This is a genomic window from Rhizobium sp. X9 (assembly GCF_018873185.1).
GTDB classification, from domain to species: Bacteria; Pseudomonadota; Alphaproteobacteria; order Rhizobiales; family Rhizobiaceae; genus Agrobacterium; species Agrobacterium oryzihabitans.
Genome location: NZ_CP071311.1, coordinates 1075406 through 1132121, shown reverse-complemented (window position 1 = coordinate 1132121; position 56716 = coordinate 1075406). Strand labels below are relative to the sequence as shown.

Here is a 56716-nt window from a genome sequence, read left to right as displayed (position 1 = left end):
TCGGACAAATATTACTGGCTGATCGAGGCGGAAGAAATGACAGCTTCGGCCCGCATCCTGTCGGACTGGCTTATTGCGGAAGCCCGCGCGGGCGAAACTCGTGGCGATTATTCCGCTGCGACGATCCGAGCAGGAGAGCTTGCCGCATCCCCTGCCCGTTCCCTTGACGAAAGCCAGTTGAGCAGGCGGGCCGAACCGGCACAGACGATGACAAAAGCGACGAGACCGCCGAAAACATCCGAAAGGTGATGTCCGCCCTGGACGAGAACGGCCAGCGGCATCAAGAGGTTGATCGGCAGGATCACCGCCATCACCACCCAGTGGCGCGGCACGAACCAGACGGACATTGCCGCCATGAAGATGTGAAATGACGGAAATCCGATCAGCCCCAGCACGTCTTTGGGTGACAAATAGACCACGCCCTCAGTTGTAAGACGGACCAACTCCTGCCCGTAGGTATTCCCGACGGCCAGAGGGATAGTCTGAGATACCCATTGCGGCACCTGCACATAGGCAGAAGGTCCGAATGTCGGGAAGAATATCCAGAAAACGATGCTTGCACATGCGCCCAGCACTCCCGTGACGAGGAAATGGTGCAGCATCCGCTCCTTGCCGGTAAAACCGAGCGTGATCACGACCACCAGAAGCTGCGGAAGCGATGTCGCATAGACCATGAACAGGATTGTTCCGACCCATGGGTGCGTCGCAGCCCACAGGACGATACCCGCCCAGCTGTAACCGAAGGCCGCATCCACGCGGAAGAGCACATGATCAATCGTCGGAAAAGCGACAGGCAGAAACATGTAGTTAAAAACGGACGCGACAAGCGTAAACAGGATGAACAGTCCGCCTGAAATGAGGGCGGCAGCGATGCGAAGATCACGTCCGCTCTTGCGATAGAATTGACCGAGGAGGAAAACGCCCGCTCCCGCCAGGCTGCATATAAAATACCCGACATAGTCTACCCTGATGCCTTTGACAGCGATCAGTGCCGCATCCACGAGGAATAATGTGGCGACCACGCCAAGTACAAAACGTTCTGCCGCAAATAGCCGCATGGAATTGGCCCCTGTTTAGTCAGCGGCACATTACGGCAACGGGCTTAATATTCGGATAAGGGGAGTATTAAAAACCAAGCGCGAATAATCCGCCGGCCAGAAGCAGGATCGGCACGGCCACGCCGACGATGACGCGCTGGCCGGCCAACAGGAATGCGATGAAACCGAGCGTCGCCGCTCCGATGCGCAGCCATAGCGGTGACGCTTCGAGCGATCCCGTCGGGAATACGATCAGCTTGGCGGTAACGGCCATGACGAGTGCGGTGGCGACCGCCCTCACCCAGTGAAGCGCCTCGGAATCCTCCTTCAGCCGGTTACCGGCGAGAACGCCGAGCCAGCGCCAGAGATCGGTCGCCAGCCAGCCGGCAATGGCGATGAAGAGATAGGGCGCCCACCAGTTTTCGGTCATCATGGCTCGCTCTCCGGTGAGACGGGTTTGATCCTGCGTCGGAAGACAAATCGATCTATCAGATAGGCCGCGGTCCCGCCGCCGATGCCGGCATAGAGAATGTCGAATTCGGGTGCGATCACCGCAAAGACCGGGCCTGCGATCACACCGATGACAAAGGCGACCTTGACGACGGAATGGCGGGCTGACGCCCAGATCGACGCCACGAAATAAACGGGCGTGAGGAAGAACAGGACGCCCGCGACCAGCGGCGGAAAGGCAGCAACGACGCCGTAACAAAGACCGACGATGACGGCGTTGACGACGGTAAGCGTGATGCCGAAACCGGCAAACCAGGCAGCGCGCGCCTCACGCGGCACTTTCGAGAGATTCTGCGTGGCGAAGACCCAGGCCGTGATCGCGACGAAATGAGAAAGAAACAGCAATATCCATGTCGGCGTCTTCGCGCCGCGCATTTCCGGAACGATGGAGGCGACCATCGGCATCATCCGCACCGATGACAGCGTCACCGCCAGAAAACAGGCGGCGAGATTGGCGCCGCCGACCATGGAGCCGATCAGGATCATCTTGGCCGGCAGGGCCCAGATCGTCAGCGTCATGAACACCGCTTCGCCGCGTGCCACGCCCGATTCCAGCGCGAAGGCGCTGAAACCGACAAAGGATGTCATGAGAATGAGCGAGGGTAACGAAAATATGCCCCGCATTCCCCTGAAAAACCAGCCACGCAGGGGGATGGCATCGCTGTCGGCAGTCTGCATTGCTGATCCACTATACATGAAAATGCCGGGCTTTCGCCCGGCATCGGTTTATCGATCGAAAGACCGCGATCATTTCTTCTTCGGCACTTTCGGCACCGTATTGGCCTTGCGGCGCGGCTTGTTCTCTTCGTCAGCCTTGTCCGCCTCGGCAACCAGAACATCTGCCTCCTCATTGGCCTTGGCAGCCTTCGAGGCGGGTTTCGCCTTGCCCTTCGAAGCCTTGCCCGGCGACTTTGCGGCCTTGAGCTCCGCCTCCGGCTTCGGCTTCACGGGCGCAGTCTCCGGCAGAACGTCGAGTATGAGACCGTCGGAGCCGTCATCCTTCTTGCCGACGGTGACGCTGACGACACCGCCCTTCTTGAGCTTGCCGAAGAGGATTTCGTTGGCGAGCGGCTTCTTGATGTTTTCCTGGATCACGCGCGATAGCGGGCGAGCACCCATCTTCTCGTCGTAACCCTTTTCCGCCAGCCAGGAAATCGCGTCCTCATGCAGATCGAAGGTGACATTCCGCTCGGAGAGCTGGGTCTCCAGCTGCATGACGAACTTCTGCACCACCTTGTGGATGACGGCGGTCGGCAGCGGCGAGAACGGAATGATCGCATCCAGACGGTTGCGGAATTCCGGGGTGAACAGGCGGTTGATCGCCTCTTCATCCTCGCCCGTGCGCCGCGAAGAACCGAAACCGATGGCCGATTTCGCCATTTCGGAAGCACCCGCATTGGTCGTCATGATGAGGATGACGTTGCGGAAGTCGATCTTCTTGCCGTTATGGTCGGTCAGCGAGCCATGGTCCATCACCTGCAACAGGATGTTGTAGATATCCGGATGGGCCTTTTCGATTTCGTCCAGCAGCACCACGGAATGCGGATGCTGGTCGACGCCGTCGGTCAGCAGACCGCCCTGATCGAAGCCGACATAACCGGGAGGTGCGCCGAGCAGGCGCGACACGGTATGACGCTCCATATATTCCGACATGTCGAAGCGCAGCATCTCGACGCCAAGCGAGGCGGCAAGCTGCTTGGCCACTTCCGTCTTGCCCACGCCCGTCGGGCCGGAGAAGACATAGGAGCCGATCGGCTTGTTGGGTTCGCGCAGGCCGGCGCGGGCCAGCTTGATGGCGGTGGCAAGCGCCTCGATGGCGATATCCTGACCGTAGACGACCGAGCGCAGCTCCTTTTCGAGGTTGGCGAGAACCATCTCGTCATCCTTGGAGACTGTCTTCGGGGGAATACGGGCCATCGTCGCGATGGTTGCCTCGATTTCCCGTTCGGTGATCAGCTTGCGGCGCTTGGAAGCCGGCAGCAGCATCTGCGCCGCACCGGTCTCGTCGATCACGTCGATGGCCTTGTCCGGCAGCTTACGGTCGGAAATGTAGCGGGCCGACAGTTCGACGGCAGCCTTGATCGCCTCGTTGGAATATCTCAGGTGATGATAATCCTCAAAGTAAGGCTTCAACCCCTTCATGATCGCGATCGCATCATCGATGGACGGCTCGTTGACGTCGATCTTCTGGAAACGGCGCACGAGTGCACGGTCCTTTTCGAAGAACTGCCGGTATTCCTTGTAAGTGGTGGAACCGATGCAGCGGATCGCGCCCGACGACAGGGCCGGCTTCAGCAGGTTCGATGCATCCATCGCGCCGCCGGAGGTGGCACCCGCACCGATGACGGTGTGGATTTCGTCGATGAACAGAACCGCGCCCGGAAACTCCTCGAGTTCCTTGACGACCTGCTTCAGACGCTCCTCGAAATCACCGCGATAGCGGGTTCCGGCAAGCAGCGTGCCCATGTCGAGCGAGAAGATCGTGTCGTTGGCGAGAGCCTCCGGCACCTTGCCTTCGACGATGCGCTTAGCGAGGCCTTCGGCGATGGCCGTCTTGCCCACGCCGGGGTCACCCACATAAAGCGGGTTGTTCTTGGAGCGACGGCAGAGGATCTGGATGGTGCGGTTGACCTCCTCGTGGCGGCCGATCAGCGGGTCGATCTTGCCGTTCCTCGCCTTGTCATTGAGGTTGACGCAATAGGCCTTCAGCGCATCCTGCTGCTTCTTGGCGGAAGATCCCTCTTCCTCGGGGTTGCTGCGGCTCGCCTTGTTTTCGCTTTCGGGCTCATCGGCACCGCGCGGCGTGCGCGTCTGCGACGTGCCCGGACGCTTGCCGATGCCATGGGAGATGTAGTTGACCGCGTCGTAACGGGTCATCTCCTGCTCCTGCAGGAAATAGGCGGCATGGCTTTCGCGCTCGGCAAAAATGGCCACAAGCACATTCGCGCCGGTCACTTCCTCGCGGCCGGACGATTGCACGTGGATCACAGCCCGCTGGATGACCCGCTGGAAGCCGGATGTGGGCTTGGAATCCTCGTCGTAACCGGTGACGAGGTTGGTCAGTTCGTTGTCGACGTAATCGCTGACGGTCTTGCGCAGCGCATCGAGATCGACATTGCAGGCGCCCATAACGGCGGCGGCATCCGCGTCGTCGATCAGCGCCAGAAGTAGATGTTCAAGCGTCGCATATTCGTGGTGACGCTCATTCGCAAAGGTCAGTGCCTGATGCAGCGCCTTCTCGAGACTTGGGGAAAAAGTTGGCACGTTGCGATCCTCATTTCTTTTCCATGACGCATTGCAGCGGATGCTGGTGCTGTCGGGCGAAATCCATGACCTGGCTTACTTTCGTCTCTGCGACCTCATATGTAAACACCCCGCATTCGCCCACGCCGTGCTGGTGCACGTGCAGCATGATACGGGTCGCCGCTTCGCGATCCTTCTGGAAAAAACGCTCCAGAATATGGATGACGAACTCCATGGGAGTGTAGTCGTCATTCAGTAAAAGAACACGGTACAAATTCGGTCTTTTCGTTTTTGGCTTGACGCGGGTAATAACGGACGTTCCGCGGTTGGTGCCGCCGTCTTCCCCGTCGCCCTCGCCCTGCATGTAGATCGGCCTAGCGATCATCTTTCATCATTCTCCAAACCGTTCTCAAACCGACAGTTCTTTGCCAGGAGGGAGAACTTCGCCTCTTCATATCTAGGTCGTTAAGATGCGATTTTAAGCCCCTTGCGAAACGGTGCAATCACTATTGCGTTTGCGAAGAGGCAAACCGCTGGAAAAGTGCGATGTAGCGGCAGGTATGGGTAGCGCGGATGCGAAACAGGCCTATCGGCGCGTTTTTCAGACCCGACGAAAAGGCGTGCGGCAACCGGCAGCGACGACGAGCCCATGCCGCATCGCCCTGCAGGCTGCCGTCATTCCTTTTCGTCGAGCATTTCGCGAACGGCGATCGCCAGCTGCTTCAGAGAGAAGGGCTTCGGCAGGAAGCCGAACTTGGCGTCCGCCGGCAGGTTCTTTGCAAAGGCGTCCTCGGCATAACCCGAAACGAAGATGAATTTCAGGTCGGGATAGGATTTGCGCAGCTCCCTCAGGAGCGAGGGACCGTCCATTTCCGGCATCACCACATCGGATACGACGATGTCGACCTTGCCTTCCAGCTCTTCCATCACCTCCAGCGCCTCGGTGCCGGATCCCGCCTCGTGCACGGTGTAGCCACGAGTCTCAAGCATGCGCTTGCCGCCGCGCCGCACCGCCTCCTCGTCTTCCACCAGAAGGACGACGGCGGAATTGCCGGTCAGATCGAGCGGCTCTTCCTTCACAGGCTCAGGGGCTGCCACTGGCGTGAGCGCCGCCTGACCGGTTTGCTGGCCGGCAACGACTTCCACCACATGGCGCGGCAGGTAGATGCGGAATGCGGTGCCTTTGCCCACTTCCGATTCGGGGTAGATATAGCCACCCGACTGCTTGACGATGCCATAGACCATCGACAGACCCAGACCGGTGCCCTTGCCGACTTCCTTCGTCGTGAAGAAGGGCTCGAAGATCTTGTCCATGATCTCAGGCGGAATGCCGGTGCCGTTATCGGCGACTTCGATCATGACCATGTCTTCCGCCGGGAATTCGGGTCGGCCAAGCGCGGCGATTTCCTTCGCCTCGACGTTTCGCGTCCGGACGGTGATCTTGCCGCCTTCGGGCATGGCGTCGCGCGCATTGACGCAAAGATTGATGAGCACCTGCTCGAATTGCGACAGGTCGGTCTTCACCGGCCAGAGATCGCGGCCGTAATCCACTTCCAGCTTGACGTTGGTGCCGGAGATCAGCCGGTCTACCAGCATCCGCAGATCACCGATCACATCGGTCAGATTGAGGATTGCCGGACGCATGGTCTGCTTGCGCGAGAAAGCGAGAAGCTGTCGCACCAGCACCGCGGCGCGGTTGGCGTTGCGCTTGATCTCCATGAGGTCGGCAAAGCTTGGATCGGCCGGCCGCGCCTGCAGAAGCAGATGGTCGGACGAGAGCAGGATGGCGGTCAGCACGTTGTTGAAGTCGTGGGCGATACCGCCCGCCAGCGTGCCGACGGCATTCATCTTCTGCGTCTGCGCCATCTGGGTTTCGAGCGCCTTCTGCTCGGTCACCTCTATGGCATAAACGATCGCCACTTCTTCCGGCGCCTCGTCATCCTGATCGATGACGGCGTTGACGTAGAAACGGAAATGCCGGCCCTCGTCGCTCGGATGGCGGGAATCGAACGGGGCGATGTCGCCCTGACGGTCCTTGGCTTCGGCCAGCGCCTGCTCCAGACGCGGCTTCTCATTGTCGTGAATGATGGTTTCGAGTGCTATCCCGCGATCAATATCGTCACGTCCGACGACGCCGGAGAACAGCTTGAGGAAGGGCGCGTTGATGCGCAGAATGCGACCTTCGCCGTCGAGCGAGGCAATCGCCATCGGCGTGTTGTTGAAGAAACGCGTGAAGCGCATGGCCGAGGAAGATTCGGTATCCTCCTGCCCCTTCGGACGCATCAGGACGATGGTCCGGCTCTCGCCCGGCGCACCGTCCTTGGCGGTAACCTGATGCACGAGGCGGGCCGGCATGCTCTGGCCGTTGACCCTGCGCATGTCGAGATCAAGGATTTCCGTGCGCTTTGCCGAGCCCTGAGGATGGACCGATTCGATCAGCGCCATGCCTTCACCGGCGACAATATCCGACACCGTCATCGAGCCGGGAGAAAACTGCGCGAGATCGATGCCGAGCCATTCGGACAGGGTGGCGTTCAGATAAACGATTTCGCCCTTGCGGCCTGCAGAGAAGAAACCGGCTGGCGCATGGTCGAGATAATCGATGGCGTTCTGCAATTCGCGGAAAAATCGCTCCTGATCTTCCCGCTCGGGGGTGATATCGGCGATCTGGAAAACATGCAGGCCCTCGCCGCTCGCATCCTTCAGCACGCGGCCTTTGAGCCGGTACCAGTGCGGTCCCGCACCTGCGACATCTCCAAGCGGTTTCAGCAGCCGGAATTCCTCGTAACCGTCGCGGCCTTCACGCAGAACATTGATGAGGCGATAAAGCGCTTCGGTGGATTCCCGGCTGCGTGACAGGAGCGTCTCGAGGCTCTGGATATCGCTCGCCTTGGTGGTGCCGCTCATGCGGCAATAGGTGGCGTTGGCATAGACCATATGCCCCTTGGCATCGGTAATCAGCGTGCCTTCCGGGTGGGCCGACAGGAAACGGCGGGCAAGCCCGTCCGATTGCGACTGCGGCATGACCTCGATGAAACCGATGATCGACGAGACCAGAAAGAAGATGCCCATCATCGCCAGCACGCCGAGAATGCCGAGCACGATTTCGTTTTCGAGCGAATCCTTGAAATAGACGAAAGCGGCCGCCGCTGCGATCAGCACCAGCGCCAGAAGCAGGATGCGCAAAACCGTGCCGGAACGGGCACGCCTGTCCACCAGCGGAAGGTCGTTGTCGCTTGTCTCGCGCACCCGTGTCATCTTGGCCTCGCAGTCCTGCAGGTCGTCATTCGGTCAGCCACGTTTCCCAGACGGAATCGGGCAGCAGAATTTCTTGTAGCAACTCGCTTGGCCATCAAAAAGCTCCGCTGGGACACAAAGGCTTAAAAACGCACAGAGAAACGGCTCAAAAGACGTAAAAGTCTCAACGCCTATTGCCGAGTGCATGTCAGTGGCTTCACCTGACATTGAATGCGCGGTGCGGAGCAGACAATATTGCCCTCTGTGACCGTACAAACCGAGCACCCGTCCGTGAAATCGATGCAGGATGGATTGTCTCTTACGAACTCCGTCATGCTTGCAGCGTTTTCTGACGCGTTGTCATCTGCCATTGCAGCCAGATGTGGGAATGCAAAGACCGGCAGCCAGGCGAAAACAACAAAAATGAAACCTCGTACAAGAAGCGTAGTGATGGGTAGCTTCCCGGACATTTTTGATGGCTCCTCCGGCTGAAGAATTGCAACCTTCATTGTCCCTCAGCATTGAAGGACAACATATGGCACTTTGGTGGCGTCTGTCTGGATGATGCGGCGATCCTGTGGGGCGAGATGAATAAACCTTGTATCGCGCCCAAAAAAATCGTCTTTTCCTGCTTAACGTTCACACTATAAGAACCACGGCAATATTAATTGCTCGAAAAAATCTGAAGGGATGATCTCCATGATGGATGATTTTATCGGCACCTATGGAAACAATCTCATCGTCGCTGTTGTCGGTGTGGGTGTGGCGCTGCTTGTTCTGGCGATCGCCCTGTGGCTTTTGCGCAGGCGCAGCGGCTCGGCCCCCTTTATCCGCGGTGGACGCAATCGGCAGCCGCGCCTGCAGGTTCTCGATGCGACGGCTGTGGATGCGCGCCGCCGTCTCGTGCTGGTGCGTCGCGACAATGTCGAACATCTGGTGATGATCGGCGGCCCGACTGACATCGTCATCGAAAGCGGTATCGGCGCAATCCCGATCGTCAGGGATGTTCAGGAGCCGGAATTAAAGGCGCTGCCACGCCAGGAAAACGAACAGAAAAGAGCCGAGCCGTCGATCCCGCAGGAACGCCGCCCCGCCTTGCCTCAACAGCAGCCTGTGTCGGCTGTTGCACCCGCTTCCGTAACGGAAGAACCCATAAGGCAGGCGCAACGGCCTGAACAGCCTGCCCCGGCGCCTCGCCCCGCGCCTGCCGCGGCATCGCCCACGCCCCCGCCGCCGCGCCCCTTGGCCTCGCCGCAACCGGTTCCCGCAACACCTTCAGTTGCACGTGAGCCTGCGCCGCCGGTAAGGCAGGCCGTGCCCGAGAGGGAGATCGCCCGCCCCGTGCCGCCGCCGGTCTCCGTGGCCGCACCGGCAGCCGCCGTTTTGCCAATTGCCGCCGCCTCGCTGGATATGGCCGCAGAACGAACCGAACAGCGAAAAGCTGAGCCTTTCGTGCCTGCCCCGGCCCCGGTTGCACCGCCTGTTGTCGCGCAGGCGAAGGCGCCAGAGGAGCGTCCGACGGTGCTTGCGCCGCCGGTTTTTGCCGCTCGGGAACCTGCTATCGACCAATCGACCGCCGCTGATTTTCTCGACGCTGCGCGAGAGCGCGTTCTTCCCGGGCTGAAACCGGGAGAGAATACGCCACCGGCGCCCTTCCCGCCCAAGCCTGAAAACCCAGCCGTCACCGCCTCTGACGCCGAGCCCAAATTTTCCGATGACCTTGCCAGCGATTTCGAAAGCTTTCTCGAGGCGGAGATCGCCAAGAGCAAGGATGCGGAGAAAGAACCGGAAATTGCAGTCGCCCCGGAACAGCAGCCGAAGACCCAGCCCGTCTCGCCGCCGGTTACCGGCACCACTCCGGATGGTGACATGCAGAAGGAAATGGCGCGTATCTTTGGCGAGCTTTCAGTCACTCGCGACCGCTGACACTCTCGGCAGATGTGATTTCAACGCAGAAAAAAGGGCACGGAAGCAATTCCGTGCCCTTACTCATTCGCATCCCATTGGCTGACCGGTTCACCGTGGCGACCGGACAACGCTCCGTCCTATTCGTCGCGATAGACTTTTTCGCGACGCTCGTGACGTTCCTGTGCCTCGATGGAAAGGGTCGCTATCGGGCGGGCGTCAAGACGCTTGAGGCCGATAGGCTCACCCGTTTCCTCACAGTAACCGTAGGTGCCGTCTTCGATCCGCTGAAGGGCCGCGTCGATCTTTGAGATCAGCTTGCGCTGGCGGTCCCGGGCGCGAAGTTCGATCGCCCTGTCTGTTTCTGAAGAAGCCCGGTCGGCGAGATCGGGGTGGTTGGCGCTTTCTTCAGCGAGATGTCCGAGGGTCTCGCGCGCTTCTCTAAGGATGTCGTTTTTCCAGGCGACCAGCTTCGCGCGGAAGTAGGCACGCTGGCTGGCATTCATGAACTCGTCGTCTTCCGAGAGTACATATTTGCTAAGATCGATCTTCTCACTCAACGCGATTCTCCTCGAAGAACATCTCAATGCGGCGGTGTATACTCCAATGATATAGGCCGGTTCAAGTCTACAGATCAGTTTTCAGGCATTTTTAAAACTGACATAAAAATCATCTAAATGACTAATTTTTATCCTTTATTGGCGTGGAAGCGATCTCTTCTTCGATCACTTAGACGCGACTTGCTAACAGGAAAGAGGACTTGCGGTCCCGTGAGCCTATCCTGTAGCATTCGGACCGTGCCTCCAGAGTTTCGAACGCCGGTCCCCGCCCTTGACAGATTCTCCCCTGAAGCGAGTTTATCTTCTGCGCCACGCCAAAGCCGCCTGGGCGGCACCGGGAGAGCGCGATTTCGACCGGGGATTGAACGAGGCGGGTTTCGCCGAGGCGGAGATTATCGCCGACCTTTCCGCCGACCGGCACTACCGTCCAGACGTGCTCCTGTCCTCCACGGCCGCTCGCTGCCGGCAGACCACGCAAGCCTGGCAGCGGGCCTTCAACGAGGGCATCGACATCGCCTATATCGATGAGATGTACAATGCGCGCAGCGAAACCTATCTCTCCCTCATCGCCGCGCAAACGGATGTGCAGTCCGTGATGCTGGTCGGGCACAATCCCACGATGGAGGCGACGCTCGAGGCGATGATCGGCGAGGATCTGCTGCACGCCGCCCTGCCTTCCGGTTTTCCCACATCGGGGCTTGCCGTGCTCGATCATGACGATAGCGCCGGCAATGGCAAGAATCGCTGGCGACTCGTCGATTTCCTCTCACCGGGCAAATAGCAGCTGCTGCGAACGACTGGCGGGCTTAAAGGGATGTCGTGGAAAATCCGCCGGCTCGCTTCTTTTTTGGGCAGCCGCGCCATCCTATATTGCAGCCGTGACCGTGAAACACAGCAGGGAAACTGCCATTGCCGCCTTCTCTTACGTCCCTGACGGACAGTGCGCTCATCGCGTTCGACAATCTGGCCGATCGTGCGAGCACCCTCACCAACCCGACATTGCGGCTTGGCGTTACCGGCCTTTCGCGGGCGGGCAAGACGGTTTTCATTTCCTCCCTCGTCCATAATCTTCTGAACGGCGGCCGCCTGCCGCTGTTTGAAGCGATGCGGTCGGGGCGCGTTTCGAATGTGCGGCTGGAGCCGCAGCCGGACGACGCCATTCCCCGTTTTCAATATGAAGATCATATTCAGGCGCTGGTGCGCGACAGGCTCTGGCCTGATTCGACGCGGGCGATCTCGGAGCTGCGCATCACGCTGGATTACCAGAGCGCCAGCGGCTGGGGCCGTTGGTTTTCCGCCGGCAAGCTTTCCATCGATATCGTCGACTATCCCGGCGAATGGCTGCTCGACCTGCCGCTCCTGTCGCAGGACTACAAGGGTTTCAGCGACAGTACAGTGGCGCTGGCGCAAAACGGCGTCCGTGCGGAGCTCGCGCAGGAATGGCTGGCAATCGCCTCCTCGCTCGACATCAACGGGCCGGCCGACGAGATGACGGCGCGCCGTCTCGCCGAAAGTTTTGCCGCCTATCTGAAGGCCTGCAAGTCCGACGAAAGATCGCTCTCCACGCTGCCGCCGGGCCGCCTGCTGATGCCGGGAGACCTGGAAGGATCGCCGGCGCTGACTTTCGCACCCCTGCCCGGCCTGACGGATGAGAAAGCACCGAAGGGCTCGCTGCGCGCCATGATGGAGCGGCGCTACGACGCCTATAAGTCTATAGTCGTCAAACCCTTCTTCCGCGAGCATTTCGCCCGTCTCGACCGGCAGATCGTGCTGATTGACACGCTCCAGGCGGTCAATCGCGGTCCGGAGGCGGTACAGGATCTGGAACGGGCGCTGGGGGATGTTCTCGCCTGTTTCCGCCCCGGCACCAACAGCCTGCTGTCTTCACTGCTTGGCAGGCGCATCGACAAGGTGCTGATTGCCGCCACCAAGGCCGACCATCTGCATCACGAGAGCCATGACCGGCTGGAGCGGTTGACCCGCCGGCTGGTGGACCGCGCCATCACTACAATCGGCATGAACGGCGCCGGCATCGAGGTCATGGCGCTGGCTTCCGTGCGCGCCACGCGGGAAGCGACCGTGCGGCAGGATGGTCACGACCTTCCGGTCATCGTTGGCACGCCAATGGCCGGTGAGACAATTAATGGCGAGACCTTCGACGGCAACCGCAAGACGGCGATCTTTCCCGGCGACCTGCCGGAGGATCCCGAGCCGCTTTTTCGCAGCATCGACAGGGATGGCGACAAGGCGACGCTTCCCGACGTCAATGTCGTGCGTTTCCGCCCGCCCAATATCGACGAATCGGGCAGCGGTGGCATCAGGCTTTCCGTTCCCCACATAAGGCTCGACCGCGCCATGCAGTTCCTGTTTGGAGACAAGCTCGCATGAAGGCTCCCACACCAAACGATCCGCAGGCACGCCGCCCGGCGGCTTTCACGCTCGAAACGGAAGAGACGGCACGCCCGTCCGTTGCGCAGAAACGTGCGCCACGCAGCTTCGACACCGAGATTTCACTGACGCCAGACGAGGATGACCCCTTTCTGGCACCGGAGGAGATCGATGCCGCCGCCCTGCCGGTGGCGACGCCGAAAAAGAGCCGCTTTTCCTTCGGCAAGCTTGCTCTCGGGGCAATCGGCGTTCTGTTTTCGCTCGCCTTCGGCCTTTGGGCGGATCAGCTTATCCGCAATCTTTTCTCCCGCTCCGACTGGCTGGGTTACACGGCAAGCATCGCCCTCCTCGTTGCGCTTTTTGCGGTCCTCGTTCTCGTCGGACGGGAGGTCTTCGGCATTATGCGGCTGAACGCCGTGCAATCCCTGAAGGCGGATGCCGAGACGGCGAGCCTGGACAAGAGCCCCAAGCCCGCGCGCGCCATCATCACCCGCCTCAATGCGGTCCTGTCCCACCGCGCCGAGACCGCAAAAGGGCGCGCTGCGCTGAAGGATACCGAAAGCGATGTGATCGACGGTCCGCATCTGATCGATCTTGCCGAACGCGAATTGCTGGTGCCGCTCGACCGACAGGCGCGCGCGCTGATCCTCAACTCCTCCAAACGCGTCTCCGTCGTCACCGCGGTCAGCCCGCGCGCGGTGGTCGATCTCGCCTATGTGCTGTTCGAGGTAACAAGGCTGGTGCGCGCCATGGCGGAACTATACGGCGGCCGTCCTGGTACGCTCGGCATGCTAAGGCTGTTACGGGACGTGGTCGCCCATCTCGCCGTCACGGGTTCGATCGCCGTCGGTGACGGGCTTGCGCAGCAGGTTCTCGGCCATGGTCTTGCCTCTAAACTCTCCGCCCGTCTGGGCGAAGGCGTCATCAATGGCCTGATGACGGCGCGAATCGGCATAGCAGCGATGGATCTTTGCCGTCCGCTGCCGTTCAGGGCGGTGAAGCGACCCGGAATAGGCGACTTCATGTCCGACCTGACGCCCGATCTGGGTGGCGGAAAAACCGGTGGAAAAGCCTGATCCAAAGGGCATATGCGGATCAAAAGGTTACGGATGAAGCCGCAAATCAGGTCGAAATAAACCAAGCATTAACCATTCCGCCGGTAGATTGCAGCCTATCGAACAGGCTTCTTCGCCGGGGAAAGTATCATGTATTCGCGCTTCTTTTCGCTTGTGGGCGGACTTGCCGCCATATTGTCCGTCAGCGCCGGCTTCGGCATGTCTGACGTCCATGCCGCATCGCGCGATCGCGACGACGTATTTTTCCGCTCCGTTGCCGGAAGCTGGAAAGGCCCGGGCGAAATCGTCGCCGGCAAATACAAAGGCACCAAATTCACCTGCGACCTGACGGGCGAACCGCTCGACGACAAGCAGACCGGCATCAAGCTCGGCGGAACCTGCCGCGTCGGCGTTTTCAGCCAGCCCATGTCCGCGGTCATCAGCCAGAAGGGCAACTCTTACGAGGGTAAGTTCCTCGATGGCGCCACCGGCAAGGGTCTCGACATCACCTCCGGACAGGTCAGCGGCGACAAGGTCGTCGTCGGCATCAACCGCGCCAAGCTCAACGGTGCGATGGTCGCCCGCGTCTCAAGCGACAATTCGATGAACATCACCATTTCGGTCAAGGTCGCAGACCAGATGATCCCGGTGATCGGCGTGACGCTGGCACGCGACATCGACCAGATGGCCGTCGGCTCGATCAAGCCGTAAGAGCAACTGCCCCTTACCCATCACCGAGCGGGAGCGTCCACCACTCCCGTTTTTCGTTTGCGCGGACTATTCCTGTCTTGTCCGCCTGCCGCAGCCATTCCCGCACGGGCTTGTCCTTGACCTCGAGATCGGGCGCGATATCGGCGAGCGGCATCAGCACGAAAGCACGTTCCGTCATGCGCGGATGTGGCACTTCGATGCTTTCCGTAACGATAGTTTCATCGCCATAGGTCAGCACATCGATATCGATGGTGCGAGGACCCCAGCGTTCCGTCCTCACCCGCTTCATGCCCCTTTCGATGTCGAGGCATAATTGCAGCAGCGCCGGTGCTGAAAGCGAGGTTTCGACCAGCGCACAGCAATTGAAGAAATCCGCCTGGTCCGTCTTGCCCCAGGGCGGCGTGCGGTAAAGCCCGGAGACGGCCAGCACGCGGCAGTCGCCATGTGCATCCAGTTCACCAAGGGCTCTCGCCATAGCGACAGCGGGATCGCCGATATTGCCGCCCAGGCCCAATGCGGCGATCGTCATTCTGTCAGGCACGGTGTTCAACGCTCACCTGTGCATAATCCAGAATGCCAGGAACGGGCGCGGAGGGTTTGCGCACCGTTATCCGCAACCAGACGATTTGCGGATAACGCTCGCGCAGAGCCTTGCAAATGTCATTGGCCAGAGCTTCGATCAGATAACGGCGCTGGCCGACGACGATTTTCTCGATGACGGCGAAGGCCACGCCGTAATCGACGGTATTTTCGATATCGTCGGTTTCCAGAGCGTCACCCGCTTCGACCTCCATCTCGGCATCGACGAAAAAGCGCTGGCCCAGCACCTCCTCCTGCTCGAGAAGGCCATGACGGGCGAAAAAAGAACAGTTTTTCAGAATGATGGTGTAGCGGCTCATCGCATCGCCTCCATGGCGGGGGTGTTTTGCCGGGACGCCGCGCTTTTCCGGCGTATGGCGTTCCGGTACTGTTGATCTAGGCATCGGCCTTTGCCGAGGCTTTGGCAAGAACCGCATCGGCGATTGCCAGCGCATCGCGTGTCGCGGCGACATTGTGCACCCGAAAAATCGAAGCACCCGCCAGTCTGAGGATCGCCGTTGTCGCTGCTGTTCCGATATCGCGTTCCGGGGCCGCATCCCTGCCCGTCAGCGACCCGATGAAACGCTTGCGCGACGTGCCAGCGAGAACCGGGAGGCCGAAAGCCGCCAATTCGCCAAAGCGCGCCATCAGCGCAACATTTTCCCCCTCGTCCTTGGCGAAACCGAAACCGGGATCTAGGATGACGGCGTCACGGGCAATACCCGCGTCGCCGGCGATTTCCAGTGAGCGATTGAGGAATTCGAACTGGTCCTCGATAACGTCGGCAAGCTTCTGCCTGTCGCGGCCGGTATGCATGATGCAGACGCCCGCACGCGCGGCAGCGATCACGCCCGCCATCTCCGCATCCTTCTGCAGGCCGAAGACATCGTTGACGATATGTGCGCCCGCTTCGATCGCGCGCCTTGCGGTCGATGCGCGGTAGGTGTCGACGGAAATCAGAACATCCGTCTCGCGGCGAAGCTTCTCGATGACGGGCAGCACCCGGTCCTGCTCCTCGCCTTCCGTTACGTTCACCGCGCCGGGACGGGTGGATTCGCCGCCGATATCGATAATATCCGCACCCTCTTCCACACAGGTCAGCGCATGGGAAAAGGCCGCATCGAGGGCGAGATAACGGCCGCCGTCGGAAAAGGAATCGGGTGTCGCGTTGACGATGGCCATAATACGGCCACGCCCATCAAGTTTCAGGGAGCGACCATGGGCCGCTTGCCACACATTGCTGCCGGCTGTTATCACGTAACACGCGCCTTTCGGGAATAACGGAGTGTTATGCCAATTCTTATAAGTTCCGCTCCGCCTATGCAGCAAACGTTTTTCAAGTTCAACCGGAAGGCCGGGTCATGACCAAATCATCACGTGCTCTTTGCGCCGCTGTCGCGGCCGCATTGGCCCTTTCCCTGCCCGGATCGGCCTTTTCCGAAACCATTGTGCGCAAGACCTATTCGTATTTTTCGATCAGCGGCAAAACCGCAGCCGACCTCGATCAGCAGCTTTCGAAACACGGTCCGCTCACCCGCAATACCGGCGCGCGGCATCCCGGTGCGACGGAAATCAAATTCGGCGGCGAACTCACCTATGTCGAGAAGAACGGGCTTTGCAGCGTGGGAACGGCGAAAGTGGTTCTGAACACCCGCATCCTTTTGCCGCAATGGAAAAATCGCCGCCGCACCACGGCGGAGCTGGCCTTCATCTGGGACACGCTGCTTGCCGATATCAAGCGCCACGAGGAACGCCACGCGGAAATCGCCCGCACCCATGCCCGCACGCTCGAAAGACAGTTGACGGCGCTTCGCCCGCAGAAAAACTGCGAGACGCTGCAGGAAATGGTCGGCAAGATCACCCAGACGGTGATGGATGAGCACGACAGGGACCAGATGCGCTTTGATGTGGTGGAATCGAAAAATTTCGATGCCCGCATGACGCGGCTTTTGAAAAACCGGCTCGAACAGGGCCAGAATCGCCGCTGATCCGCCTCTCGTCCTCCCCTATCCAAACCCACCGGACGCAACGGACATGACGTAACGTCATGTCCGATCTCACCCGTGAATTCTCGTCATGGTGCGGTCGCCGAGACTCATTGTAGCTTGCTCATACGGTTTGGAACGGTCGCTGCCCGCAGCGGGTCGGGCGTTTTAACCGTCTCCGGTTCTCCCGGTGCGCACTTGAGGGCTCGCAGGTGTTTCCTCCCTCGCCTGCATGCTGCGTACCCGCCTCGCCCCGCTCCCCGCTACCAGGTGAGCGGGGCTTTTTCTGCGTCAGGCAATGACGAGGGTTTTCAGCCCTGGCGCTCGGGAACGTGAACGACAAGACCGTCAAACTCGTCGCTCATCTTGATCTGACAGGAAAGACGCGAGGTCGGGCGCACATCGAAGGCGAAATCCAGCATGTCCTCTTCCATCGGTTCGGGCCCGCCGACGCGCTCCGCCCATGCATCGTCCACATAGACATGACAGGTCGCGCACGCACAGGCGCCGCCGCATTCCGCATCGATGCCGGGAATGGAGTTGCGCACGGCATTCTCCATGACGGTGGAACCGTTGCTCACGTCGAGTTCATGGGGCGTGCCGTCAAAGGCAACGATGGTCAGTTTTGTCATGCCGGAAATCCAAAATGTGATCTAAGAACTGTTCTAAACACATAGAAAGGCCGGTTCGGCTTGGCAACCCGCTTCAAGGGCGCCAGGCGCAACCGGCCTCACAAAACCGCAAAATTGATCGACCCCGCCTCAACGGCAGAGCTTGAGGATGAAGTTTTCCGCTTCCACGATGGCTGCTGCGAGCTTTGCGACCGCCGCGCTGTCCGTGCCAGCATCCTCCACAGATGCGGCGGCTGTGGCCACGGCGGAGGCACCGACAGCCTGTGCTGCCCCCTTCAGACGGTGGGCAGTCGCCCTGACAGTCTTGTCGTCTGCATCGGCGATTTCATGCAGGGCGGCGCGGGCATTGCGGCTGAACAGTTGCAGCACCTCGATTTCCAGATCCTTATCGCCCATGGTCTGGCGGGCGAGATAATCGAAATCGATCGGCTTCTTCGTGGCGAGCGGCGCGCCGCCGCAATTATCCGGAGCTTCGAAAGCAATACTGACCGCTGCCATGGCTGAAATTCCTTGTCTCGCCGTTTCCTGTTTCGTGTCACATCTGTGTCGTATTTACGCATTGAAGCCGGTGCTATCGGCTTAAATTACGGCGTGACGCAGGCGAAAATCTTCTGCTATGGTTAATTTATGTTAAACTTATGCGAAACAAGGCGTTCAGCGTGAAACTCAGGTTTAAAAACTGTTAAAAAGCCGACACTTCGCCGCTGCCGTAAATCCGCATTAATTGTTTCGAACACCTAAATGTGTCACTACGGTACTGCCGCTCCTGCGAGGCTTGAGCTCAAGCTTTGTTATTGCGGCACAGTGATGTAATTTCGCCCGAAAGCTGGACCACCAGCAATTCGGGATTTGGTAATGGCGGAATTGTTCTCTCCTGAGGGATAATGTTCCGCTGGCATGATGGCGGCAGTCCGCTTGCTGAATGCAAGTGGTCAACGGCATGAAGCCGGGCGTATGTGTAACGAGGCGTAACCGCATGGCGAACAACAAGATCAGCGACTCTGTCGACGAGACTGCATTTCAGGCGTTGGAAGACGCCTTGCAGCTCGGTGCTTTCGAAGAAAAGCCGGAATCGCGGAAAACGACAGCGCCAAAGCAGCCGGAGGCCAGATTGAAGGAAGCCAGCAGACAGACCCCTGCTCCGGACGCCGCACGCGCGCCTGCCGAACAGGCACCGAAATCGCCCAATCTGGAAGCGGCAAATGACGGCTCCAAGCGCAGCCCGGCCATGATCCTGAAATCGCTCGAAGGCGGCTCGATCGGCGGCGCGCTCAGAAACGCGACGATCATGTCGGTGATCTGGGCGCTCGGCGGCCTCGGCATCGCGCATCTGCTTTATGGCAATGCGCTGTGGAACATCGGTTCGCTTGCCGACCTCACCGCAATTCCCGGCCTGATGGCCATCATCGTCGGCATCATCGTGCCGGTCATGCTGTTCTTCGCCTTCGCGATCATGATGGCGCGCGCCCGCGACCTGCGCAACGCCGCCCGCTCCATGGCTGAAGTCGCCCTTCGCCTTGCGGAGCCGGAAACCGTTGCGTCCGACCGGATCATGTCCGTCGGCCAGGCGGTTCGCCGCGAAGTCTCGGCGATGAATGACGGGATCGAGCGCACGATTGCGCGGGCGACGGAACTCGAAACGCTGGTCCATTCGGAAGTCAATGCACTTGAGCGCAGTTACGCCGACAATGAATTGCGCGTCCGCAGCCTCGTGCAGGAACTGACGGCAGAACGCGACGCCATCGTCAACCATGCAGAGCGCATCCGCTCGTCCATTATCGGCGCGCAGGAACAGATCAAGGAAGAGCTTTCCATCGTCGGCGAAGAGCTTTCGATGCGGCTTGCCACCAGCGGTGAGGCCTTCGCCTCGATGATCGACACGCGCTCGGCGGCGCTGCTCGAAAAATCACGCGCCTCCACCGAAGCAATGGGCAGCCTGATTGCCGCCAAGACAGAAAACCTGCTGCAGGCGCTGAATACATCAGGCTCGACCCTGTCGAACGAATTCGACATGCGTCTGCATAACCTCACCTCGACGATAGATGAGCGCGGCGAAGTTCTGCTAGAACGCTTCGCCATCCATGCTTCGACGCTCGACAGCGGTGCGGAAAGCCTCAACAGCGCGCTGGAGGAACGTACCCGCCAGCTCAACGAGACGCTGTCCACCCGCACGCTGGAACTCAACCGCAATATCGATCGCGGCCAGCAGATCATCGGTGGTTCTCTGGATACCGTCCTCGACAAGCTCTCCACGACGCTTGAAGAAAAGGGTCTCTCCTTCCGCCAGAGCCTGCAGAGCACGGCTGACGATGCGATCATGGATCTCGATCTTCGCTCCGGCCTCTATGAGGAACGGCTGCAGGCAACGGTTGGCCAGGTCAATTCCGCCTTTGACGAGCATGTCGCAGATTTCGCCAGCGCCTTCGACCAGCGCGCAGGCAGCCTCGACAGCAAGCTGATGGAAAGCCTTGCCCGGATCAACGAAACCGTTGCCGGCGGTTCCGAAGCCCTCGACACCATGCTGACCAGCGGTCTTGAGCGCATCGGCACTACCATGACAGATCAGTCGCTTGCCCTTGCAACCGCACTGGGCACGGGCCAGGAAATGCTCGAAAGCGCGCTTGAAACCCGCACCCGCGAGTTCAGCGACGCGATCAGCCAGCGCACCACCGACATCACCAACGCCTTTGCCTATTCGCACGAGAAGATCGACGGCGTACTGGCGGAGCGCAGCAACGCCCTGTTCGGCGCGCTTTCGGCCAGCCAGGACCGTTTCGATGAGGCGCTTGCAAGCCGTTCGCTTGCCATTACCGGCTCGGTCTCCGGCACGGCCGAACGTCTTGCCGCGATGCTTGATGAACGCGCAGCCGCGATCAACAATGTCGTCGCCGATGTCGAGCGCCGTCTTTCGGAAACCCTCGAAACCCGGGCTGCCGCCATCACCGGTGCCGTTTCCGGCATCGAGGACCGCATTTCCGACACGCTGGAAAGCCGCACGGCTGCCCTTCATGACGTTGTATCAGGCGCCGAAAACCGCATCGCCGAAACGCTCGATGGCCGTACGGCCGCTCTTTCCAGCGCAATTTCCGGCGTAGAGGAACGCATCGCCGACACGATGGACAGCCGCACGCTGTCGCTGGACATGACCTTCGCCAATGTCGAGGAAAGACTTTCCGAGACGCTGGACAACCGCACCTCCGCGCTGACCGGCATTGTCGCCAGTGCTGAAGAGAAGATCGCGGGCGCGCTCGACAGCCGCACCGCCACCTTCGGCGACGTCGTCGCCGGTGCCGAGACCCGTATCGCAGAAACGCTGGATGGCCGTACGGCAGCGCTCAACGCCGTGGTTTCCGGTGCGGAAGAACGCATCGCAGATGCGCTCGACAGCCGCACCATGGCGCTCGACATGGCGTTTTCCGGTGCCGAGGAAAAAATCACCGAAGCGCTCGACACCCGCACGGCCGCCCTTGGCGAGTTGGTGGCCGGTGCCGAGACCCGCATTGCCGGTGCACTCGACAGCCGCACGGATGCCCTCAAGAACGTCGTTTCCGGTGCGGAAGAGCGGATCACGGATGTGCTCGACAGCCGCACCATGGCGCTCGACATGAGCTTCTCCGGTGTTGAAGAAAAGATCGCCGATATTCTCGATGGCCGCACCGCCGCAATTCATACGGCTGTTTCCGGGGTCGAGGATCGTATTGCCGGCGCATTAGACAGCCGTACAGCTGCCCTCTCAGGGATCGTCTCCGGCGCGGAAGAACGTATCGCGGATGCGCTCGACAGCCGCACCATGGCGCTCGACATGACGATTTCGGGTGTCGAGGAGCGGATCGCCGAGGCCATGGATGCCAGAACCGCCTCGCTTTCGCTGGCAGCGGCCGGCGTAGGCCAGCGACTGGAATCGACTGCCTTCACGCTCGAAAACGCACTTGCCAGCGGCCACGAGCGGCTGGAGACCATGCTCGGTTCGCAGGCTGAACGCATTGCCGGCTCGCTCGAGCGCAATAGCGGCCTGATCGAGCAGAGCGTCTCGGGTGCGGCCAACCGCATTGAAAGCGTCGTGGAAGACGGCAGCAGCCGTTTTGCGCAGACGGTGGAAGAAGGCGTTTCCCGCCTCGAAAGCAATCTCTCGCAGTCGCATGAGGATATCCGCACCGCGCTCGACCAGCGTCAGGCGGATCTCGCCGCAACCTTGAGTTCGGCAACCACCCAGATGGGTGACATGCTTTCCGAGCAGGCGATGATGATCGGCACCACGGTCGCATCGAGCGCCAGCATGCTCGAACTCTCGCTTGAGACCCAGCAGGAAACCTTGCAGAAGGCGATTGACGGCAGTGCGGCGACGCTGGAAGAGCGTCTTCGCAACAGCGCCGGCGATATCGCCGTCAAGATCGGCGAAGCTGCCCGAGAAATCGGCGGCGCGACCGATGCGCTCTCCTCGCGGATCGAAACCTCGATTGGAAGCGTCACAGGCAGGCTCGACGAGACCGGCGCACGCATCGAGACCTCGCTCGGTACGCTGCAGGAGCGCGTTTCGAGCGATCTCGGCAACGTCAACACCTCGATCGAAGATGCCGGCCGTCGCTTTGCCGATGCGCTGGAAGACAAGACTGCCGCCTTTGCCCGCACCAGCGATGACGCGGCTCAGCGCATCACCGGCATTCTGGACGAGCAGGCGATACGCGTCAGCGACACCTTCGAAAGCCGCACCAACCGTCTGGCGGAAACCTTCGATGCCGGCACGGCCCGCATCGATGAGCGCCTCGGCACCATGGACCGCGCGCTGACGATCGGTCTCGAAAACGTCAACCGCACCATTGAAGGCAAGGCGAGCGATCTCGCCGTCAGCCTGCGTGGCGCGGTCATCTCCGCCACCCAGAGCATCGGCGAAGAGGCTACCCGTTCCACGTCCCTTCTCGCCAAGTCCGGCTCGGAATTCGCAGAGCAGGTGCAGGCGCAGAACGAGGCCTTCACCAAGGCCATCGAAGAGCGGTCCGGCGAGATCGTCAACCGCATTTCGGATGCGCAGACGCGCCTTTCCGGCCAGGCCGCCGCTGTCGCCCAGACCTTCTCCGAGGCCGGCAACATCATCGTCAACAAGGTCGCCGAGGCTGAAGCGGTCGTGCGGTCGCAGGTCGGCGTCATTTCCGAGACACTGACCGGCGTCGAATCGGCCCTCGACGCACGCGGCGAATCCATCCGCTCGGCGCTGGACAACCGCACCCGCGAGCTCAACTCGATGCTGGCCAGCCGTTCCGCGGAACTGTCTCGCCTCATCGAAGAGAAGGCAAAGCCGGTGGTCGATGAATACGCCACCATCGGTCGCGAGGCCGCCGAAAAGATCGTTTCCGCCGCCCAGCAGAGCGCCGAACTCCTGTCGCAGAGCAACAGCGGCATGGTCGGTATGGTGGAACAGGCGATCAGCGATTACGCCAATGCCGGCACGGATGCGGCAAGCAAGCTTGTCGCGGCCACCCGCCAGAGCACCGACATGCTGTCGCAGACCCATACCGCCATGGCTGATGCCGTCGAGCAGGGTATCGACAAATACGCCCGTGCGGGCAGCGATGCGGCCAACAAGCTCGTTGCCGCCACCCGCCAGAGCACCGACATGCTGTCGCAGACCCATAGCAGCATGGCCGAAATCGTCGAACAGTCGGCAACCAACTTCAACTCCGCTGTCGAGCGCGCCGCACAGGAATTCGGCACGGCCGACGAAGCGCTGAACGCATCGGCGACCCGCTTCTCCGATAGCGCCTCGCAGGCCGCCGACATGGTGTCCAGCTCCAGCCGTCTGCTCGAAGGAAAGATCGACCGTCTGTCGAATATTTCCGGCCAGACACTGGCGCAGGTTGCCGGTATCGTCGGACGGTTCGAGGAACATTCGAAGGTGCTGAGTCAGGCATCCGAACTGCTCAACGCGGCACAGTCGAGCCTCGTCGGCACGCTGGAAGAACGTCAGGACGCGCTTCGCAGCCTGTCCGTCGGTCTCGTCAAGCGCTCCGAGGAAATCGAAAGCGCCATGCGCAACGTCGTCGGCGTTGTGGAAACCACGCTCAACGACGCCGAGGAACGCTCTCAGAACGTTGCCGGCAATCTGCGCGACAATCTGCAGGCATCCTTCACCGATATCGGCCGTTCGCTCGATGAGACCGAACAGCGCGCCCGCTCGGCGGCACAGACCATGCGGGGGGCCCTGCTCGCCGCCGGTCAGGATGCCAGCCGCTCGATCGAAAGCACGCTGTCCGATGCGCAGAAATATTCCGACGAACTCGTCAACCGCCTGCGTGGCGGCGTCGAATCCTCGCTTTCGGAAGTAGACAATCTTCTTGGCAGCGCCTCGGAAAAATCCAACGCCGCCGCCGCGAACCTCAAGGAGACGCTGCGTCAGGCCGTAGAGGAAGCTGTCAGCCGCTTCGCCGGTGCAACGGACGAAATTCGCCGCTCCAGCCACGACATCCGCCGCGAGCTGGATGCAACCCGCGCCGAACTGAAGCGCGGCGCATTCGACCTGCCGGAAGAGGCAAAGGAAAGCGCTGCCGCCATGCGCCGCGCCGTTTCCGAGCAGATCAAGGCCCTGCAGGATATTTCCCAGCTTGTCGGTCGTTCGACCCACCAGATGGAAGTCTCCGAACCCGTTGCCCGCGCCATCGCAGCGACCCAGCCAGCCGCCGAGCGCCGCGTCGAGACGCGTCCGCAGCCGGCAGCAGCCGCTCCGGTACAGCAGCGCCCGGCGCAGCCGCAGACTGCCACCGCACCGGCTTTGCGCGGTACGCTGCCGCTTGAGAACCGCCAGGTCGAAAACCGTCAGGCACCTGCCCCGTCGCAGACGGCAACAGCGCCTGCCGGACGTCGCGAAGAAGGCGGCGGCTGGATCAGCGATCTGCTGCGCGGCGCGTCACAGGAAACGCCAGCAGCGTCCACACCGCGCGCCAACACTGAGCAGCAGCCGACCCGTGCGGCCGACACCCGCAATCCGCGCCACATGGTCGAATCGCTGAACTCGCTGTCCGTCGACATTGCCCGCGCCATCGACCACGATGCGTCGGTTGAGCTGTGGCGCCGCTATCAGCGCGGCGAACGCGATGTCTTCACCCGTCGCCTCTACACGCTGAAGGGCCAGACGACCTTCGACGAGATCAAGCGCAAATACGAACGGGAAGCCGAATTCCGCACCGCCGTGGACCGCTACATCACCGATTTCGAAAAGCTGCTCGCCGATGTGGCGCGCACCGACCGCGACCGGAGTGTTACCCAGTCCTACCTCACCTCCGATACCGGCAAGGTCTATACGATGCTTGCCCACGCGGCGGGTCGGTTCAACTGATCTCTGGCGCGAGTAGAAACAATAAAACCCCGGTCACGACCGGGGTTTTTCATTTTGGCTGACAGGCGGATTTAGACTGGAATTCAGCCGGTTGCTAAATCAAAGCTCGAACGTGCCCGAAGCAACACGCACCGCGTGGCCGCCGATGCGGGCGCGGGCGATTTCGCCATCCTTGATGTCCATGCGCAGGTGGATGTGAGAAGGCCGCTCCATCTCAACGCCCTGCTCTACCAGGATAGGGTAGTGCCCATCGGTCAGGCCGTCGAAATGATGGATCGCGCCGGAAAGGGCGGCGACGGCAGAGCCGGTTGCGGGGTCTTCCGAAATCCCCATATCCGGTGAGAACATGCGGGCATGGAACTTTGCCGCATGATTGACGCCGCCGCGACAGTAGATGTAGGCCGCCGCCAGGCGTCCCTCCACCAGCGGCGCGGTGCGCAGCCACAGATTGGCATCGAAATCCATGTCCCTGATGGCGGCGATATTGTGCAACGGCACGAACAGGAACGGCACGCCGGCCGTCCAGATTGACGGCACATGATTTTCAAAGCCGAGATGGCCTTCGCTCACACCCAGCGCATCGGCAAGCGCGGTATGATCGAGCGGCAGGTCGACGCGCGAGGATTTGCGCGGCAGGTCGAATTCGGCGAAGCTGACCGCGCCGGCGCGCATCTTGACCGCGCAGCGCACCGGGCCCACCTGCTCCTCCAGCACGCAGACCATGTCGATATCGTCATCGCCCTCGCCGCGGTTACGCTCGGCGATAGCGACCGCAGCACCGACGGTGGGATGGCCGGCGAAAGGCAATTCACCTGAAGGCGTGAATATGCGTACCGACGCTGCGTGGGCGGGATTGCCCGAACGATTGACGAAAACGGTCTCGGAAAGATTCATTTCCCGCGCGATCGCCTGCATTGTCGCCTTGTCGAGATCATCCGCGTCATACATGACCGCCAGCGGGTTTCCCGCCATTTTGGTCTCGGTAAAGACATCGTAGATATTGTAGTTCAGCACCACACACGTCTCCTGCCATCAGTCATTCCGCCTGCCTTGCGCAAACTGCCTTACGCCGCCCCGCATCGCAACCCTTGTCCGAAGCCATAAACCAAGAAGCTGTGGACCGGCTTCCTGTAAAGGCGAACGCCTGCCTGACCGAAAGGCCTTGTGGCCAGCCGCCGTCTTCATGTACCAAGGACGGGTCTTGTGGCTTGCAAGCGACCGTGCTCCTGCCGGTTTGGAGATTACGAGCCACTTCAACAGGTTACAGCATCTGTCACAGGCCGGTTGCGGTTTGCGTCGTTGTCGAGGGAAGCGGATGTCGCATTCTACCTATTCACTATCCTTCGTTGCATCCGCCTCCGAGGAGGCACAGATGGCGATGGAGGAGCTGAAAACGGCTTACGGCAACGCGCCTTTCGAGGAAGCGGAGGTGATCGTCGCGCTGGGTGGCGACGGCTTCATGCTGCAGATCCTCAACGAGACGATGAATTCCGGCAGACGCGTCTACGGCATGAACCGGGGCTCGGTCGGTTTCTTGATGAATGACTACCGCGTGGAAGGCCTGCGCGAGCGCATCGCGGTGGCGACAGGCAATGATTTTCATCCGCTGCGCATGACGACGACGGATTCCGATGGCGACGAATTTACGGCACTCGCCATGAATGAAGTGAGCCTCTTCCGGCAGTCACATCAGGCCGCCAAGCTTCGTGTCGAGGTGGATGGCAAGGTTCGGCTGGAAGAGTTGATCTGCGACGGCATGATGGTGGCGACGCCTGCGGGGTCGACAGCCTATAATTTCTCCGCCCAAGGGCCGATCCTGCCGCTCGAATCACCGCTTCTGGCGCTTACCCCCGTCAGCGCGTTCCGGCCAAGGCGCTGGCGCGGCGCTCTATTGCCGAACAAGGTGACGGTCGACATTCATGTTCTGGAGCGTGACAAGCGCCCGGTGAACGCCGTGGCCGACCATACGGAGGTGAAATCCGTGCGCCATGTGCGGATTGCGCAATCGCAGGACAGGACGGCCAGAATTCTCTCGGATCCGGACCGTTCATGGTCCGACCGGGTTCTCGCCGAACAATTCAACAATTGACGCCAACGACCGACGATAGCCATGCATCTGAAAACACCGATCCTTGCCACTCTCTTTCTCGCCACAGCCGTGCTTTCCGCACGGGCGCAGACGGAGGCGATCGACGCCTTGCCGGTCTCGGCGATCTTCGTCGTCAGCAGCGGCATGTGGGAAGAGCAGAATCTGGAGCCGGTGAAAGGCTCTGACGGCCAGCTGCGGCCGCCGCCAGCAGCGCCGACACGCGGTTATTACAAGGTGGTTGCAATTCGTCAGGGGGATGGTACCGCGAAGATCTACCTGCAGCGCATCGTCTTTACCGCCGACGGACCCAATCTCCTCGAAAATGTCGAGCTGGAAGAGTTCAACCAGATGAAATCCTACGTCACGGATATTCGTCCGGAAAGCTCGAACGGCGCATCCGCCTCACCCGGCCTGTTCGTGACCGTTTATCTGAAAACCGACCCGATGGCCAAGGAAGCGGAAAGCTGGACGATCCTGATCGATGAGCTTGGCGAGATGAAGATCGAGAAAGCCTCGAACTGACGGCTAGAGCACGTCCGGTTTAAGCTCATGCGGCCCGGAAAGAACTGCGCCGAAATGATGTTTCCATAATCTGGCGCCGAGTTCGCCGCTGCGGTCGAGGCTTGAACCAACCGTCAGCCACGGCAGAAGCGTGGGGTGAAGTCCCGCGTCGAAAAACGCGAACCCGGCCGCCAGCACGCAGGTATCTGCCTGAATACCGCAGACCAGCACCCTCTCGACCTTCAGGGACAGGAGATGGTCGATCGCTTCCCTTGGCGGCGCATAACCGTGCTTGATGAATATCCGATCCGCCTGAACCAGCGAGCAATCATCCCTGCCCGGCTTCCAGCCCAGTTGCCGCTCGAAAGGTGTCACGCTCTCATCATGGCGCTCGATGCTGGCGACGCTCGGCATGGTGGCGGCGAGCGCGGTTATGTCCGCCACCAGCGAAGCCGGCGGATTGAAGCTCGGCTGGACGTCGACGATATAAAGCGCCTGTTTCATGCATCTCCTCCAACGAAAAACCCCTCGCAATGGGTTTGCGAGGGGCAATTTTCAATCAACGCATTGCAGCGTCTTAGTCGATATCAGCCACTTCCACATCCGCGCCGCCGCTGATGCGGTGAGCGAGAGCAGCTTCCATGAACTCGTTCAGGTCACCGTCCAGCACGTTGCCGGGTGCGGTGCTTTCCACGCCGGTACGCAGGTCCTTGACCAGCTGGTAAGGCTGCAAAACGTAGGAACGGATCTGGTGGCCCCAGCCGATATCGGTCTTGGAAGCGGCCTGTGCATTGGCTGCCTCTTCCCGCTTTTGCAACTCCACCTCGTAAAGGCGGGCGCGCAGCATGTCCCACGCCTTGGCGCGGTTCTTGTGCTGCGAGCGTTCCTGCTGGCAGGCAACCGCGATACCGGTCGGAATATGCGTAATGCGCACGGCCGAATCGGTGGTGTTGACGTGCTGGCCACCCGCGCCGGACGACCGATAGGTATCGATACGGCAATCGCTTTCGTTGACGTCGATCTGGATCGAATCGTCAACCACCGGGTAGACCCAGACGGAGGAGAACGACGTGTGGCGACGCGCATTGCTGTCATAGGGCGAAATACGGACCAGGCGGTGGACGCCAGATTCCGTCTTCAGCCAGCCGAAGGCATTGTGGCCCTTGACGAGGATTGTCGCGGATTTGATGCCGGCCTCTTCGCCGTCGTGAACTTCCAGCACCTCGACCTTGAAACCTTCACGGTCCGCCCAGCGGGTATACATGCGCAGCAGCATGTTCGCCCAGTCCTGGCTTTCCGTGCCGCCGGCGCCGGAGTGCACTTCGAGATAGGTATCGTTGCCATCGGCCTCGCCCGAAAGCATGGCTTCCACCTGACGGCGGTTCGCCTCGCTCTTCAGCGCTTTCAGCGAGTCCTCGGCGTCCTTGACGATTTCGTCGTCGCCTTCCATCTCGCCGAGTTCGATCAGCTCGATATTGTCCCTGAGCTGCTGCTCAAGCGCCTTCACGCCATTGATGCTGTCATCCAGCTGCTGGCGCTCGCGCATCAGTTTCTGGGCCTCTGAGGCATCGTTCCAGAGGGTCGGATCCTCTGCCTTGTTATTCAACCAGTCCAGCCGTCTTATCGCCTGGTCCCAGTCAAAGATGCCTCCTCAGCAGGCTTATGGCCTGCTTGATTTCGTCGACTACATTCACGATTTCATTGCGCATTTCGCTGGTTCTTCACCTTCATTGAAACTCGTTGCTCAAATAAATGCGGGGGGCGCGGATGTAAAGACCCGCGCCCCCGCCAAACTCCACGACTGGGATCAATAAAGACCGCCGCCACCGCCAGTGATGGCCTGCTGGGCCTGCGGCGAGGTCTTCAGAATATCTTCCTGCGACATGTAACCTTCCGCGCCGATCACCGAGAAGCTGGAAGCAGGCCCCGTGCCAGGCTTGAAGGCTTCCATGATGGTATCAGGTTCCCCTTCAACCGCCGCCATGCCGGTCTTGCGGTTGACGGCGACGAAGTTCATGCCAGCGGGCACGATGAACTTGCTCGGCTCCATATGCTTGACCGCATCGGCGATGAATTCACCGAAGATCGGCGCCGACAGCGAACCGCCCGTACCGCCGCGACCAAGAGGCGCCGGCGAATCGAAACCGATATAGAGACCGGCGACCATGTCCGGCGTGTAACCGACGAACCAGGCATCCTTTTCGTCGTTGGTGGTGCCCGTCTTGCCGGCGACCGGCAGATCGACCTTGATCTTGCCTGCCGCGGTACCGCGCTGGACGACGCCTTCCAGCATGGAGGTCGTCTGGTAAGCGGTCATCGGGTCGAGAACCTGCTCGCGATTGTCGACGATGACCGGCTCATCCTGATTTTGCCAGCTGGTGGCGTTGCAGCCCTCGCAGGCGCGCTCCTCGTGCCGGAAGATCGTCTTGCCGTAACGGTCCTGGATGCGGTCGATCAGCGTCGGCTTGATCTGCTTGCCGCCATTGGCAATGACCGAATAGGCCGAAACCATGCGCATGACGGTGGTTTCGCCCGAACCGAGGGACATTGCGAGAAGCGGCGGCATCTTGTCGTAGATGCCGAAGCGTTCGGCATATTCCGCCACCAGATTCATGCCCATGTCCTGCGCCAGACGCACGGTCATGAGGTTACGGGATTTTTCGATACCGAGACGCAGCGTGGACGGACCGGCGGAGCCCCCGCCGTAATTCTGCGGTTTCCAGACCTGACCGCCCGAAACGACTTCGATCGGCGCATCGAGAATGACCGATGCCGGCGTATAGCCGTTGTCGAGCGCAGCCGCGTAGATGAACGGCTTGAAGGAAGAGCCAGGCTGGCGCATCGCCTGCGTGGAGCGGTTGAATTCCGACTGCGCGTAGGAGAAGCCGCCGACCATCGCCAGAACACGGCCGGTATGCGGATCCATCACCACCATGCCGCCCTGCACTTTCGGCGGCTGGCGCAGGCGGTATTCGTTACCGGAATTGGAAAGCGGCTGCGCATAAACGACGTCTCCCACCGAGAGAACACCGACCGGCGACTTGGCGGTCGCCTTTTTGCCGGTCGCATCGCGATAGGCCCAGCGCATGTTTTCAGCGGAGATGTGACCGCGCGTGCGCTTGTCACCGTCTTCCGTCTCCGTATCCGCCTGCACGCCGATATCGACGCCATCGGCAGCAACGGCGAGCACGACTGCAACCTTCCATTCCGGAACGTCGCGAAGGCCCTTCACCTTGGCGAGAGCGGCCGTCCAGTCGCCGGCAGTCTCGATCTTTTCCGCGGCTCCACGGAAACCACGGCGCTCGTCATATTGAACGAGACCATCCTGAAGCGCCTTGCGGGCCTCCATCTGGATCTGCGGATCGAAAGATGTGCGAACCGACAGCCCGCCTTCGAGAAGCGCTTCCTCGCCGTATTTCTCGACGATCTGGCGGCGGACTTCCTCTGCGAAATAGTCGGACGCGAAAATATGAGCGCCGCCACGGCGCAGATTGACGCCGAGCGGCTGCTTTTTGGCGTCAGTGGCGTCGGCGACGGTGATGTAGCCGTTTTCGGCCATGCGGTCGATCACCCAGTCGCGGCGCTCCAGAGCAGCCTTTTCGCGACGGATCGGATGATAGTTGGCCGGTCCCTTCGGCAGCGATGCGAGATAGGCGGTCTCTGCAATCGTCAGTTCCGTCACCGATTTGTTGAAATAGGTGAGCGCCGCACCGGCAATGCCATAGGAATTCAGGCCGAAAAAGATCTCGTTGAGGTAGAGCTCGAGAATCTTGTCCTTGGAATAGGTCTGCTCGATGCGGAAGGAAAGAATGGCTTCCTTGAGTTTTCGGTCGATGGTCTGGTCGTTGGTCAGCAGGAAGTTCTTCGCCACCTGCTGGGTGATGGTGGACGCGCCGACCGGACGGCGGCCGGAGCCGAGATTCTGGATATTGACGAGAATGGCGCGGCCGAGACCAAAGACGTCGACACCCGGATGGTTGTAGAAATTCTTGTCTTCCGCCGAAAGGAAAGCGGCCTTCACCCGGTCGGGGATGGCCTGGATCGGCAGGAACAGGCGCTTCTCATGGGCGTATTCCGCCATCAGCGCGCCGTTGCCGGCGTGCACGCGGGTCGTCACCGGCGGCTCATACGTGCTCAGAACTGCATAATCCGGCAGGTCCTTCGTCACGCCGTGCAAATAAATTGCACCGGCGGCGGCGGCGCACAGGAAGAGCACGCTGGCCAAGCCGAAAAAATATCCAATCAGTCTGATCATACCAAGCTACCGATAATTCGAATCGTAACCATCAACGCCCGACGATATACGGGCGCATCCTTGCATATCGCGTGCCGTTTTGCACACCATACCTTCGATGACAAGCCGGATACGGTAGCATTCGCCGATATGTTACCGGGCCAACCACCGCAATCGCGTCTGTGTCGCTTCGCGGATTGCCACCGAATCCGCTTCCCGAGTAACGCGGCGAATGTGAGTAAAATAGGGCTTCGAGGCCTTAATCGTCCGCAAGGTCAAAGAATTGAACAGCTTTTCGGGCGCAAGCGGCACGGCGGCAACAGGATCATTGTACCGCCGGCTGGCGCTTCAGCCACCGTTCGCCATGGCTTTGGCGCGGTATCGTCCGACCGCCGTTGCCAGCCTGTCGGCCACCTTCTTGCGCCATTCGCCATCGAGAAGCAGTTTTTCGTCTTCCGCATTGGAGAGAAAACCGAGTTCCAGCAGGACAGAGGGCACGTCATGGGCGCGCAGCACCATGAAACCGGCATAACGATGCGGATTGTTGATGAGGCCGACCTGCCCCTCGAAGGAAGACACGATGTTTTCGGCCAGCGTCACCGAAAAGGCCTGGGTTTCGCGGCGGGTGAAATCGAGCAGGATATCGGCGACTTCCGGCGGCTCGGTGGAGGCGGCCACGCCGGCAATCTGGTCGGACTTGTTTTCTCGCTCCGCCAGCTCCTGCGCCTGCCTGTCCGAGGCGCGATCGGACAATGTATAGACGGTCGCGCCACGGATGCCCTTCTGCTTCAGGGTATCGGCATGCACCGAGATGAACAGGTTGGCATTGTTCTGCCGGGCGATCGTCACCCGTTCGGAGAGGGCAAGAAAGGTATCGGCATCACGGGTCAGGAACGCCTTGATGCCGGGCTCACGGTTCAGCCGTTCCGCAAGTTCCCTGGCAAAGTTCAGCGTGATGACCTTTTCTTCCGTGCCGGTCACACCGCCGGTCGCACCGGCGTCGATGCCGCCATGGCCGGCATCGACCGCAATGACGAATTCCGCCTGGCGCGATGTCTTATCGCCGGGGCTGATCGCGGCCGTGGTGACGGGCGCCGGCACCTGCCATTGCTGCTCCTTCACCAGTTCGGCGAATTTGCCCTTGGTGGTGATCTCCGTATCCAGCACGAAACGGAAAGAGGCGCCATCTTCGCCCTTCTTCGTCTCTGCAACCGCCACCTGAACCGGCTTTTTCGCCGTCAGCACGATACGGGCGCTGTTTTGCCCCATGCTGCCGAAGCGGATATCGGAAAAAAGGCCTGTCGGTTTGAGATCGGAGGCGGGAAAGGCGAAATTCACCGCGGGAAAGTCCACGACGATGCGGGCGGGCGAATCGAGATAGTGGACGTCGAATTCCGGCTCTTCGGCAAAATCGAGGACGATGCGGGTACGCGCCTCGTCGCCGATGATGCGGGCCTGATGGACGACAAGCGGTTCGACGGCAAAGGCTTCGGGAGCGGCGGAAACATATGCGGTGACAAGAAGTGAGAAGGCGCCCGCAATCCGCGCGATTCGCGCGCCAAGCGGCCCTGCCCCACGGAATATCGCTGCGCTACGCGTGAAATTCATGGTCTTCAAGAAATTCCGTATTTCAGTCGTTTTCGATAAATGGGGCGGAAAAGCGCCGGGAACGGCACCGTTTCGACCACGCCGGACGATTGTTTTCGCGTTTGCGCCCCACAATCGCAGGCGTTGGTGAACCAATTATTAACCCGGAAATTCCACCAATAATATGGCATATTTAGCCAGCCTATTGCTATTATGACAGAGAAAACATACAACACGCGGGAGGGTTAAAAGTGTTGACGGGATAGATGCCCGCCGGCTGCCAATCGAAAAAGACGCTGGCGCTGCAAATCGGGCAATCATCTGCCGTCGTTACATTTATCCTGAAACTGGATCAATTCCGGCCGTGGCCGGAGACCTACCCGGTGGTCATGCCACCGCCGCTCTGAGGAGAGCAAATTCATCGGACCCCAAGGGGTCTATATATTATTGTCGTTCCGCCTGGCCAATGATGTCGCAGCAGTTTTCACATGAACCGGATACCAGGAGCAGGCCAAGCGCCTCGCCGTCGGTCCGGATGCTGCCAGTTTACAGAGGCCCGGCTGGAGACTTCATTTCCGGCACATCCTTGCACTCATATGAAAGGCCCGTCCTCATGGCGGGCCTGTTCTCGTATAAAACAAGGCTGCGCCGAGGAGCACAGCTTACATGGCAGACAAAATGCTTATCGACGCCTCCCACGAAGAGGAGACACGCGTAGTCGTTGTCCGTGGGAACCGGATCGAAGAATTCGATTTTGAATCGGAGCACAAGAAACAGATCCGCGGCAACATCTACCTTGCCAAGGTCACGCGGGTTGAACCCTCCCTTCAGGCGGCATTCGTCGATTACGGTGGAAACCGCCACGGCTTTCTCGCTTTTGCGGAAATCCACCCGGACTACTACCAGATTCCGCTTGCCGACCGTCAGGCCCTCTTGAAGGCGGAAGCCGAGGATCATCGCCGCAGCGACGACTTCGAATCGGCCGACACCCCCGAACCCGGCGCGCCGGCCATTGACCTTTCGCAGGTTGACCAGCCCGATGTCGGCATTGTCGCCGTCAGCGAAGCCACGGAGACCGTGGTGACGGAAGATGCCGCGCCCGCCGCCGAGGCCGTATCTGAGGAAACAGCCGTCGCAGCCGTCGAGACTGTCGCCGAAGACGCGCCCGCCGAGGAAGAAAAGCCGAAGAAGCGTACCCGTCGCCCCCGCGCCAAGAAGAAAACCGCTGAAGAAATCGCAGCCGAAACCGCTGAGGCTTCTTCCGAGGAAGATGGCAGCACCGGCGGCGAAATGGCCGCCATGGTCGATACCGATACGATTTCCGAGGAAGTCGAAGGCCTTCGTCGTGGCAATGACGACGATGATGACGACGATGATGACGATCATCACGAAAAGGAAGTGATCGAATCCGTTGGCGCCGAAGACGCCATGGAAGAGGTTCCCGATCGCGTCGCCCGCAAGCCGCGCAAGCAGTACCGCATCCAGGAAGTCATCAAGCGCCGCCAGATCCTTCTGGTGCAGGTCGCCAAGGAAGAACGTGGCAACAAAGGTGCCGCACTCACCACCTATCTGTCGCTGGCCGGCCGTTATTCCGTGCTGATGCCGAATACGGCACGTGGCGGCGGCATTTCCCGCAAGATTACCCAGCCGACGGACCGCAAGCGCCTGAAGGAAATTGCGCGCGATCTGGAAGTTCCGCAGGGCATGGGCGTCATTCTGCGCACCGCAGGCGCCAACCGTACCCGCGTCGAGATCAAGCGCGACTTCGAATATCTGATGCGCCTGTGGGAAAACGTTCGCACCCTTACGCTGAATTCCACGGCTCCCTGCCTCGTTTACGAGGAAGGCTCGCTGATCAAGCGCTCGATCCGCGATCTCTACAACAAGGATATCAGCGAGATCATTGTTTCCGGCGAGGAAGGCTATCGTGAAGCGAAAGACTTCATGAAGATGCTGATGCCGAGCCACGCCAAGGTGGTTCAGCCTTACCGCGACATTCACCCGATCTTCTCGCGCTCCGGCATCGAAGCCCAGCTCGACCGCATGCTGCAGCCGCAGGTGACGTTGAAATCGGGCGGTTACCTCATCATCAACCAGACCGAAGCACTGGTTTCGATCGACGTGAACTCGGGCCGTTCTACCCGCGAGCATTCCATCGAGGAAACGGCGCTGACGACCAACCTCGAGGCAGCGGAAGAAGTTGCACGGCAATTGCGTCTTCGCGACCTTGCCGGCCTCGTCGTCATCGACTTCATCGACATGGAAGAAAAGCGCAACAATCGCGCTGTCGAGAAGAAGCTCAAGGATTGCCTGAAGAACGACCGCGCACGCATCCAGGTCGGCCGCATCTCGCATTTCGGCCTCTTGGAAATGTCGCGCCAGCGTATCCGCGCTTCCGTGCTGGAATCGACCACGCAGGTCTGCCAGCATTGCGGCGGCACGGGTCATGTGCGTTCGGAATCCTCCATCGCGCTGCATGTTCTGCGCGGCATCGAGGAATATCTGCTGCGCAATACCACGCACAACATCACCGTAAGGACGACGCCGGAAACGGCGCTTTACCTGCTCAACCACAAGCGCGGCACGATCGTCGATTATGAAGGCCGCTTCGGCGTGTCGATCATCATTGCCGCCGATTCGAGCGTCGGCGCGCAGCATTTCGCCATTGATCGCGGCGAAGCCGTTGAAAATCCGGTGAAGATCGAAAGCCTCATCCAGATGCTGCCAAGCTTCGTGGAAGAGGAAGACGATTTTGTCGCCGAGGTGGAAGAGGACGAAGACGAGGAAGAAATCGTCAAGGTCCAGAGCTCCGAACCGCGTCAGCAGCAGCAAAGCGACAATGGTGAGGACGGCAAGCGCAAGCGCAAGCGTCGTCGTCGCCGTCGTGGCAAGGGCGGACAAAACGAACAGAACAACACGCTTGATGCCGAGGCCGGAAACGAAGGCGACGATTCGGATGACGACGATAACGTCGAAACCGATGATGCCGGAGCGGAAGCCGATGAAAACGGCGTAAGCGAAGCCGCAAATTCCGATGAGGATGGCAAGCGCAAGCGCCGTCGTCGCGGCAAGCGCGGCGGTCGCCGCAACCGTGCCGAAGACGAGGCTCTGGATGCTGCAGGCGCGGAAGCCGGCGACGAAGGCGAGACGGAAGGTGAAGGCGAAGAGGTTCCCGCTGTAGCTGCGGTCGCCGAAGAGCCTACAGCTGCCGCCGTGGTGGAAGGCGTTGTCGCCGACACCGTGGAAGAGGAAGCGCCGAAGAAGCCGCGCCGCACCCGCAAGGCCAAGGCCAAGACGGAAACGGAAGAGGCACCGAAGGCAGAAGCCGTTGAAACGGTCGAGCCGGTGGTCGTTGAGCCGGCAATCGTCGAAGCGACCGTCGTCGATGTCGCCATCGAGGAAGTCGGTGAAGCTTCGGCCGATCTCTCTTCTGAGCCGGAATCACCCGCGAGCGAAGAAAAAGTCCGCGCGAACCGGGGCAGCAATGTCTCCAGTTCCGAGCCGGTGGTTACCTCTTCCGGTGCGCCCGCAAGCCCTGATGGTGATGAGCCGAAGCCGCGCAAGGGCGGCTGGTGGCAGCGCAAGGGCTTCTTCTGAGAGAAGAAACTGGATTAAAAAACGCCCGCAACCATGTTGCGGGCGTTTTGCTTTTGGTGGTGTAATAACGAGCGATTTCTATGCTTGAGCCGCTAATTGCGTCGGTTGAGAGACCCTGCTTTTTGTAGTTGCTCTCCTTTCCTCATCCCTGTGCTTGTCACAGGGATGAGGGACGAGGATACCCACCCGTCACACTGACCGCGTCAGGCCGCCATCGACGCGGATGTTCTGGCCGGTGATGTATCCGGCCCCTTCCGAAGCGAGGAAGGCCACGGTCGCGGCGATCTCTTCGCTCTTGCCGTATCGCTGCATCGGCACGCTCTCGCGGCGTTCTTCCGTCGCCGGCAGGCTGTCGATCCAGCCGGGCAGCACATTGTTCATGCGCACATTGTCGGCCGCATAGGTATCGGAGAAAATCTTGGTGTAGGAGGCGAGACCGGCGCGGAATACGGCAGAGGTCGGGAACATGCTGCTTGGCTCGAAAGCCCAGGCGGTCGAAATATTGACGATCGCGCCTGCCTTCTGTTTGACCATGACCGGAGCCACGATCCGCGTCGGGCGAATGACGTTCATGAGATAGACATCAAGACCCGTGTGCCATTGCTCATCGGTGATATCAAGGATGGAGGCGCGTGGGCCATGGCCTGCACTGTTGACCAGCACGTCGATGCGGCCGAATTTTTCGAGCGCCAGATCCGTAAGGCGCTGGAGATCGTCATTGGACTGGTTGGAGCCGGTGAGGCCGATACCGCCGAGTTCCTTCGCCAGCGCTTCTCCTTTGCCGGATGACGACAGGATTGCGAGCTTGTAGCCGTCCGCGGCCAGACGTTTCGCCACGGCAGCTCCCATGCCGCTGCCACCTGCCGTCACAATCGCCACTTTTTCTGCCGACATCTTTCTTCTCTCCGTTTCCAATCGGGCGAACGGCCGCTTGGCGGCCATTCTCCACCCACAATCCACCCATCTATAGCGGGTTTCGCAAGCGAGTTCGAACCAGAAAGCCTTGGCGCGGCGTGAAGAAAAACTGAAGGCATTTCAGCGCTGCACTTGCGCATTCGCGGCATGGACGTGTCTGCTGTCAGTCGGGGCCTCCTCCCTCTCCCGCAGGCCGTAATCCCGCATCACGGCGGCGATACGCAGGCGGTAGTCCGAAAAGACGTCGGAGCGTCCCAGCGCCTGGGCCGCACGGTGTGGTGCGGTGTTGCGCCATGCCTTTACCGCCTCATCATCCCTGAAGAATGACAGAGAGAGCATCTTGTCCGGATTGCTGATGCTCTGAAACCGCTCGACCGACACGAAGCCGTCAATGGTTTCGAGCTCGGTGCGCAGGCTGGCGGCGATATCGAGATAGTGCTGTTTCTCGCCTTCAGCCGGCCAGACCTCGAAGATGACCGCGATCATCGTTCACCTCCGCCATGCGGCGCCGACGCCAGACGCAGGAAAAGCCTGTCTTCGCGGCGGATGAATTGCTCGCGCCGTGCAAATTCATAATTCTCCCGCCCGGCCAGGTCGGCGGCAAGCCGCGCCCTGTAGGCCTCGTAAGCGGCGAGGCTCTCGATATTATAGACACCGTAGGCGATCGTGTTCGATCCCTCCTTCGGGGCGTAATAGCCGATCAGATCGGCCCCGCAGCGCGGTATGGCTTCACCCCAGTTACGGGCATATTGATCGAAAGCATCGACCTTGAAGGGGTCGATCTCGTAGCGGATGAAACAGGTCAGCAACGTCGGTCTCCTCATGTTCTGCCTCTCCTTTTATGCCGTTGCCCTACTCCAATGCTTCGGCTATCATCGAACCATGAAAGACGGACCCTTGATCGCCAATGTCGCCGCGCTGATCGGCGACCCTGCCCGCGCCAATATACTGACGGCGCTGATGGATGGTCGCGCGCTGACGGCAAGCGAGCTTGCCGAGGCTGCAGGCGTTACCCTGCAGACCGCCAGCGGGCATCTGGCGAAACTCTCCGACGCGCAATTGCTAATCATGGAAAAACAGGGCCGGCATCGCTACTTCCGTCTTTCCGACGAAGATGTGGCGCAGGTTCTGGAAGCGCTGATGGGCCTTGCCCAACGCACGGGTGCGGTGCGCGTCCGCACGGGACCAAAGGACAAGGCGCTTCGCGAGGCGCGTATCTGTTACGACCATCTGGCCGGGGAAAGCGGCGTGGCGCTGCTTGCCACCATTACCGCAAACGGGCTCGTGACTTCGGGAGACGATCCTGCACTGACAGACAGCGGACGTGATTTCTTCTCAAGCTTCGGCATCGATCTATCGCTGCTGGAAAAGGCCCGACGCCCGGTTTGCCTGCATTGCCTGGACTGGAGCGAACGCCGGCATCACCTCGGCGGCGGGCTTGGCGCTTCGCTTCTGGAAGCCATGCAGCAGCGCGACTGGCTTCGGCGCGGAAACGGCCGCGTGCTGACATTCACCACAAAGGGCGAAAAGGCGTTTAACAGCACCTTCGGCTGCACACCCGCCTGATCCCTCACGAAGAAGGCGAATCCGGTGGCTTATTTCAGCCAACCGGCGATACGTCCCACGGCCTCGGCGATATCCGACACCGAACCCGCATAGGAAATGCGCAGAGCGCGGTGGCCCTCCTCGGGGTCGAAATCCATGCCCGGCGTCGCCGCCACGTCAATTTCCGCCAGCATGCGTTTGGCAAAATCCATGCTGTCGTTGGAAAAACGGCTGGTATCGACATAGGCGTAAAAAGCACCATCCATGGGGGATGCCAGCGGCAGGCCGATTTCCGGCAGGCGCGCCATCAGAAAATCGCGGTTGGTGCGATATGTCTCCCTGTAAACATCCAGCTCTTCCGCCGCCGAAAAGGCCGCGGTTGCCGCCAGCTGTGACAGCTCGGGCGGTGAAATATAGAGGCTCTGGGCGAGACACTCGACCGGCCGGACCAGATTTTCCGGCAGGACCATCCAGCCGATACGCCAGCCGGTCATGCAATAATATTTCGAGAAGGAATTGATGATCACGGCATTGTCGGTGATTTCGAGCGCACTCGTCTCTTCGCCGACAAAAGTGAGACCGTGATAGATCTCGTCGGAAATGAAGGCCATGTCGCGGCTTTCGCAATAGCTGGCCAGCCGCTTCAGCGCCTCACGGCCCGTGACCGTGCCAGTCGGATTGGCCGGGCTTGCCAAAAGCACGCCCTTCAGCTTGCAGCCCGCCCTGGTTTCCGCCCGCTCCAGACTGGCCGGTGTCAGCGTGTAGCCGGTTTCCGCCGTTACCGGCACTTCGACGACATTGAGGCCGAGCGCTTTTAGAATATTGCGATAGGCGGGATAGCCGGGCCTTGCTATCGCGACATAATCACCGGCATCGAAGAGGCTGAGAAAAGCAAGATTGAAGGCGGCGGAGGAGCCGGTGGTCACGGCGATGCGGGCCGGATCGACCGCGATCTGATGGCGAAGCCGGTAGTGGCCGGCGATCGCTTCACGCAGTTCACGCAGGCCCAGCGCGTCGGTATAGCCGATGCGCCCATGTTTCAGCGCTTCCTGCGCGGCTTCCAGCGAGGCCTTTGGCGCGGGATGGGACGGCTGGCCGACGGCCATGGAAATGACGGGGCGTCCCGCCTGCCTGCGCCGGTTCGCTTCCGCCAGGATGTCCATGGCGTGAAAGGGTTCGACTGCGCTCCGCTTCGACATCGTTATCAAGGGCATGCTCTTTCCTGAACCGTATTTCAGAGACTTGCCGCAGAATCACAATCTTCACAATCATGCGACCATAATGCGGACAACTATTTTTGGCGTATGGCATTTGGCTTAAAGTAAGGTAATTGCCATCATAATATTCATGAGGCACTGGCCGCACAGTATGAGGACCGATATGGCGCATCTTCTCCGTTCAACACTTCTCGCCAGCGTGACGGCCCTTTCGACGGTTTTCGCTTCTCTGCCTGCCCACGCGCTGGATGAGCAGCAGAAGAAGGAAATGGGCGAGTTCATCAAGCAATATCTGATCGAGAACCCCGAAATCATGCTTGAGGTTCAGGACGCGCTTGAACGCAAGCAATATGCGGCCCGCAACGCCAAGGCGGCGGAAGCGGTGGCCGACAACAAGAAGACGATCTTCGAATCGAAATACGATCTGGCGCTTGGCAATCCGGACGGCGACGTCACGCTGGTCGAGTTTTTCGACTATAATTGCGGCTATTGCAAACGCGCCATGGGCGACATGGACAATATTCTGAAGACGGACAAGAAGGTGCGCGTCGTCCTTAAGGAATTCCCGATCCTCGGTCCGGAATCGGTCGCAGCACATCGCGTCTCCAACGCCGTGAAGCTGCTTGCGCCTGCCAAATATCCCGAATTCCAGCGCATCCTGCTTGGCGGGCGCGGACGGGCGAATGAGGAAAGCGCAATGGACGTCGCGACGTCGCTTGGCCTCAAGGAAGCCGATATCCGCAAATCGATGGCGGAAAACCCCAACGACGCGCAGGTTCAGGAAACCTACAAGCTCGCCAACAGCCTCGGCATCACCGGCACGCCGTCCTATATCGTCGGCGACGAAGCCGTTTTCGGGGCTGTGGGTGCGGACCCTCTGATGGAAAAAATCGCCAATATGCGCAGCTGCGGAAAGGCCACCTGCTCCTGATTGCGCAAAAAGCCCCTGTATTCCCTGTGAGATGCCGGACAAGCCGGCGCTTTACGGCTTGCGGGGGCTTTTCCTTGACGGCTGCGCAGTCTATAGGTGTCGCTGATTTTCTTATGGAAACGTGAATGAGCAACATCATCATCGTCATCAATGGCCCCAATCTCAACATGCTGGGAAAAAGGGAACCGGGTATCTATGGTGGCAAGACGCTGAAGGACATCGAGAATGATTGTCTTGCGGCTGGTGCCGATCTCGGTTTCGCAGTGGAATTCCGCCAGTCCAACCACGAAGGTGTGCTCGTGGACTGGTTGCATGAGGCTGGCGAGCGCGCGGCGGGCGTCGTCATGAATCCCGGCGCCTACAGCCACACCTCCATCGCCCTGCACGACGCCATTCGCGCGATTTCCACGCCGGTCGTGGAAGTGCACATTTCCAATATCCACGCGCGGGAAGAGTTCCGTCACAAATCGATGGTATCACCCGCCGCAAAGGGCATGGTCTGCGGTTTCGGACCATACGGATATATCATGGCGCTTCATGCGCTGAAGAACATCACGGCATAAAAAGAAACAAAGAATAGGGTTTGTCATGTCTGAAAAGAAACAGGGTATCGACAAGGAACTGATCCGCGAGCTCGCGAATATCCTCAACGATACCGACCTTTCGGAAATCGAAGTGGAGCAGGAAGACCTGCGCATCCGCGTTTCCCGCGCCGCCCCCGCTCCCGCCACGGTCTATGCAGCAGCGCCCGCCGCTTATGCGCCGGCACCTGCCCCGGCCGCCGCGCCCGCAATTGCGGCACCTGCTGCGCCGGCTGCGGCCGCAGCACCGGCCCGCAACCCGGCCAACACCGTGTCCTCGCCGATGGTCGGCACGGTCTACCTGTCGCCTGCTCCGGGCGCGCGTCCCTTCATCGAAGTGGGTGCGACCGTCAAGGAAGGCCAGACCATCCTCATCGTCGAAGCCATGAAGACCATGAACCAGATCCCGGCTCCGAAGTCCGGCAAGGTCGTGGAAATCGTCGTCAACGACGCACAGCCCGTGGAGTATGGTGAAGCTCTCGTGGTCATCGAATAAAGGCGGTTCAGCATGGTTTCGAAGATCCTCATAGCCAACCGCGGCGAGATCGCGCTGCGCGTCCTGCGCGCCGCCAAGGAGCTTGGCATTCCGACGGTGGCGGTGCACTCCACGGCCGACGCGGACGCCATGCATGTACGCCTTGCCGACGAAAGCGTGTGCATTGGTCCGCCGCCCTCGCGTGACAGCTACCTCAACATCCACCAGATCGTTGCGGCCTGCGAAATCACCGGTGCGGACGCCGTTCACCCCGGTTACGGCTTCCTGTCGGAAAATGCCAAGTTCGCCGATATTCTCGATGCGCACGGCATTACCTTCATCGGACCGACCGCCGAGCATATCCGCCTCATGGGCGACAAGATCACCGCCAAGCAGACGGCACAGGAACTCGGCATTCCCGTCGTTCCCGGTTCCGATGGCGAAGTGAAGCCTGAAAACGCGCTTGAAATTGCCCGCACGATCGGTTTCCCGGTCCTCATCAAGGCAACGGCGGGCGGCGGTGGTCGCGGCATGAAGGTGGCGAAGACCGAAGCCGATCTCGACGAGGCTGTCTCGACTGCCCGTTCCGAGGCGGCAGCAGCCTTCGGCAACGACGCCGTCTACATGGAAAAGTATCTCGGCAAGCCGCGCCACATCGAAGTGCAGGTTTTCGGCGATGGCGAAGGCAATGCCATTCACCTTGGCGAACGCGATTGCTCGTTGCAGCGCCGTCACCAGAAGGTGCTGGAAGAAGCCAATTCGCCGGCACTGACCGTCGAACAGCGCATGAAGATCGGCGAGATTTGCGCGAGCGCCATGCGCAAGCTGAAATATCGCGGTGCAGGCACCATCGAGTTCCTTTATGAAAACGGCGAGTTCTATTTCATCGAAATGAACACCCGTCTTCAGGTGGAGCATCCGGTGACGGAAGCGATCACCGGCATGGATCTCGTGCAGGAACAGATCAGGGTCGCTTCGGGCCAGGGTCTGTCGGTCACGCAGGCGGATATCGAATTCCATGGCCATGCCATCGAATGCCGAATCAATGCCGAAGACCCGCGCACCTTCGTTCCCTCCCCGGGCACGCTGACCTATTTCCACACGCCGGGCGGCCTTGGTGTACGCGTCGATTCGGGCGCCTATCAGGGCTACAAGATCCCGCCCTATTACGACAGCATGATCGGCAAGCTGATCGTTCACGGCCGCGACCGTGACGAATGCATCCGTCGTCTGCGACGGGCGCTGGACGAGTTTGTCGTCGACGGCATCAAGACCACGCTGCCGCTTTTCCAGGATCTCCTCCAGAACGAGGATATCCTCAACGGCGATTACGACATTCACTGGCTGGAGAAATACCTGGCCGGTGATGCGTCTCACTAAGACGATATGGTTGGGCGGCGCAGCAGAAATAACGGCATAACAGTCGATATCCTGCTGCGCGCCTATTCCGCCGGCCTGTTTCCCATGGCCGATTCGGCTGACGATCCCGAGCTTTTCTGGGTCGAGCCCGAAATTCGCGGCATCATCCCGCTCGATGATTTCCACATTTCCAAAAGTCTCGCCAAGGCGATGCGCAAGAAGCCGTTCGAGATACGCTTCAACACTGCCTTCGAAGCGGTGATGGCGGGATGTGCGGCAGAAGCGCCTGACAGGCCGAGCACGTGGATCAACGCCACCATTCGCAAGCTTTACACCGAGCTGCACCAGATCGGCCATGCCCATAGTGTCGAGGCGTGGGAAGGCAAGGAGCTCGTCGGCGGGCTTTACGGCGTTTCGCTCGGGGCCGCTTTCTTCGGCGAAAGCATGTTTTCCCGCCGCACCAACGCATCGAAGATCTGCCTCGTGCATCTGGTGGAGCGGCTGCGAGCAAGCGGCTTCGTGCTGCTGGACACGCAATTCACCACCGAGCATCTGAAGACTTTCGGCGCAATCGACGTGCCGAAGCAGGAATATGCGAAGATGCTCGACCGCGCTGTCAACCGGCCGAGCCTGCAATTCTAAAATTGATAACGTTAGGTTATTTGCTTGCCGTTGAGGGAGCCGGAACCTCGGAGTCCTGCTTGCAGCCTGTCAGCCAGACGTCATAGATCGGATGCTCGACGGCGTTGAGGCCGGGGCTGTCGGCGAACATCCAGCCGGTGAAAATCCGCTTGATCTTGCGGTCGAGGGTGATTTCATCCACCTCGATGAATGCGTCGATCTTCTGGGTTTCCGTCTGGTCGCGGGAATAACAGACCTTCGGCGTCACCTGAAGCGCGCCGAACTGCACCGTCTCGTCAATATAGACGTCGAAAGACGTGATGCGTCCGGTAATCTTGTCGATGCCGGAAAACACGGCCACGCGGTTTTCCAGACGGGCGGCGGAGACGGGCGAAATGAGGATGACAGCAGAAACCGCTGCAAACAGCGAGACTGTCAGCGCACGCAAAGAGCGATCCCGCGTGATTTTCCTCATACGATATGTCTCCAAATATTTGCCTGTGTCGAAATGCCGACCGGATCAACGCGTAAGGGCGGAATGTGGCAAAAACCGGTGAGGCGCAGCGCATGTGCGGTGTTTTGCACAGCACCGCACATCACAAAACTCAGTTGCCGGGGGTCCAGGCGTCGTAGTCGCCGGTCACGCGCGGACGCTCGCCAGCCACTGCCAGCGAGCCTTGAGGGCGGTACGCCTTGGATGTGCCGGTAAGGTTAGACTGGTGCGGCTTCTGCCACTCGCGGGCAACGTAGGTTTCCTGGCTCGGCGGCACGTCGGTGCGGTAGTGCATCCAGCCGTGCCAGCCCGGCGGGATCGCCGAGGCTTCGGCATAACCATTATAGATCACCCAGCGGCGCGGCATGCCCCAGGAAGTGGTGCCGCCTTCGTAATAGGTGTTGCCCAACTCGTCCTGACCGACTTTCTTGCCAAAACGCCAGGTGTGAAACCGCGTTCCAATCGTCTGGCCATTCCACCAGGTGAAGATTTGCGTCAGGAGAGTCTTCATTATGCGTTCCTCGGGCTTGAGTGCGCCGCAGCGATTTTAGATCGCATGGCACAAGACAAGCTTATGCCGCCACCCGCGTCAATTGTCCAGCATTTCGAGATATATCCGCGCTATTTCAGCTTCATCCTGAAGCCTAAATGCCGCTTCTCGAAACCCAGCCGCTCATAGAAGCGATGCGCGTCCAGCCGGGCCATGTTGGAGGTGAGCTGGGCGGAATTCATTCCCTGACGGCGGGCTTCTTCAAGGCAATAATTGATCATCACCGCGCCGATACCGCGGCCGCGCATGTCGGAGCGCGTCTGCACCGCCTCGATCACCATAGACTTTGCCCCTCGCCCAACAAGCTTGGTGAGGATGGCAGTCTGAAAGGTGCCGACCACCTCGCCATCCAGTTCCGCCACATAGAGCGTTTCGCTCGGCGATGCCTCAATGGCGCGGAAAGCGGCGAGATAGTCAGGCTGCGCCGATTCGTCGGCCGTATCGCCGTGCCCGCCGATCTCGTCGGCGGCAAAAATGGCTGCGAGCGCCGGAAGATCGTCTTCACGTGCCGTGCGGATTATCAGCTTCTGCAATGTCGTGTTCATCGGGTCAGGCTCTTTTCCATAACGATGCCGGGCAGACCTTCGATGCCCGCCATGCGCTCGATTCGGTCGACCTCGACAAATCCGACGCCTTCATAAAAGGCGATTGCGACAGTATTTTTAGGTTCGACTTCCAGACGCATGATTTCCGCATCCGGAAAGCAGGTTTCGAGTTCGGCGAAGAGATCGCGGCCCACACCCTGCCGCTGGAATTCCGGGGCCACATAAAGCTGGTGCAGCAGGGCCGTCTTCGCCATCTTGGTGGACATCGAACCATAGGCCATGCCGCCGATCCGCCGGCCATCATCGGCCACCAGAAACTCGCCGCCCTTTTTCTCGATACGGTCCTTCATGGCCTGCGGCGAATGCCATGCGGCAATCAGCTCCTTCACCTTGTCCGCACCGTAGATCGCGTCATAAGTGGCGTGCCAGGTCGCGGCGAGCAAGGTGCGTACCGGCTCGATGTCACGCAGGCTGGCTGTGCGGATGAAAAACATGATGGGCTCCGTCTCAGAATAGAAAAAGCCGGGCGTTGATCCCGGCAGCAAGCGATGTCAGCCCCCAATCTCCCCGTCATCCTCGGGCTTGTCCCGAGGATCTAATCACGTTTCATCTTGTGGGTCGTTAGATCCTCGGGACAAGCCCGAGGATGACGAAGGAGAGGTCTACAGTCTCTTTCAACCTTTTCTGAGGGCCACTCCGGCCCGCAGTTCCTACTCTTCCTCGATACCAAGCTTGGCCTTCACCAGCGCCTGCACCGCCTGCGGGTTGGCCTTGCCGCCCGTCGCCTTCATCACCTGACCGACGAACCAGCCGGCGAGTGTCGGCTTTGCCTTGACCTTCTCGACCTGATCCGGGTTTGCGGCGATGATCTCGTCCACGGCCTTTTCGATGGCGCCGGTATCCGTCACCTGCTTCATGCCGCGCGTCTCGACGATTTCGGCGGGATTGCCGCCCTCGTTCCAGACGATTTCGAACAAGTCCTTGGCGATCTTGCCCGAAATGGTCTCGGCCTTGATGAGATCGATGATGCCGCCGAGCTGTTCCGGCGAAACCGGCGTTGTCTCGATGTCCTTGCCTGATTTGTTGAGTGCACCAAGAAGATCGTTGATGACCCAGTTGGCGGCGGCCTTCGGATCACGGCCGGCGGCGACGGCCTCGTAATAATCGGCAATCGCCTTTTCCGAAACGAGGATCGAGGCGTCATAGACCGACAGGCCGAGATCAGCCACGAAACGGGCTTTCTTGTCGTCGGGAAGCTCAGGCAGATCGACCTTCAGCGCTTCTACGAAAGCATCGTCGAATTCGAGCGGCAGCAGGTCAGGATCAGGGAAATAGCGATAGTCATGCGCATCTTCCTTGGAGCGCATGGAGCGCGTCTCGCCCTTGCCGGGATCGAACAGGCGGGTTTCCTGATCGATGACGCCGCCATCTTCCAGAATGGCAATCTGGCGGCGTGCCTCATATTCGATGGCCTGGCCGACGAAGCGGATGGAGTTGACGTTCTTGATTTCGCAGCGCGTGCCGAAACCCTCACCCGGGCGGCGCACGGAGACGTTGACGTCAGCGCGCATCGAGCCTTCATCCATGTTGCCGTCGCAGGTGCCGAGATAACGCACGATGGAGCGCAGCTTCGTCAGATAGGCCTTGGCCTCATCCGACGAGCGCATGTCCGGCTTCGAGACGATTTCCATCAGCGCCACGCCCGAACGGTTCAGGTCCACGAAGGACATGGTCGGGTGCTGATCGTGCATGGACTTGCCGGCGTCCTGCTCCAGATGCAGGCGCTCGATGCCGATCTCGATATCCTCGAAATTGCCCTGACGGTCCGGACCCAGCGAAATGGTGATGGTGCCCTCACCGACGATCGGGTCCTTGAACTGCGAAATCTGGTAGCCCTGCGGCAAATCCGGATAGAAGTAGTTCTTGCGGTCGAAGATCGAACGGTTGTTGATCTTCGCCTTCAGACCGAGGCCGGTGCGCACAGCCTGGCGGACGCATTCCTCGTTGATGACGGGAAGCATGCCGGGCATTGCGGCATCCACCAGCGACACGTTGGCATTCGGCGCATTGCCGAAAGTGGTCGATGCACCGGAAAACAGCTTGGAATTGGAGAGAACCTGCGCGTGTACCTCCATGCCGATCACGATTTCCCAATCGCCGGTGGCACCGGGAATGAAACGTTTCGGGTCGGGAGTGCGCACGTCTACAAGGGTCATCTGAAGCTCACGATATACGGGTTCTTTGGCTCTGGTGGGTAGAACAAATGGCGCGCGGGCGCAAGACATGTTGCGCCCTGTCGCGCCAAGCACCGGATTTTCGGCACAGCAGCATACGTGTTTTTTACCGTTCCCAATATCTATTCACACCATGACGATGATCGCTCTCTCACTCACGATCTATATCGCCTTCAATCTTTTCGTCTTTCTTGTCTATTGGCGGGACAAGCGGGCGGCGAGAAACAGCGAATGGCGCGTTCGCGAAAGCACCCTGTTGTGGCTCGCTTTTGCCGGTGGCAGCCTTGGCGCGATCTCGGCGCAACGCCTGCTGCGGCATAAAACGCGCAAGGAGCCGTTCCGCAGCATCCTGATATCCATCATTGTGGTACAGGTAGGCTTTGTCGCATCCCTCGTCATCATGCCGGATTGGCCGATGCGGCTTGTGAATGGCCTCGGCGCCCTCTCTCAGAATTCCGTGCCGTAAAGACCGCTCTCGACCTCGACAAGCTGTTTTTGGAGGCCCACCGACTGCACGTCGCGATCAAGCTTTACCGCATATGAAATGGAGAGCCAGCGAACGCTATAGCCGTGATGCCTGAAGAAGGCGACGGCCGGTTCGTTCTGGGCGTGGGTTTCAAGACGGATGGTGTCGAAACCCCTTCCCTCTATCAGCCGTTCCATGTCAGCCAAAAGGAAGCTGCCGACCCGTTTCCGCTGAAAATCCGGGTCGATCCAGAAATCGGAAATCGTCTCGTCGAAATGTTCCCGCGCCGCCCATCCGGCGACCGCACCGCCGAATTCCGCCACGCGGATGGCAAGCCATGACGAGCGGGTGAAATTGGAAAAGGCACTGGCCGCATTCTCGTAAAGCGTCGCGGTGATGCCGAGCGCCATTGTCGCCTGCCGCCAAGACCTGAGGCCGATGGCCGACAGAACCTCCGCTTCCTGCTGATATGCATTGCGAATGACGATCAAGCCGCGCCCTCCATGGCCTTAAGGAGTAAAGCATCGGTAGTGCGATTCGGCCAGCGGCAGCCTTGACGCGCAATATCGATCTGGGCGACCGCCACGGTGGCGGCGGATGGGAAAATTTCGACGGACTTGACCGCGCTGATTTTGCCCGCTAACCCAAAGGAGCAATTCTGGAGTTTTTATGTTCGCTCAATCGGAGTCCTGGTAAAGGCCCTGCCCGCAAGTTTCTTGCGCGCCGGGCCAGATGAAACCGAGCCGGATGCCTTAACGGCACCCGGGTTTGTTTTCACGCGTCTAGAAGACGCCGACCGGATTTCCGAAAATGGACATTTCCCGCGCAGAACAGCGCATTCTTCACCTGCTCGCCCAGGGCGGCAGAATTGAACTTACTCGAGACGAAGACCGCAAAATCGAGAAACTCGCGCTTTATACGCGCGACGGCTGGATTTTCAGCGGTCTCGATCTGCTTACCTTCCGCAAACTGAAACGGAAGAGGGCCATCGCCTCTTCCAGCGGCAAGCCTTATCGCATCACCACGCGTGGGCTGGAACTCGTGCGGGGTGAGCTGGACAATCGATGAAAAACAAACGGGCGGCATTGGATGCCGCCCGTCCGATTTCTAACCCTGGTTAGGTAGATCACCACCACTTGGCGGGGGTGAACTTACCGGCAGCCTGTTCGATCGCGTGCGCCGTCTTGAAGAGCGTTTCTTCCTCGAATGGCTTGCCGATAAGCTGCAGGCCGAGTGGCAGACCCTTGCCGTCAAGACCGGCGGGCACCGAGAGGCCCGGAAGGCCGGCCATGTTGACGGTGATCGTAAAGACGTCCTGAAGATACATCTTCACCGGATCGGAGGCGAGTTCCTCATCACCCACGGCAAAGGCAGAAGACGGGGTGATGGGTGCCAGGATGGCGTCGACGCCCTCATGGAAGACGTTTTCGAAATCGCGCTTGATGAGCGTGCGAACCTTCTGCGCCTTCAGGTAATAGGCGTCGTAATAACCGGCCGAAAGCACATAGGTGCCGACCATGATACGGCGCTGCACTTCCTTGCCGAAACCGGCGGCACGGCTCTTCTCGTACATGTCGGCAATATCCTTGCCGTCGACGCGCAGACCATAACGCACGCCGTCATAACGGGCGAGGTTGGAAGAGGCTTCCGCGGGCGCGACGATGTAATAGGCGGGCAGAGCGTATTTGGTGTGCGGCAGCGAGATATCGACCACCTCGGCACCCGCATCGCGAAGCCATTCGACACCCTTGGCCCAGAGCTTTTCGATTTCCTCCGGCATACCGTCAACGCGGTATTCCCTGGGGATACCGATCTTCAGGCCCTTCAGCGACTGGCCGATGGCCTTTTCGTAATCCGGCACCGGTAGGTCGACGGAAGTCGTATCCTTCGCATCGACGCTTGCCATGGTCCTGAGCAGGATCGCCGCGTCGCGCACGTCACGGGCGATTGGACCGGCCTGATCGAGCGAGGAAGCATAAGCGACGATGCCGAAACGCGAGCAGCGGCCATAGGTTGGCTTGATGCCGACGGTGCCGGTAAAGGCTGCGGGCTGGCGGATGGAGCCGCCGGTGTCGGTGGCGGTAGCACCTGCGCACAGATGCGCGGCAACGGCTGCGGCCGAACCACCGGAAGAGCCGCCCGGCACGAGCTTCTGCTCGGAACCGTTCGCACGCCAGGGGTTGATCGCCGGTCCGTACCAGGAGTTTTCATTGGACGAGCCCATGGCGAATTCGTCCATGTTCAGCTTGCCGAGCATGACGGCGCCCTGATCCCAAAGGTTCTGGGTGACGGTGGATTCGTATTTCGGCTTGAAGCCGTCGAGAACATGCGAACATGCCTGCGTGTGCACGTCGCGGGTGGCGAAAAGGTCCTTCACGCCAAGCGGAACACCTTCCAGTTCACCCGCCGTGCCTGCGGCGATGCGGCCATCGGAGGCTTTCGCCATGTCGCGCGCCTTTTCAGGCGTGGTTACGACATAGGCGTTCAGCGCGCCATTCGCCGCATCGATGGCGGAGAGATAGGCGTCGGTCAGCTCAAGGGCGGAAAATTCTTTCGCCTTCAGCTTTTCGCGGGCTTCGGCAATGGTCAGGCTCGTCAGGTCGGTCATGGTCGGCAACGGCTTTCGAAATCTTGGAAAAATCGGGCGGCAAACGGCGGTCGGACTATTCGACCACTTTCGGAACCATGAAGAAGTCCCGGTCGGTCGCGGGCGCATTGGCGACGATGTCTTCCGCCTTGTTGCCGTCGGTCACCACGTCGGCACGTTTTTTCATTTCCACCGGCGTGACGGAGGTCATGGGCTCGACGCCCTCGACATTCACTTCCGAAAGCTGCTCCACGAAACCGAGTATGCCGTTCAGCTGGCCGAGCATATTCTGTGCTTCTTCTTCGCTGACAGCGATACGGGCAAGGCGCGCAACGCGCTTTACGGTGGCGAGATCGACGGACATGGTTTTACTCCGGTAGGAATTTTCCTACCCGCTATAATGACCATGCCCGCCATTCGCAACGGTAGAAAACATGTCGCACCAAACTGTGGAACGGTTTTGCTCCGGCGACATGCCTGAATGGAGCCTCAGAAGGACAATGTATCGCCGGCCTTCGGCGTATGGACGCGCGCTTCCGACCCCTCCATGCCGGCCACGAACTTCTCCGGCGTCTGGTCGATGATCGGGAAGGAACCGTAATGGCAGGGGATGACATTTTCGAACTTGAAGAAGCGCTGGCAGGCCAGTGCCGCCACAGCCCCACCCATGGTGAAGCGGTCACCGATGGGCACCAGGCCGATATCCGGCTGATGCAACTCGTTGATCAGCTTCATGTCCGAAAAGATATCCGTATCGCCCATGTGATAGACGGTCGGGCCGTCTTCGAAATGCAGCATCAGGCCATTGGCGTTGCCGAGCGAATGCGAGACGCCATCCTCGGTGATCTGGGCCGAGGAATGCAGCGCGTTTGTGAAGGTGACGGAAAAACCATCGAAATGCACGGTGCCGCCGGTATTGCCCATATCGACCTTCGCCACGCCCTTGGTGGAAAGCCAGGCGGCGAGATCGGCATTGGCAAGTACTGTCGCGCCCGTTTCGCGGGCAAGCTGGACGGTATCCCCCACATGGTCGCCATGGCCGTGGGTCAGGAGAATATGGGTAATGCCTTCGGCCGCCGTCTTTCCGTCCTGCCCGGCAAAACCGGGATTGCCGGTGAAAAACGGGTCGATGAGGATCTTCGCGCTGCCGTTTTCGAGGCGGAAGGCGGAATGGCCGAGCCAGGTGATTTTCATGGGAAGTTCTCCTTTGTATTGCCCGTATATTATGACATAGAGCATTTCCAGTAAAAGTGTGTAGCGGTTTTACGTCTGGAAAATGCGTAAAATCAAAGGTCTAGAGTACGTCCAGCAGTCCCGTTCAAACCGGATGCGCTCTGGACGGCCTGAACACCGCACTACCGATATTTCAGAGAGGCGACAATGGCCGCGGATAATGACGATTACGTGTATGACGAGGCAACCGGCGAATGGCGGCCCGCTTCCGAACTGGCCGCCGAGGCGTCGCGTGCCAACGAAGTCCGCGATGCGGCAGGCAATGTGCTTGCGGATGGCGACCAGGTGACGTTGATCAAGGATCTGAAGGTCAAGGGCACCAACACGGTCATCAAGCAGGGCACCGTCATCAAATCGATCCGACTGACCGAAAACCCGGAAGAGATCGATTGCAGGCACGAGACGGTCAAGGGTCTGGTGCTGCGCACCGAATTCGTCCGCAAACGATAAGGCAGCGCGCGACATGGCGATACTCACCATCGAGGAACTTGCGGAAACGCTTCAGCCCGCACAGGCGATTGCCGGCCTCGACCTTGGCACGAAAACCATCGGGCTTGCCATGTCGGACCTGTCGCGGCGTTTCGCGACACCGCGCCCCGTCCTCAAGCGGGTAAAATTCACGCAGGACGCCGAAGTACTGCTGGCCTTTGCCGAGAAGGAGAAGGTGGCCGCCTTCATCATCGGCCTACCGATGAACATGGACGGCTCAGCCGGGCCGCGCGTACAGGCGACGCGCGCCTTCGTGCGCACCATGGGCGAAAAAACCGCCCTGCCCTTCATTTTCTGGGATGAGCGGCTTTCCACCGTTGCCGCCGAGCGTGCGCTTCTGGAAATGGACGTATCACGCGCCAAGCGGGCCGAACGCATCGATTCGGCGGCCGCGAGTTTCATTCTTCAGGGCGCGCTGGACAGGCTTTCGGCACTCGCCCGCGCGACCGACTGACGGCCCCGCCACCAGGCGGCAATCCGCTTTCTCTTGCGGAAAGCAAGGATCGCAAAAACGATCAGGCTGTCGACCGCTATGGCGCGCGCGACGAGCGGCGGCAGGCTTTCGGGCGGCAGGCCGAGAATATTGCCATAAACCTGAAACACCAGATCATGCGTTTCGCGCGTCAGCATATAAAAACCGAAGCTCATGTCGTAGTAGGAAAGCCAGTACCAGCTGCCCAGCAATGCCACGGGACCGGCCCAGAGGATCAGAAACCACTTCATGCCGCCTGTTCCCCGCCAAATACCGTGTCGGGGATGCCGGCAAGCACCGCCCAGCGCACCAGAGCCATCAGGCAAAGGTTCAGCGCCGGCGCGTCGATATCCAACGGCAGCATAACAAAAAACGTCATCATGACGCCTAAAGCTGTCCAGCGGCTCACTTGCGGCTCCCTTATGCGCAATCATTGTGCATGGTTAACACTTCGTTAATTCACACTGGACCGGCAGGCATGGCGACGCAAATGAAAGCTGTCATTATGGTTAACGCTGGCGGCCCGGGTCTGTGGACAAGCGTGTGACCCAGGGCAACGGACAGAGATGCCGGACGGTTGCCCGCCGGTGAAAACATGGCTGATTTTTCCTTAATCGCTGACTGCCCTTCAAGGGAGACAAGTATCCCCGCCCCTCGAAGCGGTTTCAGCCGTAAACGCCGCGCACGAGCCGTTTGACGGCGGTCGTGATCTTGTCCCAGTCACGATCGGATTTAAGCGGTACGCCGGCGAACTGGCCGCTGGTTGCAGCGGAAATGACAAGATGCTGGATGGCGGCAAACAACACGGCGTTGACGGCCGCGGTATCCACACCCTTCGGCGCCGCCAGCGAACCGCGCATGCGCTCCAGCCATTTGCCGAGCGATTTGGCACGGGCTTCGGCCAGCTGCCTGACCTGCGGCGAGCCATCCGATACTTCCCAGGCAATGATCTTGCAGACGAGAGGATCGCTGCGCAGCGCATCCATGAAATAAAGCGCCAGCTTTTCCATGAGATCGCCATAGGTCAGAAGGAACATGCCGCCGGTATCTTCGGGAATACGGTCCTTCACCCAGGAGCCAAGATCCTCGCCGATCGCCTCGATCAGGCCGTCGAGACCACCGAAATAGCGATAGATGAGCTGCTTGTCGCAGCCGGCGCGGCGGGCAACGGCATTGATGCCGAAACCCTGAAAGCCCTCTTCCGCCAGAAGCGACCGCGCGGCGTTAAAAATCGCCTTCTCGGTCGCGGCGCGATCCTTGACACGCTTTTCCGGTGTGTCGGCTGAAATCACCTCTGCGGTCGCCAGCATGCTTTTCTACCCGTCGTTTAAAAGGCCTGACCCAAGGGGTTAACAAAGCATGAAGACAAGGACAATGCAGCGGAGCGGCCGGGAAGAAGGTTCCTGTGGATGACAAGGGTGGAGGCAACAGAAGATTTTTCAGAAGGGCGGCTTGACCTCAACTTTGCTTGTTATTTTAGGTTGCGAGGCCTTCAAGGAAAACGCCATGACGACAATATTGACGGATGAGGATTTGACCGGCGGCGCCATCATGCAGATCGCCATCGACGCGGTGGAAATTGCCATGCGGCAAAAGGCGCATGGCCGAATGATCTCGCCGCCACGGCACCACGTCACCTTTCCCGGTAAAGGTGATCTCGTTTTACCGTGGGAGGCGTTCAGGACAGCGCACCAATTGCCGGCTTTCGCGTCTACGACACTTTCAATGGCAGTCACCACTCGCAGATCGTCGCGGTCTGGTCGACGGAAACTGCCAAGCTTGAAGGCATCGTCATCGGAGAGAAGCTTGGCGCGATTCGCACCGGCGCAATCGGCGGCGTCGCCATTCGACACCTCAGTGACGTGGATGCAACCACAGCCGGCGTTGTCGGAAGCGGTTTGCAGGCACGAATGCAACTTGTCGCAGCGGCAGCGGTGCGGCGGCTCTCGCATGTTCGGGTCTATAGCCGCAGCGAAGCAAATCGCAAAGCTTTCGCGGAGGAGATGCAGCGGTATCTCGGCCTTGATATTGAAGCTGTCGACAGTGCCGCAGAAGCCGTTCGCGGTGCCGATATCGTCATTTGTGCGACAAGCAGTTCAGTGCCCGTTCTTCGTGCGAAGGATTTAAAGCCGGGCGCCCATATCAACACCGTTGGTCCCAAAACCATTGAAGGCCATGAAATCGATCTGGATGTCGCGAAAATGGCGCATCGTATCGCGACCGATTCCCCCGAACAGATGCGAGCCTACGCTTCTCCATTCTTTCTGGCGGGAACAAGCCACGAAGAACGGGTCGAAGATCTGGCGTCAATCATTGCTGAAAACACGCCGTGGCACCGAAGCGCCGATGTAACCACTCTTTTTTGCTCGACCGGTCTCGCCGGAACCGAAGTGGCGGTCGCCGCGGCGATATTGAAGCAACGTGGATAGCGTTATCCTCAGCTTCTATTCCAGCGCCATGCCGAACCACACGGTGCCGGGTGTCTCGTGGCTGTCGAGACGCTTGAAGCCGCGCGTTTCCCAAAAGCGCATGCCTGCGCTATTACGCTCACTGGCACCAAGGTGGATGCCGTAGACGTTGTTTTGCCTTGCCATGTCCAGCCAGCGCGACAAAAGCCGTGTGCCGCCGCCCTTGCCCTGCGTGCGCGGTAGAAGGTTCATGTGGATATGGGCCGGAAACGGGTCAGTGAGCCAGGTGGGTGTGCGGCGCGGGTGGTGGATGAAATGGGCGCGGCGCTGGTCGGCGTCCCATGTCTGCTGGTCACCGCCGGGGTCGGGGTAAAGGGCGCGCAGATGCGGCCACCACTCCTCTTCCAGACGCGCTTCG

The 56716-nt window shown here is 60.1% G+C and carries 55 protein-coding genes and 2 pseudogenes (2 of these 57 cut by a window edge); 22 read left to right on the top strand and 35 right to left on the bottom strand.

What is annotated here, in order from left to right; all coding sequences use genetic code 11:
• Positions 1–120: pseudogene (locus tag JZY08_RS05500) on the top strand (LysR family transcriptional regulator) (its annotated part extends 762 nt beyond the left edge of the window); the annotation flags it as partial.
• On the opposite strand, the gene JZY08_RS05495 reads toward JZY08_RS05500, so the two are convergent.
• The 6 genes from JZY08_RS05495 to cckA form a co-directional block, all read right to left on the bottom strand.
• Positions 108–1058, bottom strand: a complete 951-nt coding sequence (locus tag JZY08_RS05495) for a phosphatase PAP2 family protein (protein WP_216331260.1) — start codon at positions 1056–1058, stop codon at positions 108–110. The pseudogene JZY08_RS05500 and the gene JZY08_RS05495 sit on opposite strands and share 13 nt — an antisense overlap.
• 67 nt (positions 1059–1125) lie before the next feature.
• The gene (locus JZY08_RS05490; RefSeq protein ID WP_003496258.1) at positions 1126–1470 is read right to left on the bottom strand and encodes an AzlD domain-containing protein; all 345 of its coding nucleotides are present in this window, start codon (positions 1468–1470) and stop codon (positions 1126–1128) included.
• Complete coding sequence (locus tag JZY08_RS05485) at positions 1467–2225, bottom strand: AzlC family ABC transporter permease (RefSeq protein ID WP_003496261.1); 759 nt, start codon at positions 2223–2225, stop codon at positions 1467–1469. Before JZY08_RS05485 ends, JZY08_RS05490 begins: the two co-directional genes overlap by 4 nt.
• Positions 2226–2294: 69 nt before the next feature.
• Positions 2295–4811 (bottom strand): ATP-dependent Clp protease ATP-binding subunit ClpA, encoded by a 2517-nt coding sequence (gene clpA, locus JZY08_RS05480; protein ID WP_216331259.1) that lies wholly within the window; start codon positions 4809–4811, stop codon positions 2295–2297.
• Between the two features lie 10 nt (positions 4812–4821).
• Complete coding sequence (gene clpS / locus JZY08_RS05475; RefSeq protein WP_046800247.1) at positions 4822–5175, bottom strand: ATP-dependent Clp protease adapter ClpS; 354 nt, start codon at positions 5173–5175, stop codon at positions 4822–4824.
• Positions 5176–5465: 290 nt separating this feature from the next.
• Positions 5466–8048: a cell cycle histidine kinase CckA gene (gene cckA / locus JZY08_RS05470; RefSeq protein WP_003496270.1), complete on the bottom strand. Its 2583-nt coding sequence runs from the start codon at positions 8046–8048 to the stop codon at positions 5466–5468.
• A 669-nt stretch (positions 8049–8717) separates the two neighbouring features.
• Between cckA and JZY08_RS05465 the strand changes: the two genes are divergently transcribed.
• Complete coding sequence (locus JZY08_RS05465) at positions 8718–9953, top strand: flagellar biosynthetic protein FliO (protein ID WP_216331258.1); 1236 nt, start codon at positions 8718–8720, stop codon at positions 9951–9953.
• A 119-nt stretch (positions 9954–10072) separates the two neighbouring features.
• Here the strand turns inward: JZY08_RS05465 and dksA are convergent, their stop codons facing one another.
• Positions 10073–10492, bottom strand: a complete 420-nt coding sequence (gene dksA / locus JZY08_RS05460) for an RNA polymerase-binding protein DksA (protein WP_003496274.1) — start codon at positions 10490–10492, stop codon at positions 10073–10075.
• A 304-nt stretch (positions 10493–10796) separates the two neighbouring features.
• On the opposite strand from dksA, the gene JZY08_RS05455 reads away from it, so the two are divergent.
• The 4 genes from JZY08_RS05455 (at position 10797) to JZY08_RS05440 (ending at position 14646) form a co-directional block, all read left to right on the top strand.
• A complete protein-coding gene (locus JZY08_RS05455) occupies positions 10797–11273 on the top strand; it encodes a histidine phosphatase family protein (RefSeq protein WP_051032443.1) in 477 nt (158 codons plus the stop codon).
• Between the two features lie 128 nt (positions 11274–11401).
• On the top strand, positions 11402–12880 hold the full coding sequence (locus tag JZY08_RS05450) for a YcjX family protein (RefSeq protein ID WP_216331257.1): 1479 nt from the start codon (positions 11402–11404) through the stop codon (positions 12878–12880).
• Positions 12877–13956, top strand: coding sequence for a YcjF family protein (locus JZY08_RS05445; RefSeq protein WP_137037502.1), 1080 nt, complete (start codon positions 12877–12879; stop codon positions 13954–13956). Before JZY08_RS05450 ends, JZY08_RS05445 begins: the two co-directional genes overlap by 4 nt.
• Before the next feature lie 129 nt (positions 13957–14085).
• Positions 14086–14646 carry a hypothetical protein gene (locus tag JZY08_RS05440; RefSeq protein ID WP_003496282.1) on the top strand — a complete coding sequence of 187 codons (561 nt, stop codon included), beginning with the start codon at positions 14086–14088 and terminating at the stop codon, positions 14644–14646.
• 13 nt (positions 14647–14659) lie between these two features.
• Here the strand turns inward: JZY08_RS05440 and folK are convergent, their stop codons facing one another.
• The 3 genes from folK to folP form a co-directional block, all read right to left on the bottom strand.
• Positions 14660–15175, bottom strand: coding sequence for a 2-amino-4-hydroxy-6-hydroxymethyldihydropteridine diphosphokinase (gene folK / locus JZY08_RS05435; protein ID WP_175414389.1), 516 nt, complete (start codon positions 15173–15175; stop codon positions 14660–14662).
• A gap of 4 nt (positions 15176–15179) precedes the next feature.
• The gene (gene folB / locus JZY08_RS05430; RefSeq protein ID WP_003496285.1) at positions 15180–15545 is read right to left on the bottom strand and encodes a dihydroneopterin aldolase; all 366 of its coding nucleotides are present in this window, start codon (positions 15543–15545) and stop codon (positions 15180–15182) included.
• Between the two features lie 76 nt (positions 15546–15621).
• Positions 15622–16407, bottom strand: coding sequence for a dihydropteroate synthase (folP, locus tag JZY08_RS05425; protein ID WP_216331256.1), 786 nt, complete (start codon positions 16405–16407; stop codon positions 15622–15624).
• Positions 16408–16586: 179 nt separating this feature from the next.
• Between folP and JZY08_RS05420 the strand changes: the two genes are divergently transcribed.
• Positions 16587–17213 (top strand): DUF922 domain-containing Zn-dependent protease, encoded by a 627-nt coding sequence (locus tag JZY08_RS05420; protein ID WP_003496290.1) that lies wholly within the window; start codon positions 16587–16589, stop codon positions 17211–17213.
• Between the two features lie 308 nt (positions 17214–17521).
• Here the strand turns inward: JZY08_RS05420 and JZY08_RS05415 are convergent, their stop codons facing one another.
• Positions 17522–17842 (bottom strand): 2Fe-2S iron-sulfur cluster-binding protein, encoded by a 321-nt coding sequence (locus JZY08_RS05415; RefSeq protein WP_003496292.1) that lies wholly within the window; start codon positions 17840–17842, stop codon positions 17522–17524.
• Positions 17843–17971: 129 nt separating this feature from the next.
• The gene (locus tag JZY08_RS05410; RefSeq protein ID WP_216331255.1) at positions 17972–18340 is read right to left on the bottom strand and encodes an Hpt domain-containing protein; all 369 of its coding nucleotides are present in this window, start codon (positions 18338–18340) and stop codon (positions 17972–17974) included.
• 478 nt (positions 18341–18818) lie between these two features.
• Here JZY08_RS05410 and JZY08_RS05405 point away from each other — a divergent pair, with 478 nt between their 5' ends.
• Positions 18819–25169, top strand: a complete 6351-nt coding sequence (locus JZY08_RS05405; RefSeq protein WP_216331254.1) for a hypothetical protein — start codon at positions 18819–18821, stop codon at positions 25167–25169.
• Between the two features lie 99 nt (positions 25170–25268).
• Here the strand turns inward: JZY08_RS05405 and JZY08_RS05400 are convergent, their stop codons facing one another.
• Complete coding sequence (locus JZY08_RS05400) at positions 25269–26186, bottom strand: PhzF family phenazine biosynthesis protein (RefSeq protein WP_035217553.1); 918 nt, start codon at positions 26184–26186, stop codon at positions 25269–25271.
• A gap of 298 nt (positions 26187–26484) precedes the next feature.
• Between JZY08_RS05400 and JZY08_RS05395 the strand changes: the two genes are divergently transcribed.
• Entirely contained in the window at positions 26485–27258 is a 774-nt protein-coding gene (locus JZY08_RS05395; RefSeq protein ID WP_216331253.1) for an NAD kinase, read from the top strand.
• Positions 27259–27279: 21 nt separating this feature from the next.
• Positions 27280–27780, top strand: a complete 501-nt coding sequence (locus JZY08_RS05390; protein WP_080834241.1) for a hypothetical protein — start codon at positions 27280–27282, stop codon at positions 27778–27780.
• A 3-nt stretch (positions 27781–27783) separates the two neighbouring features.
• Here the strand turns inward: JZY08_RS05390 and JZY08_RS05385 are convergent, their stop codons facing one another.
• The 4 genes from JZY08_RS05385 to JZY08_RS05370 form a co-directional block, all read right to left on the bottom strand.
• Positions 27784–28263 (bottom strand): cysteine hydrolase family protein, encoded by a 480-nt coding sequence (locus JZY08_RS05385; protein WP_035217557.1) that lies wholly within the window; start codon positions 28261–28263, stop codon positions 27784–27786.
• 73 nt (positions 28264–28336) lie between these two features.
• A protein-coding gene (prfB, locus tag JZY08_RS05380) for a peptide chain release factor 2 (RefSeq protein ID WP_164056184.1) occupies positions 28337–29468 on the bottom strand; the annotation gives its coding sequence in 2 pieces (ribosomal slippage) (positions 28337–29398 and positions 29400–29468; 1131 coding nt in all).
• 98 nt (positions 29469–29566) lie between these two features.
• On the bottom strand, positions 29567–32014 hold the full coding sequence (locus JZY08_RS05375; RefSeq protein ID WP_003496311.1) for a penicillin-binding protein 1A: 2448 nt from the start codon (positions 32012–32014) through the stop codon (positions 29567–29569).
• Between the two features lie 327 nt (positions 32015–32341).
• Positions 32342–33601, bottom strand: a complete 1260-nt coding sequence (locus tag JZY08_RS05370; RefSeq protein WP_216331252.1) for an N-acetylmuramoyl-L-alanine amidase — start codon at positions 33599–33601, stop codon at positions 32342–32344.
• Positions 33602–34246: 645 nt separating this feature from the next.
• On the opposite strand from JZY08_RS05370, the gene JZY08_RS05365 reads away from it, so the two are divergent.
• The gene (locus JZY08_RS05365) at positions 34247–37177 is read left to right on the top strand and encodes a ribonuclease E/G (RefSeq protein ID WP_216331251.1); all 2931 of its coding nucleotides are present in this window, start codon (positions 34247–34249) and stop codon (positions 37175–37177) included.
• Between the two features lie 189 nt (positions 37178–37366).
• Here JZY08_RS05365 and JZY08_RS05360 read toward each other — a convergent pair whose 3' ends face one another.
• The 3 genes from JZY08_RS05360 to JZY08_RS05350 all read right to left on the bottom strand — a co-directional run bounded on the left by JZY08_RS05360 (position 37367) and on the right by JZY08_RS05350 (position 38901).
• Positions 37367–38071, bottom strand: a complete 705-nt coding sequence (locus tag JZY08_RS05360) for an SDR family oxidoreductase (RefSeq protein WP_003496326.1) — start codon at positions 38069–38071, stop codon at positions 37367–37369.
• Between the two features lie 141 nt (positions 38072–38212).
• The gene (locus JZY08_RS05355) at positions 38213–38578 is read right to left on the bottom strand and encodes an antibiotic biosynthesis monooxygenase (protein WP_216331250.1); all 366 of its coding nucleotides are present in this window, start codon (positions 38576–38578) and stop codon (positions 38213–38215) included.
• On the bottom strand, positions 38575–38901 hold the full coding sequence (locus JZY08_RS05350) for an NIPSNAP family protein (protein WP_082184175.1): 327 nt from the start codon (positions 38899–38901) through the stop codon (positions 38575–38577). The genes JZY08_RS05355 and JZY08_RS05350 overlap by 4 nt, the downstream gene beginning before the upstream one ends.
• 73 nt (positions 38902–38974) lie before the next feature.
• Between JZY08_RS05350 and JZY08_RS05345 the strand changes: the two genes are divergently transcribed.
• Positions 38975–39658 carry a helix-turn-helix transcriptional regulator gene (locus tag JZY08_RS05345; RefSeq protein ID WP_082184665.1) on the top strand — a complete coding sequence of 228 codons (684 nt, stop codon included), beginning with the start codon at positions 38975–38977 and terminating at the stop codon, positions 39656–39658.
• A gap of 29 nt (positions 39659–39687) precedes the next feature.
• On the opposite strand, the gene JZY08_RS05340 is transcribed toward JZY08_RS05345, so the two are convergent.
• On the bottom strand, positions 39688–40845 hold the full coding sequence (locus tag JZY08_RS05340) for a pyridoxal phosphate-dependent aminotransferase (RefSeq protein WP_216331508.1): 1158 nt from the start codon (positions 40843–40845) through the stop codon (positions 39688–39690).
• 172 nt (positions 40846–41017) lie between these two features.
• Here JZY08_RS05340 and JZY08_RS05335 point away from each other — a divergent pair, with 172 nt between their 5' ends.
• The 5 genes from JZY08_RS05335 (at position 41018) to aat (ending at position 44842) form a co-directional block, all read left to right on the top strand.
• Complete coding sequence (locus tag JZY08_RS05335; RefSeq protein WP_216331249.1) at positions 41018–41785, top strand: DsbA family protein; 768 nt, start codon at positions 41018–41020, stop codon at positions 41783–41785.
• Between the two features lie 125 nt (positions 41786–41910).
• A complete protein-coding gene (gene aroQ / locus JZY08_RS05330; protein ID WP_216331248.1) occupies positions 41911–42348 on the top strand; it encodes a type II 3-dehydroquinate dehydratase in 438 nt (145 codons plus the stop codon).
• 25 nt (positions 42349–42373) lie between these two features.
• On the top strand, positions 42374–42862 hold the full coding sequence (accB, locus tag JZY08_RS05325) for an acetyl-CoA carboxylase biotin carboxyl carrier protein (protein WP_020012377.1): 489 nt from the start codon (positions 42374–42376) through the stop codon (positions 42860–42862).
• A gap of 12 nt (positions 42863–42874) precedes the next feature.
• Positions 42875–44221 carry an acetyl-CoA carboxylase biotin carboxylase subunit gene (gene accC, locus JZY08_RS05320; RefSeq protein WP_003496343.1) on the top strand — a complete coding sequence of 449 codons (1347 nt, stop codon included), beginning with the start codon at positions 42875–42877 and terminating at the stop codon, positions 44219–44221.
• A 6-nt stretch (positions 44222–44227) separates the two neighbouring features.
• Positions 44228–44842, top strand: coding sequence for a leucyl/phenylalanyl-tRNA--protein transferase (gene aat / locus JZY08_RS05315; protein ID WP_216331246.1), 615 nt, complete (start codon positions 44228–44230; stop codon positions 44840–44842).
• Between the two features lie 16 nt (positions 44843–44858).
• Here the strand turns inward: aat and JZY08_RS05310 are convergent, their stop codons facing one another.
• The 5 genes from JZY08_RS05310 to gatB form a co-directional block, all read right to left on the bottom strand.
• On the bottom strand, positions 44859–45296 hold the full coding sequence (locus JZY08_RS05310) for a DUF2155 domain-containing protein (RefSeq protein ID WP_003496347.1): 438 nt from the start codon (positions 45294–45296) through the stop codon (positions 44859–44861).
• 130 nt (positions 45297–45426) lie between these two features.
• Positions 45427–45825 carry an NADH:ubiquinone oxidoreductase subunit NDUFA12 gene (locus JZY08_RS05305; protein ID WP_003496348.1) on the bottom strand — a complete coding sequence of 133 codons (399 nt, stop codon included), beginning with the start codon at positions 45823–45825 and terminating at the stop codon, positions 45427–45429.
• A 110-nt stretch (positions 45826–45935) separates the two neighbouring features.
• Positions 45936–46409 carry a GNAT family N-acetyltransferase gene (locus JZY08_RS05300; protein ID WP_003496350.1) on the bottom strand — a complete coding sequence of 158 codons (474 nt, stop codon included), beginning with the start codon at positions 46407–46409 and terminating at the stop codon, positions 45936–45938.
• Positions 46406–46903 carry a GNAT family N-acetyltransferase gene (locus JZY08_RS05295; protein ID WP_216331244.1) on the bottom strand — a complete coding sequence of 166 codons (498 nt, stop codon included), beginning with the start codon at positions 46901–46903 and terminating at the stop codon, positions 46406–46408. The genes JZY08_RS05300 and JZY08_RS05295 overlap by 4 nt, the downstream gene beginning before the upstream one ends.
• 216 nt (positions 46904–47119) lie before the next feature.
• Positions 47120–48625 (bottom strand): Asp-tRNA(Asn)/Glu-tRNA(Gln) amidotransferase subunit GatB, encoded by a 1506-nt coding sequence (gene gatB, locus JZY08_RS05290; RefSeq protein WP_137037491.1) that lies wholly within the window; start codon positions 48623–48625, stop codon positions 47120–47122.
• 151 nt (positions 48626–48776) lie between these two features.
• Between gatB and JZY08_RS05285 the strand changes: the two genes are divergently transcribed.
• Positions 48777–49109: a DUF1294 domain-containing protein gene (locus JZY08_RS05285; RefSeq protein ID WP_216331243.1), complete on the top strand. Its 333-nt coding sequence runs from the start codon at positions 48777–48779 to the stop codon at positions 49107–49109.
• Here the strand turns inward: JZY08_RS05285 and JZY08_RS05280 are convergent.
• Positions 49091–49600 (bottom strand): GNAT family N-acetyltransferase, encoded by a 510-nt coding sequence (locus JZY08_RS05280; protein WP_216331241.1) that lies wholly within the window; start codon positions 49598–49600, stop codon positions 49091–49093. The genes JZY08_RS05285 and JZY08_RS05280 overlap by 19 nt on opposite strands.
• Before the next feature lie 319 nt (positions 49601–49919).
• Here JZY08_RS05280 and JZY08_RS05275 point away from each other — a divergent pair, with 319 nt between their 5' ends.
• Entirely contained in the window at positions 49920–50177 is a 258-nt protein-coding gene (locus tag JZY08_RS05275) for a YjhX family toxin (protein ID WP_137037489.1), read from the top strand.
• A gap of 58 nt (positions 50178–50235) precedes the next feature.
• Here JZY08_RS05275 and gatA read toward each other — a convergent pair whose 3' ends face one another.
• The 3 genes from gatA to JZY08_RS05260 all read right to left on the bottom strand — a co-directional run bounded on the left by gatA (position 50236) and on the right by JZY08_RS05260 (position 52890).
• Entirely contained in the window at positions 50236–51717 is a 1482-nt protein-coding gene (gene gatA / locus JZY08_RS05270) for an Asp-tRNA(Asn)/Glu-tRNA(Gln) amidotransferase subunit GatA (protein WP_216331239.1), read from the bottom strand.
• A gap of 55 nt (positions 51718–51772) precedes the next feature.
• Positions 51773–52060, bottom strand: coding sequence for an Asp-tRNA(Asn)/Glu-tRNA(Gln) amidotransferase subunit GatC (gene gatC, locus JZY08_RS05265; RefSeq protein WP_216331238.1), 288 nt, complete (start codon positions 52058–52060; stop codon positions 51773–51775).
• A 125-nt stretch (positions 52061–52185) separates the two neighbouring features.
• Positions 52186–52890 (bottom strand): metal-dependent hydrolase, encoded by a 705-nt coding sequence (locus JZY08_RS05260; protein WP_216331237.1) that lies wholly within the window; start codon positions 52888–52890, stop codon positions 52186–52188.
• 186 nt (positions 52891–53076) lie between these two features.
• On the opposite strand from JZY08_RS05260, the gene JZY08_RS05255 reads away from it, so the two are divergent.
• Together JZY08_RS05255 and ruvX are read left to right on the top strand one after the other, a co-directional pair.
• Entirely contained in the window at positions 53077–53379 is a 303-nt protein-coding gene (locus JZY08_RS05255) for an alkylphosphonate utilization protein (protein ID WP_082184164.1), read from the top strand.
• A gap of 13 nt (positions 53380–53392) precedes the next feature.
• A complete protein-coding gene (gene ruvX / locus JZY08_RS05250) occupies positions 53393–53872 on the top strand; it encodes a Holliday junction resolvase RuvX (RefSeq protein ID WP_003496367.1) in 480 nt (159 codons plus the stop codon).
• On the opposite strand, the gene JZY08_RS05245 is transcribed toward ruvX, so the two are convergent.
• The 4 genes from JZY08_RS05245 to JZY08_RS27535 all read right to left on the bottom strand — a co-directional run bounded on the left by JZY08_RS05245 (position 53824) and on the right by JZY08_RS27535 (position 55519).
• Positions 53824–54141 carry a DUF6105 family protein gene (locus JZY08_RS05245; protein ID WP_216331236.1) on the bottom strand — a complete coding sequence of 106 codons (318 nt, stop codon included), beginning with the start codon at positions 54139–54141 and terminating at the stop codon, positions 53824–53826. The two genes, ruvX and JZY08_RS05245, sit on opposite strands and share 49 nt — an antisense overlap.
• A complete protein-coding gene (locus JZY08_RS05240; RefSeq protein ID WP_158001526.1) occupies positions 54138–54299 on the bottom strand; it encodes a hypothetical protein in 162 nt (53 codons plus the stop codon). The genes JZY08_RS05245 and JZY08_RS05240 overlap by 4 nt, the downstream gene beginning before the upstream one ends.
• A gap of 256 nt (positions 54300–54555) precedes the next feature.
• Positions 54556–55200 carry a TetR/AcrR family transcriptional regulator gene (locus JZY08_RS05235; RefSeq protein WP_216331235.1) on the bottom strand — a complete coding sequence of 215 codons (645 nt, stop codon included), beginning with the start codon at positions 55198–55200 and terminating at the stop codon, positions 54556–54558.
• Positions 55201–55366: 166 nt separating this feature from the next.
• Positions 55367–55519, bottom strand: coding sequence for a hypothetical protein (locus tag JZY08_RS27535; RefSeq protein ID WP_253204075.1), 153 nt, complete (start codon positions 55517–55519; stop codon positions 55367–55369).
• Between JZY08_RS27535 and JZY08_RS05230 the strand changes: the two are divergent.
• Positions 55448–56319 (top strand): annotated as a pseudogene (locus JZY08_RS05230) (ornithine cyclodeaminase family protein). The gene JZY08_RS27535 and the pseudogene JZY08_RS05230 overlap by 72 nt on opposite strands.
• Before the next feature lie 15 nt (positions 56320–56334).
• Here JZY08_RS05230 and JZY08_RS05225 read toward each other — a convergent pair.
• Positions 56335–56716 carry the 3' portion of a GNAT family N-acetyltransferase gene (locus JZY08_RS05225; protein ID WP_035242812.1) on the bottom strand. The gene runs 230 nt beyond the window's last position, so 382 of the gene's 612 nt are visible here — the last part of the coding sequence; the start codon falls outside the window, past its right edge — the gene reads right to left on this strand; its stop codon occupies positions 56335–56337.

Excerpts from the sequence above, each read along its gene's own strand:
- aroQ (WP_216331248.1), top strand. The coding sequence starts at position 41,911 with ATGAGCAACATCATCATCGTCATCAATGGCCCCAATCTCAACATGCTG.
- JZY08_RS05260 (WP_216331237.1), bottom strand. The coding sequence starts at position 52,890 with ATGAAAATCACCTGGCTCGGCCATTCCGCCTTCCGCCTCGAAAACGGC.
- folK (WP_175414389.1), bottom strand. The coding sequence starts at position 15,175 with ATGACGATCGCCGCATTGGGCCTGGGCGGCAATATCGGCGATCCCGCT.
- accC (WP_003496343.1), top strand. The coding sequence starts at position 42,875 with ATGGTTTCGAAGATCCTCATAGCCAACCGCGGCGAGATCGCGCTGCGC.
- JZY08_RS05390 (WP_080834241.1), top strand. The coding sequence starts at position 27,280 with ATGCATCTGAAAACACCGATCCTTGCCACTCTCTTTCTCGCCACAGCC.
- JZY08_RS05355 (WP_216331250.1), bottom strand. The coding sequence starts at position 38,578 with ATGATCGCGGTCATCTTCGAGGTCTGGCCGGCTGAAGGCGAGAAACAG.
- JZY08_RS05335 (WP_216331249.1), top strand. The coding sequence starts at position 41,018 with ATGGCGCATCTTCTCCGTTCAACACTTCTCGCCAGCGTGACGGCCCTT.
- JZY08_RS05275 (WP_137037489.1), top strand. The coding sequence starts at position 49,920 with ATGGACATTTCCCGCGCAGAACAGCGCATTCTTCACCTGCTCGCCCAG.
- gatC (WP_216331238.1), bottom strand. The coding sequence starts at position 52,060 with ATGTCCGTCGATCTCGCCACCGTAAAGCGCGTTGCGCGCCTTGCCCGT.
- JZY08_RS05420 (WP_003496290.1), top strand. The coding sequence starts at position 16,587 with ATGACCAAATCATCACGTGCTCTTTGCGCCGCTGTCGCGGCCGCATTG.
- folP (WP_216331256.1), bottom strand. The coding sequence starts at position 16,407 with ATGGCCATCGTCAACGCGACACCCGATTCCTTTTCCGACGGCGGCCGT.
- JZY08_RS05485 (WP_003496261.1), bottom strand. The coding sequence starts at position 2,225 with ATGCAGACTGCCGACAGCGATGCCATCCCCCTGCGTGGCTGGTTTTTC.
- JZY08_RS05365 (WP_216331251.1), top strand. The coding sequence starts at position 34,247 with ATGGCAGACAAAATGCTTATCGACGCCTCCCACGAAGAGGAGACACGC.
- JZY08_RS05295 (WP_216331244.1), bottom strand. The coding sequence starts at position 46,903 with ATGTTTTTCATCCGCACAGCCAGCCTGCGTGACATCGAGCCGGTACGC.
- JZY08_RS05300 (WP_003496350.1), bottom strand. The coding sequence starts at position 46,409 with ATGAACACGACATTGCAGAAGCTGATAATCCGCACGGCACGTGAAGAC.
- ruvX (WP_003496367.1), top strand. The coding sequence starts at position 53,393 with ATGGCGATACTCACCATCGAGGAACTTGCGGAAACGCTTCAGCCCGCA.
- JZY08_RS05375 (WP_003496311.1), bottom strand. The coding sequence starts at position 32,014 with ATGATCAGACTGATTGGATATTTTTTCGGCTTGGCCAGCGTGCTCTTC.
- JZY08_RS05490 (WP_003496258.1), bottom strand. The coding sequence starts at position 1,470 with ATGATGACCGAAAACTGGTGGGCGCCCTATCTCTTCATCGCCATTGCC.
- JZY08_RS05385 (WP_035217557.1), bottom strand. The coding sequence starts at position 28,263 with ATGAAACAGGCGCTTTATATCGTCGACGTCCAGCCGAGCTTCAATCCG.
- JZY08_RS05405 (WP_216331254.1), top strand. The coding sequence starts at position 18,819 with ATGGCGAACAACAAGATCAGCGACTCTGTCGACGAGACTGCATTTCAG.
- cckA (WP_003496270.1), bottom strand. The coding sequence starts at position 8,048 with ATGACACGGGTGCGCGAGACAAGCGACAACGACCTTCCGCTGGTGGAC.
- JZY08_RS05395 (WP_216331253.1), top strand. The coding sequence starts at position 26,485 with ATGTCGCATTCTACCTATTCACTATCCTTCGTTGCATCCGCCTCCGAG.
- JZY08_RS05440 (WP_003496282.1), top strand. The coding sequence starts at position 14,086 with ATGTATTCGCGCTTCTTTTCGCTTGTGGGCGGACTTGCCGCCATATTG.
- JZY08_RS05415 (WP_003496292.1), bottom strand. The coding sequence starts at position 17,842 with ATGACAAAACTGACCATCGTTGCCTTTGACGGCACGCCCCATGAACTC.
- JZY08_RS05495 (WP_216331260.1), bottom strand. The coding sequence starts at position 1,058 with ATGCGGCTATTTGCGGCAGAACGTTTTGTACTTGGCGTGGTCGCCACA.
- JZY08_RS05255 (WP_082184164.1), top strand. The coding sequence starts at position 53,077 with ATGGCCGCGGATAATGACGATTACGTGTATGACGAGGCAACCGGCGAA.
- JZY08_RS05235 (WP_216331235.1), bottom strand. The coding sequence starts at position 55,200 with ATGCTGGCGACCGCAGAGGTGATTTCAGCCGACACACCGGAAAAGCGT.
- gatB (WP_137037491.1), bottom strand. The coding sequence starts at position 48,625 with ATGACCCTTGTAGACGTGCGCACTCCCGACCCGAAACGTTTCATTCCC.
- JZY08_RS05285 (WP_216331243.1), top strand. The coding sequence starts at position 48,777 with ATGACGATGATCGCTCTCTCACTCACGATCTATATCGCCTTCAATCTT.
- JZY08_RS05345 (WP_082184665.1), top strand. The coding sequence starts at position 38,975 with ATGAAAGACGGACCCTTGATCGCCAATGTCGCCGCGCTGATCGGCGAC.
- folB (WP_003496285.1), bottom strand. The coding sequence starts at position 15,545 with ATGAGCCGCTACACCATCATTCTGAAAAACTGTTCTTTTTTCGCCCGT.
- JZY08_RS05445 (WP_137037502.1), top strand. The coding sequence starts at position 12,877 with ATGAAGGCTCCCACACCAAACGATCCGCAGGCACGCCGCCCGGCGGCT.
- accB (WP_020012377.1), top strand. The coding sequence starts at position 42,374 with ATGTCTGAAAAGAAACAGGGTATCGACAAGGAACTGATCCGCGAGCTC.
- JZY08_RS05310 (WP_003496347.1), bottom strand. The coding sequence starts at position 45,296 with ATGAGGAAAATCACGCGGGATCGCTCTTTGCGTGCGCTGACAGTCTCG.
- JZY08_RS05305 (WP_003496348.1), bottom strand. The coding sequence starts at position 45,825 with ATGAAGACTCTCCTGACGCAAATCTTCACCTGGTGGAATGGCCAGACG.
- JZY08_RS05465 (WP_216331258.1), top strand. The coding sequence starts at position 8,718 with ATGATCTCCATGATGGATGATTTTATCGGCACCTATGGAAACAATCTC.
- JZY08_RS05410 (WP_216331255.1), bottom strand. The coding sequence starts at position 18,340 with ATGGCAGCGGTCAGTATTGCTTTCGAAGCTCCGGATAATTGCGGCGGC.
- clpS (WP_046800247.1), bottom strand. The coding sequence starts at position 5,175 with ATGATCGCTAGGCCGATCTACATGCAGGGCGAGGGCGACGGGGAAGAC.
- gatA (WP_216331239.1), bottom strand. The coding sequence starts at position 51,717 with ATGACCGACCTGACGAGCCTGACCATTGCCGAAGCCCGCGAAAAGCTG.
- JZY08_RS05245 (WP_216331236.1), bottom strand. The coding sequence starts at position 54,141 with ATGAAGTGGTTTCTGATCCTCTGGGCCGGTCCCGTGGCATTGCTGGGC.
- JZY08_RS05360 (WP_003496326.1), bottom strand. The coding sequence starts at position 38,071 with ATGTCGGCAGAAAAAGTGGCGATTGTGACGGCAGGTGGCAGCGGCATG.
- aat (WP_216331246.1), top strand. The coding sequence starts at position 44,228 with ATGGTTGGGCGGCGCAGCAGAAATAACGGCATAACAGTCGATATCCTG.
- JZY08_RS05370 (WP_216331252.1), bottom strand. The coding sequence starts at position 33,601 with ATGAATTTCACGCGTAGCGCAGCGATATTCCGTGGGGCAGGGCCGCTT.